The following is a 56,178-nucleotide window of genomic DNA, read 5'->3' on the forward strand; positions in this document are numbered from 1 at the left end:
TGTCCAGCGGGCGGCCCAGGGTAGACCAGGCCTTGCCATAGGTGGAATGGGTGTGGGCGGCGGCAATGACGTTCGGGTTGTGCTCGTGGATGGCGGCGTGGATGGCAAACGCGGCCTTGTTCAGGGGCCGGTCGCCAATGACTGTTTCGCCCCGGCTGTTGACCAGCAACAGGTCCGACACCTTGATGCGCGAGAAGTGCACGCCCAGCGGGTTCACCCAAAAGTGGTCGGTCAGCTCCGGGTCGCGGGCGGTGATGTGCCCGGCCAGGCCCTGGGCAAAGCCGAAGCGGGCAAACAGCCGGAACGCTCCGGCCAGGCGCTCCTGCCGGTGGCGGCGCTCGGCGGCGATGCTGGTGCGCGGCGGGATGGGGTCGAACCAGAACTTTTGCTCCGGGTGTGGATTCAACTGCAATGCGTTGCGGTCCATGGATAAAACGGCGCTCATGGGGGTCTTTCAAGAGGTAAGCAAAGGATTAAAACGGCGGTCCCACAGCGGGCGCACCTGGGCCGGGCCGTCCAGCACGCCCAGCTTCACAAAGGTGTCGGCCACGTCCTGGTGGCTGCGCAGCACGCTCTCATCCACCGCGGCCAGGCTGTAGTCGCCGCTGCGGCGGTTGAACAGCTCCACCAGGTCGCCCACCGGCACCCGGGTTTCGGCGGACTGGGCCTGGGCATAGGCCAGGTAGTGGCTGTTGCTCCAGGCAAACGCGCGTTGCAGGCGCTGCAGCAGGTCGCCGATGGCGGCAGCACGCGGCGTGTCGTCCAGGGTGCGCGGGTTGGCGTAGATGGGGAAGTTGCCCGACAGGTAGCCCACCGCCGTCTTGATGGTGCGCGCGCCGTACTGGGTGCGGGCCAGCTGGCCGTTGTAGCCGTAGATGGCCCAGGCATCCAGGTCGCCGCGGGCAAAGGCCGACAGGCCGTCCGCAGGGCTCAGGCTGACCGCGTCGATATCGCCAAACGACAGCCCGGCCTCGGCCAGTTGCTTGGCTAGGTAGTAGTGCGCGGTGGTGGCGCGCACGTAGCCGATGCGCTTGCCCTTGAAGTCGGCCATGCTGCGGATGGGCGCGTCTTTGCGCGCCAGCGTGGCCTGGTTGTTCAGGTCCTCGTGGGTCACGGCGACAAAGCGCACGCTGGCCTTTTGCCGTGCCGCAAACACCGCGGGGATCTCGCTGCCCGAGCCCAGGTCCAGCGCGTCGCCGTTGATGGCCTCGATGTGCAGCACGCCGTTGTTGAACTCGCGCCAGTCGATCTTGTAGGGCGTGTCGGCCTGGCCCGAGGCCTGCAGCAAGGGCCGCCACAGGCCTTTGTAGGTGCCCACGCGCAGCGTCACGCCGCGCAGGTCCTGGGTGGTGGAGGGGGCGGCTTGGGTAGCCGCAGTGCCGAACGTGGTGGCGGTGGCCGCCGTGGCCAGCAGCCATTGGCGGCGGGTGAGGAGAGGGTTTTGCATGGCCTGCAAGGTAACCCGCAGCCTGCGAATAGCCAACGTAGAAAAGCAAGCTTGCATATCTGGAATACGTCGTTGGGGCGGGTCGGCTGTTTGGTTACCTTTGCGGCATGAACAACCCATTTCCCTCCCTTTCGCGCCGCCAATGGCTGCAACGCGCCGCCGTACTCCCCGCCGTGGGCGCACTACCTGTGTGGAGCGCAGCGCAGACACAGACCGCTCTGGTCCTGGGCGACCAGGCCGGTGGCCTGCGTGCCCTGTTCGAGGCCTCCAAGGCACTGGACGGCGCACCGTTTGCCTGGCGCTGGGCCAACTTCCAGGGCGCCGCGCCGCTGTTTGAAGCCCAGCGCAGCGGCGCGGTGGACACGGCCATGGCGGGCGATTTGCCGGTGCTGGCCGCGGCGGTGGGCAAGACGGCGATGAAGATCGTGGCCACCCGCGTCGGCAAGGCCGATTCGCTGGGCATCGTGGTGCAGGGCGACTCGCCTCTGCGCAGCGTGGCCGACCTGCGTGGCAAAACCGTGGTGGTGTCGTCGGCGCGCGGCAGCATTTCGCAGTACCAGCTCTATGGCGCATTGGAGGAGGCCGGGGTGCGGCGCGAGGAGGTGACCGTCAAGTTCGTGCTGCCCACCGACGCGTCCACCGCGTTCTCGTCCAGGCAGATCGACGCCTGGGCCATCTTTGACCCGTACTACACCATCGCGCTACAAAACGGCGGCCGCGTCCTGCGCGACGGGCGGGGCATCAATACCGCTTTGGGCTTCATCACCGCCAGCGAAGAGGCCCTGGCAGACCCCGGCAAGCGCAAAGCCATCGTGCAGTTTCTGGACCGGTTGGGCCGTGCGGGCGACTGGGCGCTGGCCCACCCCGAGGCCTATGCCCAGGCCTACACCCAGCTCACCCGGTTGCCGATCGAGGCGGCCCGCACCATCACCGCCCGCGCCGCCGTGACCGGGCGGCCGGTGAGCGAGGCCGACATCAGCGCCCTGCAAACCGTGGCCGACCGCTCGGCCCGCGACGGGATTCTGCCGGTGCGGGTGGACGTGCGCGCCATCACCGACACCCAGCTCTGGCCACGCGCGGGCTGAAGGCGCGTTGCTCCTGTTTTTGATGTCAAAAACAGGAGCTGGTCGCGCTGACGGAATAAGCGCCAGGGGCCAATTCAATGCCTGAAAAAGGCCTTTTTTTTACCGAACCAGCAGCACCGGCACATGGCAGTGCGCCAGTACCTGCGTGGCCACCGATCCCATCACCAGTTTGGCCAGGGCACCGTGCCCGTGGGAGCCCATCACCACCAGGTCGCATTTTTCGGTCTCGGCAAACTTGGCAATGGTTTCACCGGGGGGGCCCATCTTCCAGCTGGTCTTGGCGTTGATGCCGTGGCGCAGCAGGAATTCGGCCACCGGGGCCAGCACCAGTTCGGCCTCTTCGGTGGCGTAGCTGTTGACCGCCGCCTGGCCGACCACCGAGCGCACCCGGGGCGGAATGCTGGGCTGTACCGTCAGCACCAGGTACTCGCCCACGCCGCCAAACAGTTCGCTGTGCGTGGTGATGTAGTCCAGCATCTTTTGCGTGTGGTCGCTGCCGTCCACGGCGAGAAGAATTTTCATGGTGTGTCTCCGGGGTGTGTTTTGCACAGTCTATCGGCGCGCGGGCACCTGCGGGTGCGCTCAGTGAAGCCACGGCCCCCGCCTACACGCGGGCGGCATCTTGGCCTACGTGCTTGCGCTGGCGGGCCGTCTCTTTACCGCGTGCCTGCGCGCGACACCAAAAACACCCCCGGCAGAATCAAGGCCGCACCCAGCAGATGGTGCCAGCCCAGGCTTTCGCCCAGCACCCCCCAGGCCAGCAGCGCGCCGTACAGCGGGCCCAGGTACAGGGTGACGGCCACCTTGCTGGCCCCCAGAATCTTCTGCGCCCACCCGTAAATCCAGTAGGCCATGATGCCCGGCACCAGGGCCGCCGCCACGCCCAGCGTCCAGGCCTCGGTACCTAGTGGTGGATTGCCGGGCTGGGCCATTTCCCAGGCCGTGCCTGCCAGCAAAACCGGCATGGCCCCCCAGCAGATGGCGGCCAGGCGGGCGGTGGAGCCCAGCGGGCTGGGCCAGATTTTTTGCAGCAGCGCGTACAGCGCCCACGACACCATGGCGGCCACGATCCAGCCATCGCCCACCACAAACTGCACCCGGCCCAGCGCCGTCCATTCGCCTTTGACGATCACATGCAGCACGCCGGTGAGCGCAATGGCCACGCCCAGGGCCTGCGACCAGCGCATGCGCTCGTGCAGCCACAGCACCGAGCCCAGGGCAATCAGCACCGGTGACGCGGAATAGATCAGCGCAATATTCACCGCGCCCGTGGTCTGCGCGCCCACATACACCCAGGCACCGCACACCACCATGCCGCAAAAGCCCAGCGCCACGTACTGGTACCACACCGCCGCAATGCCGCGCCATTCGCGCCGCAGCTCGGCACGCGCATGCAGGCTGAGCAGCAACCCCGCCAGGCCCCAGCGGATGCAGGCCAGCGTGTAGGGCGCGATCACCCCTGGCGCCCGCCGCGCCACAAAATAATTCACCGCCCACAGCAGCGGTATCAGCCAGATGGCCGACTGGGCCAGACGGGTAGGGGCTTCAGGGCGCAAGGGAGGGGTTCACCGGGGCGGGACAAAAAAATGCTCCTGTTTTTAATATCAAAAACAGGAGCTACTCACGCTTATTAAATAAGCGCTAAGGCCTTATTTCATGGTTAAAAAAAAGGCCCTGAAAATCACATTCCCGCGTAATTGGGCCCGCCGCCGCCTTCGGGCGTAACCCAGACGATGTTTTGCGTCGGGTCCTTGATGTCGCAGGTCTTGCAGTGCACGCAGTTTTGCGCGTTGATCTGCAGGCGGTCCTGGCCGGTATCGGTTTTGACGAACTCGTAGACACCGGCGGGGCAGTAGCGGGCTTCGGGGCCGGCGTATTTGTGCAGGTTGATGTTGACCGGCACGCTGGCGTCTTTGAGCGTGAGGTGCGCGGGCTGGTTTTCGGCGTGGTTGGTGTTGCTGATGAACACGCTGCTGAGGCGGTCGAAGGTCAGCTTGCCGTCGGGCTTGGGATAGTGGATCGGCTTGCACTCGGCCGCAGGCTTGAGGTAGGCGTGGTCGGGTTTGTCGCGGCGCAGGGTCCAGGGAATGTGGCCGCGCAGGGCGAACTGCTCAATGCCATTCATCACGGTGGCGGTGACCAGGCCCTTCTTGAACCAGGCCTTGAAGTTGCGCGCCTTGTGCAGTTCGGTGTGCAGCCAGCTCTTTTCAAACGCCTCGGGGTAGGCGCTGAGCTCGTCGTGCTGGCGGCCACCCGTGACGGCGGCGTACGCGGCTTCGGCGGCCAGCATGCCGGTTTTGATGGCGGCGTGGCTGCCCTTGATGCGGCTCACGTTCAAGAAGCCCGCATCGCAGCCCACCAGCGCGCCACCAGGGAACACGGTTTTGGGCAGGCTGGACAGGCCACCGGCTGTGATGGCGCGGGCGCCGTAGCCCAGGCGCTTGGCGGGTTTCACACCGTGCTCGGCATCGCCTTCCAGGTACCAGCGCACGTTGGGGTGGGTTTTCCAGCGCTGGAACTCCTCGAAGGGGCTGAGGTAGGGGTTGGCGTAGTCCAGCCCGGTCACAAAGCCCAGCGTGACCTTGTTGCCTTCCATGTGGTACAGAAAGGCGCCGCCGTAGGTGCTGTTGTCCATGGGCCAGCCACCGGTGTGCATCACAAAGCCGGGCTGGTGGCGTTGGGGGTCGATTTCCCACACTTCCTTGATGCCCAGGCCGTAGGTTTGCGGGTCTTTGCCGTCGTCGAGCTTGAACTTGGCGATCAGCTGCTTGCCCAGGTGGCCGCGCGCGCCTTCGGCAAACACGGTGTACTTGCCATGCAGCTCCATGCCGATCTGGAAGTCGGCGGTGGGCTCGCCGTCTTTGCCGATGCCCATATTGCCGGTGGCCACGCCCTTGACCGATCCGTCGGCGTTGTAGAGCACTTCGGCGGCGGCGAAGCCGGGGAAGATTTCCACGCCCAGGGCTTCGGCCTGCTCGGCCAGCCACTTGGTGAGCGCGCCCAGGCTGATGATGTAGTTGCCGTGGTTTTGAAAGCACTGGGGCAACAGGAAGTTGGGTGTGCGAAAGGCCGATGTCTCGCCCAGGAAGACCATCGCGTCGTCGGTCACCGGCTGGTTCAGCGGTGCGCCCATGGCCTTCCAGTCGGGGAAGAGCTCGCTCAGGGCAATCGGGTCCATGATCGCGCCGCTGAGGATGTGCGCGCCGGGCTCGGAGCCTTTTTCCAGCACCACCACCGACACGTCCGTGCCTTTTTTGGCCGCCAGCTGTTTCAGGCGGATGGCGGTGGCCAATCCACCGGGGCCACCACCGACCACGACCACGTCGTATTCCATCGCTTCACGGGGACCAAACTGGGCCAGGATCTCTTCGTTTGTCATGTCATTCTTTTCGGGTGGGGCGGCTGCGGGATGGCAGTTACAGCGGGGTTACAAGCGGGACAAAATCGCCGCGATTTTATGCGGACTGCCCAAATCGGGTTGTCACGCGCTGTCACAATGGCCAATTACTACAGTGTGGAGACTCACAGCATGGCATACAGCATGGATCTTTCGGGCCGGGTGGCCCTGGTCACTGGCGCATCGGGCGGCCTGGGGGCCCAGTTTGCCCGCACGCTGGCGCAGGCCGGGGCCGCCGTGGTGCTGGCCAGCCGCCGCGTCGACAAGCTCAAGGAGTTGCGCGCCCAGATCATCGGCGAGGGCGGCGACGCCACCGTGGTGGAGCTGGACGTGAGCGACAACGACTCCATCCAGTCCGCCGTGGCGCACACCGAGACCGAGGTGGGCTCCATCGACATCCTGGTCAACAACTCGGGCGTGAGCACCACCCAGCGCCTGCAGGACGTGACCGAGGACGACTTCGACTTCATGTTCAACACCAATGTGCGCGGCGCGTTCTTTGTGGCCCAGGCGGTGGGAAAACGTATGCTGGCCCGGGCCAACGGCTCGGCCCCCGGCAGTTTTACCGGCGGGCGCATCATCAACATCGCCAGCATGGCCGGGCTCAAGGTGCTGCCGCAGATCGGCGTGTACTGCATGAGCAAGGCGGCAGTGATCCAGATGACCAAGGCCATGGCGGTGGAGTGGGGCAAGTACGGCATCAACGTCAACGCCATCTGCCCCGGCTACATCGACACCGACATCAACCACCACCACTGGGGCACCGAGCAGGGCCAGAAGCTGGTGCAGATGCTGCCGCGCAAACGCGTTGGCAAGCCCGAAGACCTGGACGCGCTGCTGGTGCTGCTGGCCAGCGGGCAAAGCCACTTCTTGAACGGCGCAGTGATTGCGGCCGATGACGGATTCGGGGCGGCTTAAGTCTTGCTGAGCGGGATTCTGGCGGGCCTGGCAGCCGGGGCGCTGTGGGGCCTGGTGTTTGTAGCCCCGCGCCTGCTCACCGGCATGGCGGCGGTGGACATGGCCATCGGGCGGTTTGTGGTGTACGGCGCGTTCTCGGCTGTGCTGGTGGTGGCCGGGTGGCGTTCGCGGCCCCGGCCTACCCGGCAGCAGGCTGGGGCGGCCTTGGGCCTGAGCGTGCTGGGTTTCACGGGCTACTACGGTGTGCTGGCGCAGTCTATTGTGGACATGGGCACCGAGTTACCTACGCTGATCATCGGCACCATTCCGGTTTGGGTGATGTTGCTGGGCAAGCCTGCACACCTGCGCTGGGCTGCGCTGCTGCCAGGCCTGGGCCTGACGGTGGCCGGGCTGGTGCTGATGGCCATGGCTGTGCCGGTGGGCGATGCGGCGGTGTATCCCCACGCGGGGCGTGGTCTGGTGTTTGCGCTGGCAGCGCTGGTGAGTTGGACGCTGTACGCGGTATGGAATTCGGCCTGGCTGCAGCGCCACCCCGGAGTCAGCGCCCGCGACTGGACCAATTGGCTGGGCATCGCCACCGGGCTGACTGCATTGGGCGTGTGGCTGCTGGTGGGTTTGGGATCAAATCGGTCCCTCGTGCCCACAGTATCGGCGCAAGAAGCTATTGTATTTATAGCGGTAGGCATGGGTGCCGGTTGGCTGGCATCGGTCTGCTGGAACTTCGCCTCGCAGCGCCTCAGCGCCAGCCTGTGCGGCCAGATGATCGTCAGCGAAACCCTGTTTGGCCTGTTCTATTCGTTTGTGTGGGACGGGCAGTGGCCGGGCGGATTGCAGTGGCTGGCGGTGGCTTTGTTCACCCTGGGCATCGTGGCTTCTATCCGCGCGCACCGCTGAGGTAGCGCCGCACGTCCAGTGCCGCAGCCGCCTTTTTCTCCACCGGCCAGGGCTCGCCGTGCAACTGCGCCGCCAGCAGTTCGGCACACAGGTGGGCAAAGCTCAGTCCGCGCGAGCCCATGGCGGTACTGGCCCATAGGCCGGGGGCGAGGGGGCCCACCATCGGCAAACGGTCGGGAGCCGCGCAGCGGACACCGGCCCAGGCCTGTACCGTGCCTTTTTCGAACTGGCTTTGCAGGGCGCTGGCCGCGTCGGGCAGCAGTACCTGCAGGCGTTCCCAATTGGCCTGGTGGTCGGCTGCGGTGGTGCTGGCCACGGCGTTGTCGCGCTCGTAGCTGGCACCCATCACCCAGGTGCGGCCCTGCGGCGTGGGCAGGTCGGGCAGGAAGCTGCCGTGGCCGTTGGCGGGGTAGGGCGGCAAGGCTTCCGTGCCACGCAGCCCCATGGACACCTGGCCGCGGATGGCTTGCAACGGCAGATCGGCGCCGGTGACGGCGCGGCTGGCCAGCGCGGCGGCCACCACCACCAGCGGTGCTTGTGCCAGGACCCGGCCCTGTGCATCCAGCACCTGCCAGCCCCCGGGAGTGGCCTGCAGCCGGTCTACCTGGGCCCCGCCTTGCCAGGTGGTATGCGGGTGGTCCAGCCAGGCCTGCACCAGGCGGGCAGGGCGTATCCAGCCGGCGTGGACATGCCACAGCGGTTCGGCATCGGCCCGCCATTCCTGCACGCCCGAGGGTTGCCAGTCCTGGTCGATTTGCAGCAGTGCCTGCGCCTGCTGCAATGTGGACCGCACGCCGCTGCGCGACAGGCGCGAGGCCAGGTTGTCGTCTTGGGACACCAGCGGCGCCAACAAGCCGCCCGGCAGGCCGGAAGCCCCGGCGGCGGGTGCCTGGGCGGCATCCAGCACGGTCACCCGCCAGCCACGCCGCACCAGGCTGGCGGCCACGGCGGCACCGGCCAGGCCTGCGCCAATGACGATGCAATGGCTGGGCGCCATGGGCGGGGTGGTTGGGGGCTTGCGGGGCTCCCAGCCGGGGTTGTAGTAGCCTTGCAGGTTGTCGCGCTTGGGTGGCACGCCCGGGGTTTTTTGCACCGCGAAGCCGCACTGGGCCAGGCCGTCGCGCACGGCGCGGGCGATGGTCCAGGTGGCCACGCGGGTGCCACGACGGCAACGCCGGGCCACGGCTTTGAGGGTGTGCAGGCTCCAGATGTTGGGGTTGCGCTGCGGGCTGAAGCCATCGAGGTACACGCTGTCGGCCTCGAAGGCCATCTCGCGCAACATGGCCTGGGCATCGCCGATGCACAGGGTCAGCGCCACCTGGCCGCCCTCGAACACCAGGCGGTGAAAGCCCGGCGTCAGGCCCCACCACTGGGCGTGGAGTTGCGTGGCCAAAGCTTGGAGTTCGGGATCGGTAGGGGCGCTGCGCAGCAGGTCGTCGGCGCTGGCGGGCCAGGCTTCGATGGACACAAAGTGCAGCAGGCGGGGCCGGAGCGGGTCGGCCCGCCAGGCGGCCCAGGTGACCAGAAAGTTCAGGCCCAGGCCAAAACCGGTTTCCAGAACGCGCCACTGCGGCTGGTCGGCCCAGGCGGCGGGCAGGCCGCAGCCGCCCAAAAATACCTCCCGGGCCTGCGCCAGCCCGCCGCCTTCGCTGTGGTAGCGGTCATTAAAGCGCGGGCTGAACGGCGTGCCGTCGGCTAGCCATTCGATAACCTCTGCCAAGATCAGGCGGCGGGGGGGACGTAGCCTTGGGCGGCATCGGCACCGCTGCCGAAGAAATGGTTTTCCATCTGGCGGGCCAGGTACTGGCGGGCGCGCAGGTCGGCCAGGTTCAGGCGGTTTTCATTCACCAGCATGGTCTGGTGCTTGAGCCAGGCGGCCCAGGCTTCCTTGCTGACGTTTTCCCACAGGCGCTTGCCCAGCTCGCCGGGGTAGGGTGGAAAGTCGAGGCCTTCGGCTTCTTTGTCGAGTTTGATGCAATGGACCATGCGTGCCATGTGGGAGCCTTGTAGATTGTGAGAGAGGGGCGAGCCCCGTGGGCCCGCAATGCAGGGGGCGACTTTAGCAATCTTTTGAAGCCCATTGGCAGGCAGGGCTGTGCCGCCTTTACAGAACTTCATTCCCTGCAGGTAGGCGAGATCGGTAGCCAAGCGTTGTACACACATTACCTATCTGGAGTTCTGCCATGCGCGCACTTGTTTCTGCTGTTCTGTTGGTGGCCGCTTTGTCCGGTTGTGCCGTCGTGCCCTACGGCCCCGGGGTGTACGGCCCGGGGGTGGTGGTGCAGCCGCAGGTGGTCTTTTCGGGTGGTTATTACTACGGCCACGGGGGCGGCTACGGCCATGGCGGTGGCGGTGGCTATGGTCGGGGCTGGGGCGGCCGGGGGCGGTAATTTGCTTCTATATTCGAAATCCAGCTAACCAAACAAATAATCAGTCGTTTGAGAATGAAGCGGCGGCCCAGACAATAAAGGACAACTCTTTTATCGTCTGGTAACCGCATGCCCACTTCTCTGTTTCGCTCGAAATCATCCGTTCGTACCCTGTTTGCGGGTGTGCTGCTGGCCGCCAGCGGCATCGTCTCTGCGCAGCAAACCACCTTGCTCAACGGCTCCTACGATGTGGCGCGGGAGTTCTACAAGGACTACAACGCCGCCTTCGTGGCCCACATCAAGAAGACCACCGGCAAAGACGTGAAGGTCGACCAGTCGCATGCCGGCTCCAGCGCCATCGCCCGCTCGGTGGCCGAGGGCCTGGATGCCGACGTGGTGACCATGAACACCTCCACCGACATCGACTTCCTGGCCGAGAAGGGCGTGGTCGCCAAGGACTGGAACAAGAAATTCCCCGGCAACGCCTCGCCCACCACCTCTACCATGCTGTTTCTGGTGCGCAATGGCAACCCCAAGGGCATCAAAGACTGGGACGATCTGGTCAAGCCTGGCATCCAGGTGGTGGTGGTGAACCCCAAAACGGGTGGCAATGGCCGCTACGCCTACCTGGCCGCCTGGGGCTATGCCAAGAAGAAGGGCGGCACCGACGCGCAGGCGGCCGACTTTGTCGGCAAGCTGTACAAGAACGTGCCGGTGCTGGCCCAGGGCGGGCGTGCCGCCACCACCACCTTTTTGCAGCGCAATATCGGCGACGTGCTGGTGACCTTTGAGTCCGAAGTGGTGTCGATCGACCGCGAGTTTGGCGCGGGCAAGGTCGATGCCATCCACCCCAGCATCAGCGTGGTGGCCGAGAACCCGGTGGCCGTGGTGGAGCGCACCGTAGCCAAGAAGGGCACGCAGGCCCTGGCCAAGGAATACCTGGACTACCTGTATTCGGATGAAGCCCAGGAAATCGCCGCCAAGCACGCGCTGCGCCCGCGCAATGAAGCCATCCTGAAGAAATACGCGGCGGTGTTCAAGCCGATCCAGCTGTTCACAGTGAACGAGCTGTTTGGCAGCCTGGGTGAAGCGCAGAAAGTGCACTTCAACGACGGTGGCCAGTTCGACAAGATCTACACCCCGGGTGCCAAATGACGGCAGTGGTTTTCAACCCCCTGGCCCGCGCCAAAACCGGCAAGGCCAAGCGGGTGTTGCCCGGCTTCGGGCTGACGCTGGGCTACACCCTGTTTTACCTGTGCGTGATCGTGCTGGTGCCGCTGTCGGCCCTGGTGTTCAACACTTTCCACCTGACCTGGGACCAGTTTGTGGCCGCCGTGACCGGGCCACGGGTGATGGCCTCGTACCGCCTGACCTTTGGCGCCTCGCTGTTTGCCGCGCTGGTGAACCTGGTGTTTGGCCTGCTGGTGGCCTGGGTGCTGGTGCGCTACAGCTTCCCCGGCAAAAAGATTGTGGACGCGCTGGTGGACCTGCCGTTTGCGCTGCCCACCGCCGTGGCCGGTATTTCGCTGACCGCACTGCTGGCCGGTAACGGATGGGTCGGCCAGTACCTGGAGCCCATGGGCATCAAGCTGGCGTTTACCCCGGCGGGCATCGTGGTTGCGCTGATCTTCATTGGCCTGCCGTTTGTGGTGCGCACGGTGCAGCCGGTGCTGGAAGACGCCGAGAAAGAGCTGGAAGAAGCCGCCACCTCGCTGGGCGCCACCCGCCTGCAGATTTTCACCCGCGTGATCCTGCCGCACATTGCGCCAGCGCTGCTGACCGGCTTTGCCATGGCTTTTGCCCGGGCGATTGGCGAATACGGCTCGGTGATCTTCATCGCGGGCAACATGCCCCTGGTGTCGGAAATCACACCGCTGATCATCGTCGGCAAGCTGGAGCAGTACGACTACGCCGGTGCCACCGCCGTGGCCTTGGTGATGCTGGTGATTTCATTCGTTTTGTTGCTGCTGATCAACGCCTTGCAGGCCTGGCAGCGCCGCCACGCGGGAGCCCCGGCATGAACGCCGCATCGAACAAACCCGTGCGCCGCGCCAAGGCGGGCACCACCGAAGCCGCCTGGGTACGCTACACGCTGCTGGGCATCGCCCTGGTGTTCCTGTTTCTGTTTCTGGTGCTGCCGCTGGCGGCGGTGTTTACCGAGGCCTTCCGCAAGGGCGCGGGCGCGTATTTTGAAGCGCTGCAAGAGCCCGATGCCTGGGACGCCATCCAACTCACACTGCTGGCCACGGCCATCGCCGTGCCGCTGAACCTGGTGTTTGGCGTGGCCGCAGCCTGGGCGATTGCCAAGTACGAGTTCTGGGGCAAGTCGTTTCTAACCACGCTGGTGGACCTGCCGTTTTCGGTGTCGCCGGTGGTGGCCGGGCTGGTGTATGTGCTGATGTTTGGCGCGCACGGCTGGTTTGGCCCTTGGCTGCAGGCGCATGACCTGAAAATCATCTTTGCCGTGCCGGGCATCGTGCTGGCCACGATCTTCGTGACCTTTCCATTCATCGCCCGCGAGCTGATTCCGCTGATGCAGGCCCAGGGCAATGACGAAGAGCAGGCTGCGATTGTGCTGGGCGCTACCGGCTGGCAAACCTTTTGGTATGTCACCCTACCCAACATCAAATGGGGCCTGCTGTACGGCGTGATCCTGACCAATGCCCGTGCCATGGGCGAGTTTGGTGCGGTGTCGGTGGTGTCGGGCCACATCCGCGGCCAGACCAACACCTTGCCGCTGCACGTGGAAATTCTGTACAACGAATACCAGTCGGTGGCGGCGTTTGCCGTGGCTTCGCTGCTGGCCATCCTGGCGCTGGTCACCCTGGTGATCAAGTCGGTGGCCGAGTGGCGCATCGAGCGCGAGCTCAAGGCGATTGCCGAAGCGCCGCCCGAGCAGCCCCGCGAGGACCTTATTTCTCCCGCATCGAACGGCCCCCTGGCTGTGGCCCATTGAAAGACCCGCATGAGCATTGAAATCCGCAATATCCACAAGCAGTTCGGCAGCTTTACCGCCCTGGGCGATGTGAGCCTGGACATTGAATCCGGCGAACTGGTCGCCTTGCTCGGCCCCTCGGGCTGCGGCAAGACCACGCTTTTGCGCATCATCGCCGGGCTGGAAACGCCGGACGCAGGCAGCATCCACTTCTCGGGCGAAGACACCACCGACGTGCATGTGCGCGAGCGCCAGGTGGGCTTTGTGTTCCAGCACTACGCGCTGTTTCGCCACATGACGGTGTTCGAGAACGTGGCCTTCGGCCTGCGCGTCAAGCCGCGCAACCAGCGCCCCAGCGAGGCCGTCATCAAGGCCAAGGTGCACGAGCTGCTGGGCCTGGTGCAACTCGACTGGTTGGCCAACCGCTACCCGTCGCAACTCTCCGGCGGCCAGCGCCAGCGCATTGCCCTGGCCCGGGCCCTGGCGGTGGAGCCCAAGGTGCTGCTGCTCGATGAACCCTTTGGCGCGCTGGATGCCAAGGTGCGCAAGGAGCTGCGCCGCTGGCTGCGCCGCTTGCACGACGAGCTGCATGTGACCAGCATCTTCGTGACCCACGACCAGGAAGAAGCCCTGGAAGTGGCCGACCGCGTGGTGGTGATGAACAAGGGCAAGGTCGAACAGATCGGCTCGCCGCAGCAGGTATGGGACCACCCGGCCAGCCCGTTTGTCTACGGCTTCCTGGGCGACGTGAACCTGTTCCATGGCCGCGCCCACCAAGGCGAGGTGCAGCTCGAAGGCATCAAGATCCAGGCCCCTGAGCACGACACGGCCCAGGATGCCAAGGCCTTTGCCTACGTGCGTCCCCACGACATCGAGGTGCAGCGCTACGCCAAGGGCGAGGGCCTGGACGAGGCGGGCAAGCCCCTCGGCATGGTGGTGACGCTGAGCCGCGCGCTGGTGATCGGCCCCATCGCCCGTTTGGAACTTACGCCCGTGGATGCGAACCAAGCGGGTGACAATACCCAGGACAGCCTGATCGAAGCGCAGCTGCCTGCGCAAGCGTTCCGGGATCTGGGTGTGAACGAGGGCGACACGCTGGTGGTGACACCGCGCCGCGCCAAGGTGTTTATTGAAGAGGCCGCTGGCGTGTAGCGCGATCTGTAGTGCGATCGCATGCATGGCTGGCATTTTTTGAAAGCTTTGCATGTTGTTGAACTGGATAGACGGTGCCCCGCGCCGCGTGTGGCTGCTGGTGTGCCTGGGCTGCATCGGCCTGCTGGCCTTTGGTTTGTACCTGCAGCACGTGGTGGGGCTGGAGCCGTGCCCGATGTGCATCGTGCAGCGCTATGCTCTTGTTTTGGTAGCTGCTCTCGCTGGTGTGGTAAGCGCTAGCGGCAAAAAAGGCTTGCAAAACGGTGGCGTGGTCTTGCTGCTGCTGGTGGCGGGTTTCGGGGCCTTTGTGGCTGCACGCCAAAGCTTTCTGCAGTGGTACCCACCCGAAGTGGCCACTTGTGGCCGCGACCTGTACGGCATGATCGAAACCTTCCCCCTCAAGCGCGCCATTCCCATGATCTTCAAGGGCGGTGGCGACTGCACGGTGGTGGACTGGACCTTTCTGGGCGGCTCCATCGCCAACTGGTCGTTTGTCTGCTTCACCTTGATCTGCCTGCTGGCCCTGGTGTTTCTGGCCCGCAGCGCCCGCCGCCGCTAACGGGCAAGTGAAAGCTGTTTATAATTGAGTATTTGCTCAGTTAATGACAAGCTTCCATGGCCCGACCCCGCAGCGTTGACAAGCATGCCGCCATCCTGGATGCCGCCATCCAGGTAGTGGCCGAGCGCGGGCTGGCGGCCACGCCCACGTCGGCCATCTCCAAGGCGGCCGGGGTGGCCGAGGGCACGCTGTTCACCTACTTCAAAACCAAGGACGCGCTGGTCAACGCGCTGTACCTGCAGATCAAGGGCGAGATGGCCGGTGCCATGGTGGCCGGCTTTCCGCACCATGCCGCCATCCGCCAGCAACTGCAGTACGTGTGGGACTGTTTCGTCCGCTGGGGCGTGGCGCACCCGCAAAAGAAGCAGGTGATGGACCAATTGAAAACGGCGGCCGCCATCACGGCCGATACCCGCGAAGTGGCGGCGGCGCCTTTTATGGCCATTGAGCAGCTGTTCCGGGCCAGCGTGGCCAACGGCATACTGCGCGACTACCCGGTGGCCTTTATCTGGGCCTGCATGGCCAGCCTGGCCGACGCCACCATGGATGCCATGGCCCGCGCGCCCGAAGCCGCAGACGCGTACCGACAGATGGGTTTCGAGATCCTGTGGAACGGCATCGCCCAGGGCACATAGTGTGTGCCAGGGGCTTTTTTTTGGATGTTTTAGTTGCGTGATTACTCACGCATAAAGGACTGCGGATGGACTGGACTGTGCAACAAATCCCGCCCCAACACGGCCAGCGGGCGGTGGTGACCGGCGTAGGCGGGCTGGGGTTTGAAACCGCGCTGGCCCTGGCCGCTGCCGGGGCCGAAGTCATTCTGGCCGGGCGCAATGCCCAAAAGGGCGCAGAGGCGGTGCGGCACCTGCTGCGCATGCTGCCCCAGGCGCGGGCGCGGTTTGAACTGCTGGACCTGGCCAGCCTGGTGTCCGTCTACAGCTTCGCCGACCGGCTGCTGGCCGAGGCGCGGCCTGTCCACCTGCTGGTCAACAACGCCGGGGTGATGTCCCCGCCGCAGCGCCAGACCACGGCCGACGGCTTTGAGCTGCAGTTCGGCACCAACTACCTGGGCCACTTTGCGCTGACGGCCCGCCTGCTGCCGCTGCTGTGCCAGGGCCGGGCGCGGGTGGTGAACCTGAGCAGCCTGGCGCACCGGGGCGCTACCCTGCATTTCGAGGATTTGCAGTGGGAGCGCCGCTACCGGCCCTGGGCGGCCTATGGCCAGTCCAAGCTGGCGATGCTGGTGTTTGCCTTGGAGTTGCAGCGCCGCAGCCAGCAAGAAGGCTGGGGCTTGACCAGCTTTGCTGCGCACCCGGGCTTTGCCCGCACCGAGCTGATTCCCAACGGGCCCCAACCGGGCCCGGTGCTGGCGCAGCTCAACCGTTGGGTCCAGCCGTGGCTCAGCCAATCGGCGGCGCAGGGCGCGCTGCCCACGCTGCTAGCCGCCACCGAGCCGCAGGCCCAGCCGGGTGCCTACTATGGGCCCGGCGGCTTTTTCGAGATCAAAGGCCCGCCGCGCCGGGCCAAAGTGGCCGCGGCTGCGCAGGATCTGGAAGCGGCAACCCGCTTGTGGGCAGAGTCTGAAGAATTGACTGGGGCCCATTGGTTGCCCGCAACAGGAGTAACGCAATGAAAGTCTTGATTTTTGGTGCCTCGGGCATGGTGGGGCAGGGCGTGTTGCGCGAGTGCCTGGCCGATCCGGCCATCACCCAGGTGCAAACCGTGGGCCGCGCGCCGCTGGGCCAGCCGCACGCCAAGCTGCGCGAGTTGGTGGTGCCCGATATGGAGGACTACAGCGCCGTCACCGCCGAGCTGGCGGGCTTTGGGGCCTGCTTTTTCTGCCTGGGTGCCACTTCGTCTGGCCTGACCGAGGCGCAGTACAGCCACATCAGCTACGACCTGACCCTGGCGGCCGCCGAGGTGCTGGTGCGCTGCAATCCGCAGGTGGTGTTTGTCTACGTGTCGGGTGCGGGGACGGACAGTACCGAGCAGGGCAAAAGCATGTGGGCGCGCGTCAAGGGCCGCACCGAAAACGCCTTGCTGCGCCTGCCGTTCAAGGCGGTGTACCTGTTCCGCCCCGGCATCATCCAGCCGCTGGACGGCATCCAATCCAAAACCGGCTCCTACCGCATCCTGTACAGCCTGCTCAAGCCGCTGCTGCCGGTGCTTCGGGCGCTGCTCCCCAACCAGGTGCTCACCACCCGCCAGATCGGCCAGGCCATGCTGCGCTGCGCCCACACCGGCGCACTCCAGGCCGTGCTGGAGGTGGCCGATATCCGCGCATTGGCTTCTAAATAAAAACAGGGCTTTGCGCTTATTCCATCAGCATGAGTAGCTATAAAAATAGTAGCTATGAGGGGTTAGTCCCCGGTTAAATCTGGGGCCAGATAGGTTGCAAACCCATGGTGGTGTGCAGGGTGGCACCGGGGGCCAGGAGCTGGCCGCCCACGTCGCCCTGGCCCAGCTGGGCCAGGTTCATCCAGTCGGTGCAGTTGCTCACGGGTTCGATGCAGAACATGTCGGCACCTTTGGGGCAGTACAGCACGAAGTAGTCGAACGGTGCCTGCGCCGTCATCACCAGGGCGGTGCCGGTGTCGGGCCAGTCGACGCGGGCCTGGCGGCTCCAGCCGGTGAAGTTGTTGTCCAGGTCCAGCGTGTCCAGGGTAATGCCGCTGCGCAGGGTGTCCAGAAATGCCGGGGTTTGAAGCGTGGTGGGCATGACTTCGGCGTCGCCGCCCCACATGGCTTTGACCTCGGTGGTCAGGCGGGTACCGGCGCGGTGCGGCAGGTAGGGATGGTGGCCCAGGCCCACGGGCATGTCCACCGTGTCGGTGTTGGTGACCGACAGCACCACCGTCAAACCGGCCTGTGCATCCAGCGTGAATTGCTGTTCCGCATGGAAGGCGTACGGCCAGTCACCCGCCGGGCTGTCCAGCGCCAGGGTGGCGTGGTCGGCACCTTGGCTCAGCACCTGCCAGGGCTGCTGCCAGGCCGTGCCGTGGATGGCGTGCTTCGAGTCCGGGTAGTTGGCCGCCAGGTGCAAAGGGCGGGCTCCAAAGCTGCTGCGGCCATCGCGGATGCGGTTGGCATAGGGCACCAGCGGAAAACTCGCCATGGCCCAGGGCTGGGCTGGATTGGGGGCATCGTTGGGGCGCAGCCAGTGCTGCCGCTGGCCGCCGCGCTGGCTGTAGAAGTTGGCGATGGAGCCGCCGACGGCGGGGGCCAGGGTGGCGATGAGTTCACCGGCACGCAGTTCAAGGATGGGGGTCATGGGGCATCGGTCAAAGTGGAGGGGGTACACACGTAGCGGTCACGGCCTTGGTGCTTGGCCTGGTACAGGGCCTTGTCGGCCTGCGCCACCAGGGTTTCGGGTTGGCTGTTCGGCCCAGGGATGGTACCGGCAACGCCCATGCTCAGGCTGATGCAGTCGGATACCGGCGAGGCCGCATGCGGCAGACCTGCCAGACGGATGCGGTCCAGGCACCGCTGGGCCACAACGCAGGCGCCCGTGGCATCGGTATCCAGCAAAAGCACCACAAACTCCTCGCCACCGTAGCGCATCAGGAGTTCACCCGGGCGGCACAAACAGGTAGTCAAGATCTGCGCCACCTCGCGCAGGCAGGCATCGCCGCCCGGGTGGCCGTAGCAGTCGTTGTAGAGCTTGAAGTGGTCGATGTCGATCATCAGCAGGGCCAGCGGCTGCTTTTGGCGGGCGCTGCGGGCCCATTCGGCCTGCAGGCACTGGTCAAAGAGGCGGCGGTTACCCACGCCGGTCAGGCCGTCGGTGATGCTGAGCTGGGCCAGCTGCGTATTGGCGCGCTGCAGCTCGGCATCGGCCTGCTTGCGCTCGGAAATGTCCAGGTGCGTGCCCAGGATGCGGGTAGCCCGGCCCGCCGCGTCGCGCTCGATCACCATGGCGTGGCTGAGCACCCAGATCCACCGGCCATCCTGGTGCAGCATGCGGTGCTCGAGCCGGTAGCCCGGTGCCAGGCCTTTGGCGTGGATCAAGAAGGCTGCGTGTACCGCGGGCGCATCCATCGGGTGGATCAGGCTTTGCCAGAAGGCGGCCCTCAACGGCGTGGGCTCGGGGGTGTAGCCCAGCATGTGCCATTGGCGCTCGTTGATGGTCAGGGTGTCGTTCGGAATATCCCAGTCCCACAGCCCCAGGTCGGCCCCTTTCAGGCCAAACTCGAAGCGGCGTACGGTTTCTTCCAATGCCTGTTGTGCGCTGTCGTGGGCCTGCTTGAGTGCGCGGCGGCGGTTGTGCACGTAGCCCATGGCCAGGCAGGTGCCGGCGCAGAGTGCGCCAAACACACCGGCCGAAGCCAGAGCGTCGATGCGCCAGGACGCGTCGATGGCGGCCAGATCCCGGCTGACGGCCACGGTCAGTGGCTTGTTCATCCGCAGCTCGGCGGGCTGAATGTTGCGCATGGCCACGATGCGTTCGCGCGGGTCGCTCGCGGAGCGGCCCATGAAGTTGCTGCTGGCCCGGCCCGAGTCCACGTGCTGGCGAAACAGCGAACCCGCCACGTTCAGGTCCATGTCCTGCGGGGAGCCGGTGGGCGGGGCGACCAGGAATTCCTTGCCGTCGCCATGGACGATGCTGACCACCATGTCGGGCGCGTAAATCACCGAGCGCGCCACGATGTCGAAATATTCAGGGTCCAGCGTGGCAAAGATCACTCCGGCAAACAGCCCATCGTCGCTGGACACGGCCTTGCTCAAGGCCACCACATAGACATTCAGCACCGACAGAAACGGCGGTGACACATACAGGGCGGCGTAGTCCAGCTGGGCCTGGGGCAGGGCAAAGTAGGTGCGCGCGTGGAAGTCTTTGCCCAACAGATCCTTGCGGTTGCTCTCCACCACCCGGCCGTCCCGGTTAAGCACGATCAGGGCCCGCACGCCGGGCATGGCATCGACCAGCACCTGGAGGCGGCGCTGCAGGTGCTGGTCGACGCCATCGGTATCACCGTAAAACAGGTCGTAGCGCACGCCATTGAGCGCGCTGTTGGCCCCTTGCAACTGGCGCACCAGGTTTTCTTCGATGACCCGCGCCTGGATCTGCAACTGGGCGTGTTCCCGCAGCCGGTTGGCGGTGTGCGCCCGGCCCAGCCAGTACGCAACAGCACCGCCCAATAACGCCAGCACCAACAACAAGACCCCCCACTCCCGGGCATGCCGGGCGGCCGAGCGGTCGGGGGAAAGAGGGGGAGGGTAGAAAGACTTCACTGCGCGGGTGACACCGCCAGGACGGCGCGTGTGGTGGATATGTGTGGTAATTGTAACTAGGGCGGTTTACCTATAAACCACCATTGTGGGCAAAAATGTGTGCAGTTCGTGTGCACTGGACAGAGGGGATTTGATGGTAATCTCCCTTGCGCACAAGTACTTACAACCACTCCACCCGGGACGATGCAAATATGGCGATGGACCTCGTCGGCGACCTTCTCAGCCGACTCGATCAGCTCAATACCATTGGCGCAGCGCTGTCCAAGGAGCGTGATATCAGCAGCCTGCTGGAAGGCATTCTGATTGCCGCCAAGAACATCACCCAGGCCGATGGCGGCACACTCTACCGCATGACCGACGACGGCAGCGCGCTGCGTTTCGAGATCATGCGAACCAACTCGCTGAACCTGTTTCTGGGCGGCAGCACCGGCAAACCGATCGACTTTGCACCGCTGCAATTGATCGACGCCGAGGGGGGGTTCAACGACACCATGGTGGCCACGTTTGCGGCCATCCACGACCGCACCGTCAACATTGCCGATGCGTATGGAGAGGCCGGTTTCGACTTTTCGGGCACCAAGGCGTTCGATGCCCGCACCGGCTACCGCTCGCAGTCTTTCCTGACGGTGCCGATGAAAAACTTCGACGGCGAAGTCATCGGTGTGCTGCAACTCATCAACGCGCTGGAGCCGGGCATGGGCCGGGTGGTGACCTTCTCCGAGGCCGACCAGCGCCTGGTCGAGTCGCTGGCCTCGCAGGCCGCCATTGCGCTGAGCAACCGGCAGCTGGTGTCCCAGATGGAGAACCTGTTCGAGTCTTTCGTGCAGCTCATCAACACGGCCATCGACGAGAAATCGCCCTACGCCCGCGACCGCTTCCAGCGCGTGCCCGCCCTCACCATGATGCTGGCCGCCGCGGTCGATGCCACCACCGAGGGCCCCTACGCTGGCGTTCACTTGACGGACCGCGACCGCTACGAGCTCAAGATCGCGGGCATGCTGCACGACTGCGGCAAGATCGCCACGCCGGTGCACGTGGCCGACAAGGCCACCAAGCTGCAAACCCTGTTTGACCGCATCGAGCTGGTCAATACCCGGTTTGAGGTGCTCAAGCGCGATGCCGAAATTGCCACCTTGCGCCAGCAACTCGCCCTGCGCACCCGTGTGGACCCGGTCGCCGAAGCCGCCGCCGAGCAGCGCTTTGAAGATGCCTTGGTCCGCATCGACGCCGACCGCGCATTCCTGCGCGAGGTGAACCAGGCCCAGTCGGTCATGACCGACACCCAACTCAGCAAGGTCCGTGACATCGGCATGCGCCGACACTGGCGCAATGCCGACGGCGTGCAGGTGCCGTTCCTGAGTAGCGACGAGCTGGAAAACCTGTCCATCGTGCGCGGCACCCTGACCGCGCAGGAGCACCAGATCGTCCACCACCACGTGGTGGCCACCAACGCCATGCTCGGCAAAGTGCATTGGCCCAAGCACATGAATAACGTGCCCGCCTATGTGGTGGCAGGCCGTGAGCGCCTGGAAGGCACGGGTATTTCGCAAAACTTGCTGCGGCAACAGGTGCCGATGCAGTCCCGCATGCTGGCCCTGGCCGACGTGTTTGAAGCGCTCACCAGTACGGGCCGCCCCTACCGGCCCCGCATGAAGCTGTCCAAGGCGCTGGAGGTGATGGTGCGCTTTGCCAAAAGCGGCTATGTGGACGCCGATCTGTTCGATGTCTTCATGCGCCAGGGCGTGTACCGCGAATTTGCCGAGCGCTTCCTGAGCCCCGAGCAGATCGACCTGCCGCCTGCCGAAACCGAAACCGAGGCCGGGGATACCGTGCCCGACCTGCTACGCCGACGCTAGGCCCAGGCTTCTAGCCCAGCTTTTTCACCAGCACCTGGCTTTTCCGGTCCCAGTTGTACTTGCGCTTGCGGGCTTCGGGCAGCCACTCGGGGTCGACCTGCACGAAACCGCGCTTGATGAACCAGTGCATGGTGCGGGTGGTCAGTACAAAAATGCTCTGCAGCCCGGCGGCGCGGGCGCGCTGCTCGATGCGTTTGAGCACCTTTTCGCCATCGCCCTGGCCCTGCACCTGCGGCGACACGGTCAGGGCCGCCATCTCGCCGGTGTGGGCCTCGGGGTAGGGGTAGAGCGCGGCGCAGGCGAAGATCACGCCGTCGTGCTCCACCACGGTGTACAGGTCGGCATCACGCTCGATCTCGGTGCGGCTGCGTTTGACCAGGGTGCCGTCTTTCTCGAAAGGCTCGATCAGCTGCAGGATGCCGCCCACATCGTCCACCAGCGCCTCGCGCAGGCTCTCTAACTTTTCGTCCACCACCATGGTGCCGATGCCGTCGTGCACATACACCTCCAGCAGGATGGCGCCGTCCACCGCAAACGGGATGATGTGGCTGCGTTCCACGCCCGACTTGCAGGCCTTCACGCAGTGTTGCAGGTAAAACGCGGTGTCGGTGGGCACATTGGCGGCGGGCAGCGCGGCCAGCAGCTTTTCGGCCACGGCCAGCGGCAGCTCGGTGTCGATGGGGTTGTCCTCGCTCTCGGGCTCGCCGGGGTGCACGCGGATGCCGGGCACTTCGGTCAGGAAGATCAGCTTGTCGGCCTGCAGCGCGCTGGCCACCGAGGTTGCCACTTCCTCCATCGTCAAATTGAAGGCCTCGCCGGTAGGCGAAAAGCCAAACGGCGACAGCAGCAGCATGGCCCCCATGTCCAGCACGCGGGTGATGCCGCCGGTATCCACCTTGCGCACCAGGCCGGAATGCTGGAAGTCGATGCCGTCCACTATGCCCACGGGCCGGGCGGTGATGAAGTTGCCCGAAATCACCCGGATGGTGGCCCCGGCCATCGGCGTATTCGGCAGGCCCTGGCTGAACGCCGCCTCAATTTCGTAGCGCAGCTGGCCTGCCGCCTCCTGGGCGCAGTCCAGTGCCACCTCGTCGGTGATGCGGATGCCATGGGCGTACTTGGGCGGGTGGCCCTTGGCCTTGAGTTGCTCATTCACCTGGGGCCGGAAACCGTGCACCAGCACAATCTTCACGCCCATGCTCTGGATCATCGCCAGGTCTTGCGCCAGGTGCGGCAGCTTGCCCGCCGCAATCGCCTCGCCCGCCAGCGCCACCACAAAGGTCTGGTTGCGGAACTTGTGGATGTACGGTGCGACCGAGCGGAACCAGGGCACAAAAGTGAAGTTGAAAACGGAAGTCATCATGGGCGCGCAGCCGGGCAGGGCGGTGTGAGTGTGTGGGAAAAGTGTAGCAGCCACTTGGCACCCTGACGCACGGCACGGGGATACATGTCTTTTAGGTCTCCAGCCCTTATTTCATAAGCGTAAGCAGCTATTAAAGTAGAAGCAAATTAGCGCACCCGCTCCCCCGCCAGCGCCGCGTGCAGCAGGCGCAGGCTGTGGGGTTCACTCAGAAAGCGCATGTGTTCGGCCGCGCTGGGGGTGGCACCGTCGGTGCGGCTGAGCTGCAGCACGCGTTGGCGGCGCTGCTCGCCGCGCAGGCCTTGGCCGGTGTGGCGGGGGCCCAGGGCCTGCAGGGCCAGGGTGGCCAGGCGGGGCAGGTCGGCCAGCCACGGGGGGGCGGCGGCGCGGGGCACATGGGCCGAATGTGCGTAGTGCCAGGCCTGCTTCAGCACCGTGGGCGAAAGGCTTTCTTCGGGCACCAATAGCCAACCGGCATCTTGCAGGCGCTGGCCCAGGCCGACGCGGCTGCTGAGCACGGTGAAGGGCACGGCCAGCAGCAGCGGCAGGCCCATGGGCAGCAGCCACAGCAGCGAGTCGGGGGCGAACCAGGCCACCGCGCCCAGCAGGCAGGCCACGGCCAGACCCAGCGGGCCAAAGCGCTGGGCGGCATCGGCCCAGGGCAGGTCGCTGGCTTCGCGCGGGGGCGAGGTCCATTCCAGCCGCCAGCCGGTCAGGCCGCCCAACACAAACAGGCTGTGCGCGGCCATGCGCAGGGGGGCCTGCAGCATGGACATCAGCGCCTCCAGCACCGTGCTGCCCAGCAGCTTCAGGCTGCCGCCAAAGGCCGCCTGCTCGCCACGCAGCAGCACGGCCAGCAGACCCAGCACGCGGGGCAGGGCCAGCATCAGTGCGGTCGATACCCACAGCGTAGCCACGCTGCGGCTGGACCAGAGCGGGATCTCGCTGTCGTGCAGCCACAGGGCGGCACCCAGCACCACGTACAGCAGCCACAGCGGGGCCGACACGTAGGACATAGCTCCGGTGGCCAGCATGGCGCGGTGCACCGGGCGCAGGCCGGGTTCGGTCAGCAGGCGGGCGTTTTGCAGATTGCCCTGGCACCAGCGGCGGTCGCGTTGCAGCTCGGCCAGCAGGTGGGGCGGTTGTTGCTCGTAGCTGCCTTCCAGGTCGTTGACCAGCCAGACTTCATAGCCCGCACGGCGCATCAGCGCGGCCTCCACAAAGTCGTGCGACAGGATTTCGCCTGCCAGCGCGCCCTTGCCGGGCAAGGTGGCCAGGGCGCAGTGCTGCATGAACGGGGCCACGCGGATGATGGCGTTGTGGCCCCAGTAGTGGGCTTCGCCCAGCTGCCAGAACTGCATACCGGCGGTGAACAAGCGCCCGGTGACGCGGCTGCCAAACTGTTGGGCGCGGGCATGCAGGGTGGCGTGGCCGCAGGCGCGGGGGGCGGTTTGCAAGATACCGGCACGGGGGTGGGCTTCCATCAGCCGGGCCAGGGTGACCAGGGTGTCGCCGCTCATCACGCTGTCGGCGTCCATCACCACCATGTAGCGGTAGCTGCGGCCCCAGCGGCGGCAAAAGTCGGCCACGTTGCCGGCCTTGCGGCGGGTGCGGTGCTGGCGCCAGCGGTAGTGCACGCGCAGCTTGCTGCCCTCGGCCGCGAGTTGCTCGCGCAGGGCCTGCCAGGCGGTGAGCTCGGCGGCACGCAGGGCGGGGTCGTTGCTGTCGGACAGCACAAACACATCAAACAAACGCTCGGCACCGGACGTGCTGAGCGACTCGCAGGTGGCGCGCAGCCCGGCAAACACCGTGGCCACGTCTTCGTTGCAGATCGGCATGATGACCGCGGTGCGGGCGTCAACAGGCAGCACGGTGTGGGCCGCGCTGTGCGCCGACAGTGCATGCGGGTCGCCACGCAGCGTGACCCAAAAGCCCATCACCGCGGTGACGGTACCCGCAGACACCCAGGCAAACAGCAGCGCAAACAGGCCCAGTTGCGCGGCCAGCAACACATCGTCCCCGGCCCCGGGCTGGGCGCGCCACAGCAGGGCGGTGGCAAACACGGTGGCGCTGGCGATCCAGAACAGCAGCCAATGGCGGCGCTGCTGGGCTGCGGCCTCCCAGGCCGGGGGCAGTACCTGGTGCTGGGCCGCACTGGCGCGCCAGGGCGCGTCGGCCGGGGCCTGCTGGCCGCGCAGGCGACCGGCCAGGCCGAGCCAGGGTTGCGCCCGCATGGAGCCGCGTTGGATGGGGGGCATACCGGAGGGGGTGTTGGTGTGGTTCATGGGGCAACCTGGATGTAGGACCATGTCTCACTGACCGTTTGGGGGCCAGTGCTGTTTGGTACGGTAAGAAAGGCGCGCAACTCCACCGGTTGCGCCGGGTTCAGCGTTTGCACGCGCAGGGCCATGCGCCAGGCCCCGGTGGACTCGACGCGATACACGTTGGATTCGGTGATACGGCCATTGCTGTTGGCGCTGGCCACGGCTTTGAGCTCACCGGTGCTGGGCAGGGCCGGGCCGGTGAAGTCCACGATGTATTGCTGCTCGTTTTTCGCCAGCGTGGCAAAGCTGTGGCCGACGCGGGTTTGCGCCACCCAGGCCAATTCCTCTTTGTTCTGTGGGCGCTGCTGGGCATCGCCCTGCCAGTCCACACGCCAGGCGATGTCCAGCGGCTGGCCGGGGGCGGGCAGGGCGGCGGGCACCCAGTAGGCGACGATGTTGTCGTGGGTTTCATCCGGTGTGGGCAGTTGCACCAGCTCGACCCGGCCCGCGCCCCAGTCGCCCAGCGGGGTGACCCAGGCCGAGGGGCGGCGCTCGTAGCTGGCCTCGGTGTCTTCATAGCTGCTGAAGTTGCGGTCGCGCTGCATCAGGCCAAAGCCCTTGGGCGCGCGGGTGGTGAAGGACGTGACCAGCGGGCTGCGCGGGTTTTGCAGGGGCCGCCACAGCCATTCGCCTTCGCCGCTGGCCAGCATCAGGCCGTCGGAGTCGTGCACTTCGGGGCGGAAGTCGGTGCGGCTGGGCTGGTTTTCGCCAAAGCTGAACATGCTGGTCAGCGGGGCTAGCCCCAAGGTGCGGATGGGATTCTTCGGTGTGTCGCGCAGGTACAGCCGGGCCTTGACGGTCATGCGCGTCGTGGTGCCGGGCTCGATTTCAAAGCGGTAGACACCGGAGACGCGGGGCGAGTCCAGCAGGGCCAGTACGGTCATGGCGGTGGCACCGGCTTGCGGGCGCTCAATCCAGAAGTCGGTAAAGCGGGGGAACTCTTCCGGCCCGCCGCCTGCCGTGTCTACCGCCAGCCCACGGGCCGATAGGCCGTAGTGCAGCCCGGCGCTGAGCGCGCGGAAGTAGCTGGCCCCCTGGAACACCACCAGCTCGTCCTTGTAGGCCGGGTTGTTCAGCGCGTAGTGCACGCGAAAACCCGCGTGGCCAATGTCGCCCCAGGTGGCGGGCTGCAGGGTGTTGGCACCGTAGCTGAAGTCTTTGGGGTTGAAGGTAAACGGGCGCTCGCCCTCCGGGGTGATTTCATGCAGGCGCACCGGCTCGGTCTGGTACTTGCCCAAGTGGAAAAACATCAGCTCGAACGGCAGTTGCTCGGCCCGCCAGGCGGCCTGCTCGGGCTTGAAGCGGATGTCGCGCATCTGGTCGTAGGTGAGCTTGGCCAGCACATCCGGCGTGCGGCTGGGCACGGGGCGGTAGGGCTGGGCGGCCAGGGCGCGGGCGCGCTCGCCCACAGACTCGAAATCGGTGGCTGGCGTGGTGGAAAGGGCCACCAAAGGGATGGCCAGCACGAGTGCGGCCAGGGAGCGGTTCAGACATTGCATGTCCAAACCTAGTGCAAACCCTAGGCCAGTGTCAAAAACACTTTCAGATCAAGCACTTAACCGAGTTTTCGCATGTGTAGCAGGATGTAGAGGCCCTTAATGCGTCGCTGATTGGCGACAGGCCCCGGCAGCCGGCCCCGGGTGCAGGCCGCAAGTGCTTGATTTCTAGGGGAAAACCCGTTGTCGCTAGTGGGCGACAGGTGGTTCCGGCTGGTCGCTGTTTTGCGACTCGGGACCGGCATCGCCCCGGAACAGGCCCGGCGTCAGCCCGTGCTTTTGCAGCAGCCGGTAGAACTCGGTGCGGTTGCGCTCGGCCAGCCGGGCAGCGTCGGCGACCTGGCCGTCGGTGAGCTTGAGCAGGCCCACCAGGTAGTCGCGCTCGAAGCGGTTGCGGGCCTCGGTAAAGCCCAGCACCTCCACCGTGGGCACGCGCAGCGCCCGCTGCACCAGGGCCAGCGGTACCAGCGGGGTGGTGCACAGGGCACACACCTGCTCCACCACGTTGTGCAACTGCCGCACATTGCCCGGCCAGGCGGCGGTGGACAGCTGGCCCAGGGCATCGGGCGCAAAGCCTTTGAGCGGCTTGTGGTACTTGCTGGCCAGGCGCTGCAAAAAATGCTGGGCCAGCAGGGCGATGTCTTCGCGGCGCTCGGACAGCGGCGGCAGGGTCAGGGTGACCACGTTGAGGCGGTAGTACAGGTCTTCGCGGAAGTCGCCGCTGGCCAGGGCGGCCTCCAGGTCGCGGTGGGTGGCCGAGACGATGCGCACGTCCACATCCACCGACTGCTGCGCGCCCACGGGCCGCACCTGGCGCTCTTGCAGCACGCGCAGCAGCTTCACCTGCAGGGCGGGCGGCATGTCGCCAATCTCGTCCAGAAACAGGCTGCCGCCGTGGGCGCTCTGGAACAGGCCCCGGTGGTGCGCCACCGCGCCGGTAAATGCACCCTTGACGTGGCCAAACAGCTCGGACTCCAGCAGGGCCTCGGGGATGGCGCTGCAGTTCACCGCCACAAACGGGCCGTGGGCGCGCGGACTGGCACGGTGGATGGCGCGGGCCAGCAACTCCTTGCCGCTGCCGCTTTCACCCCGGATCAGCACCGAGGCATCGCTGGGCGCGACCAGCCGGGCCTCGGCCAGCACCTCGTCCATTACGGCCGAGCGGCTGACGATGTCTTCGCGCCAGGCCTCGCCCGCCGAGCCGTGCAGCGGCCGCGCCGTGGCCGACACCGCCAGCGCCCGGCTGACTGCCGCCAGCAGCTCTTGCCCGTCAAACGGCTTGGTCAGGTAGCTGAAGACCCCGCGCAGCGTGGCATCCACCGCGTCGGGGATGCTGCCGTGGGCGGTGAGCAAAATCACCGGCAGGCCGGGCAGGCGGGCCTGCACCGCGTCGAACAGGGCCAGGCCGTCCATGCCGGGCAGGCGCACGTCGCTCAGCACCAGCTGCGGGCGCAGCACTTCCAGCCGCGCCAGGGCTTCCTCGGCGCTGGCCACGGCGGTGACCTGGTGGCCGGCCGCGGCCAGGCGCAGAGACAGCAGGCGCAGCATGTCGGGGTCGTCGTCGACCACCAGGATCTGGACGTTGTGCGCGGTCTGCACGCGGGCCGGGCTCATGGTGCTTTGCCCGCGCCGTTGCGCGGGGCCAGCGAGCGCTCGATGGCCTTCAGGGCTTCGAGCTGTTCGGTGAGCTGGTCGATGCGGCGCTGGCTGTCGCGCAGTTGCTGGGCTTGGCGGTTGATTTGCTCGTCCAGGCGTTTTTGCTCGGTGGCGCGGGCGGCCAGCAGCCGCACCCAGTCGGCCCAGGGCTGGGCGGCGGGGTCGGAGGCGGTGGGTACGGCCTCCAGCTGGGCCAGGGCCTTGGCGGCATCGCCGGGGTTGCGGGTATGCAGCCAGACCAGGGCCAGATGCACCGCGCTGGCGGGCGTGGCGGGTTCGGCGGCGATACGGGCGGCGATGGCGGGCAGTGCGTCGGGGGCCGCCTGGCGCAGCTGGTCTTGCCAGCGCAGCAGCTCGTGCCCGGCCTGGGCCACCGGGTCGGGCGCGGGCAAGACCGGCGGCGGCGCCACCAGCGGCGGCGGTGGTGCTGGCGGGGTGTGGACGGGCGCGGCAGGGCGTGGGGCTTCCGGCACCGCCTGGGGCAACGGGCTGGCGCAGGCGGCCAGTACCAACAGGCTGGCAGCGCCGGGCCACCGCAATAGGTCAAGCATAGGGGGCATCCAGGGGTAAAAGTAGGCGGAAACAGGCGCCGCCCGCGTCGGCCATCAGTTGCACCCGGCCGCCGTGGGCGGCAACCTGCTCGCGCACGATGGCCAGGCCGATGCCGCTGCCGCGCGGTGGGTCGGTACGGGTGGGGGTGCCGGTGGGGGTCCGCAGGGGCGGCGGTTGGGTGCCGCCACGGTAAAACGGGTCGAAGATGTGGTCGCGGTCGGCGGCGGCAATGCCGGGGCCGTCGTCGTTGATTTGCAGGGCGATGTACCGGTCTTCGGTGCTGCCCAGCAGGCCCACCCACCAGCGGATGCGCCCGCCCACCGGGCTGAATCGGATGGCGTTGGACAGCAGATTGCCCAGCGCCATGCCCAGCCGCTCCGGGTCCACCGGGTGGCTCAGCGTGGCATCGCCTTCCACCACCACGGTCAGGCCCCGGGCCTGCCAGCTCAGGCGCTGGGCCTGCACCACCTCTTCGACCAGGCTGTGCAGCACGGTAGGGCGGCGCTGCAACTGCCGGGCATCGAAGGCCGCGGCGTTGTAGCGCAGCAGGTCTTCGATCTGCTGCTGCAGCACGCCGGTGTTGTGCTGCAGGATGCCCACAATCTCGGCCTGTTCGGTGCCCAGCGTGCCGCCCACGCCCTCACCCAGCAGGGCCACGCCTTCGCGCAGGGCGGCCAGCGGGGTTTTCAGCTCGTGCGAGGTGTGGCGTAGAAAGCGGGCCTTGTCTTCGTCCAGCTCGGTCAGGCGCAGGCGCAACCAGTCGAGCTGGCGGCCCAGGCTGGCCAGGTCGGACGGGCCACGGATGTCCACCGGCTCGTTCAAACGCCCTTCGCCCAGTGCGACGATGGCCCGGCCCAGGCGGCGCAAGGGCTGGGTCAGCCACAGCCCAAAGGCCAGCGCCGCCATCGCCGCTGCCACGATGGCCACCAGCACCTGCTGCACCTGGCGGTTGCGCTGCGTTTCCAGTGCGTCTTGGACTTGCTGGTTGTGCTCGGCCAAGCTTTGCTGCACCTGCAACGTCAGCCCGCGCGAGATGCCGTCCAGCGTGCGGAACTCGGCCGCCACCGCCTCACCCCGGGCCGCCCGGGGCAGCCGCCCGTCGGCCAACTGGCTGCGCACCCGCACCACCGAGGCCAGCCACTGTTGGGCCAGCGCGGCGGTGGGCGGATACTGGCCCAGCGGCAGCAGCAGCGCCTGGGCCTGGTTGGCGGCATCGTCGAAGCGCTGGCGCACAGTGTCGTCGCCCAGCACCAGGTACTGGCGCGCCGCACGCTCCATGTCGGTACTGCGCTCGGCCAGGCCGCGGGTGGACAGATTCAGCTGCACGCTCTGCTGCCCGGCCTCGCGGCTCTGGGCCAGCAGCCCTTGCAGTGCCTGCAAGCCGCTGAGCGACACCGCGCCCAGCAGCAGCGCCATCAGCACGAAGGCGAGCAGCAGCAGTTGGCGGAAGGAGGCGCGTAGGGTCAACTCGGGAGGGCTCCTGGACAGGCGGCGTTGTGCCGCAACCAGTATAAAAGACTGTGCTGCAGTGCAGCATTGGGGTGCCCGCTGTGGGGCTATGCTGGAGCGCAATGCGCGAACAAGCCCTTTTTAGATATACAAGCCTTTTTGGCACTTCACGCTTATTCTGTGAGCGTGAGCAGCTATTTATTCCATAGCAACCACCATGCCGACCCTGACGCTCCCCCAAGCCCGTAACCTGCACCTGGCCGCCCAGGGGTTGCTGAACCCGCCACGCCGCAAAGCCACTGCGCAGGGCTTGCGCGAGTGCATCCAGCGCATGCAGTTGCTGCAGATCGACACCATCAGCGTGGTGGCGCGCAGCCCGTATCTGGTGCTGTTTTCGCGGCTGGGGGCCTACCCGCAGGCCTGGCTGGACGCGGCCCTGGCCAGCGGCCAGTTGTTTGAAACCTGGGCGCACGAGGCCTGCTTTGCCCCGGTGGAAGACCTGCTGCTGCACCGCAGCTACAACCAGCACACGCGCCGCCACTGGGGCCTCATCAACGGCCAGGCCACCCAGGTCCGCCAGCGCACCGAGCTCGACGCGCTGCTGGCCCACATCGGCACGAACGGACCGGTCAAGTCTTCTGAATTCGCCCGCACCGACGGCAAAACCAGCGGCGGCTGGTGGGACCGCAAGGACGAAAAGCGCTGGCTGGAGGCCCTGTTTGCCAGCGGCGAGCTGATGGTGTCCCGGCGCGACAGCTTCCAGCGCGTCTACGACCTGGCGCACCGCGTACATCCCCGACTCAGCGATGCGCCGCTGCCTGCCGCTGCCGAGGTACACACCGGCTTTGTGGAAAAAGCCATCCTCGCCCTGGGCATCACCCAGGCCCGCTGGGTGCACGACTATTTCCGCCAAAAGCCGCGCCTCAAAGATGCCGACCTGGACGCCCTGGTGGCGCAAGGTGTGGTGCAGCGCGTGGCCGTGGAGGGCTGGACGGCCCCCGGCTACGTGCACCACCAGCACGCCGCGCTGCTGGAAAGCGCCGCCGCAGGCCAGTTGCGCGCCACCCACACGACGCTGCTGTCACCCTTCGACCCGGTGGTGTGGGACCGCGAACGCGCCTCCACCCTGTGGGGCTTTGACTACCGCATCGAGTGCTACACGCCCGAAGAAAAACGCACCTACGGCTACTTCGTGCTCCCCATCTTGCACCGCGGGGCGCTGGTCGGCCGACTGGATGCGAAAGCGCACCGGGCGCTGGGGGTGTTTGAGGTGAAGGCGTTGTTTGTGGAGGAAGGGGTGAAGTTGGGCGATGCGGCAGTAACGGCGGTGGCGGAAGCGATCCAGCGCTGCGCGGATTGGCATGGCACGCCGGAGGTGCGGGTGGGGCGGGTGGTGCCGGAGGCGTTGCAAGACAGGTTGCGTGGGGCGCTAATCGGCCCTTAGCGCCATCGCCGAAAGACTGTTTACTCTGTTACCGGGTGCACCACTGCATTTCACACGGAACGCCGTCGTGGTTCCCGTCCATCCTGACACCCGGGTAGTTTGCCAAGAAGTACTTGGCCTCCGGCGTGCATGGCGGTCTCGACCACCATTGGGCTGCGTCGGTGGAGCGAATGCCCGGAGGCATTCCGCTGGCCAGCAAACACTTTCACCCTCTGCCATCTACCAAAGTGCCGAATCGCGCATGTCTGCCAGCCGCTTGCGCGCCTGGCTTTTTCGGTAATGCAGTATGCAGCCGGCAACGACCAACGCTAAACCACTGTAGAGCAGGTCTTCCCAGATGGTCAGACTTCTGCCCAGCCAGGTCGGCGCCAAAGCGAACACGCCTGTGGCGGCGAGTACCGCTGCAATGGCTGCAAGAATGGTGTTCCACATGGACTTCAGCGCCGGGTAGGGAGATGCTGGTCTTGCGTGCGAATGGGGCGAGAACCATGGGTTTGCAGCCGCCATCCAGGCTCAGTGCGGCATGGCCGCGCGGGTCAGTGCATCGTGGATGGTGCCCTGCGCGTTCATGTTGCGCACCATGCCCAGGCCGTTGGAACTGGCATTGATCATGGTCTGGACGTTGATCTGCTGGTTGTTCAACGTGTTCTGGATGATGGTGCCCGCCCCGATGTTTGCGAGATTGGCGGGAACACTGTTGCCCGGGCCGTTCTGCACCAGGTTCAGGCCACTCAGCTGGCCATTCAATTGCACAGCCTGCGCGGGTGTCAGCTTGGACAGTTCGCCAAGGTTCAAGGTGGTTTCTGTCATCAATGCACCATTGATATAGACCGCGCGGCTAATGCCAAAGCTGACCAGCAGTCCGCCCCCCAGGTCGAAACCACCGCGCAGCTGGTCCAGGGTGTGGTCGCTGACAGTGTGCCAGAGGCTGCCGTCGGCGGGTTTCTGCAGCGGCTCGGCTGCCTCAGACCTGTCGGAGAAGTAGCTCAGGATCACCAGAACGGCGGCGATGCACAGGTTTCTTCCCCATTTGGTGAAGATAAAGGGGCGGGTTCGCATCAGAAGTCTCCGGGCCCGAGTCGGGGCAGGGCGATGCCGGCAAGGCCATCGCGGTTCAGGCCATCCCCTACGGGGGCACGCTGCGCTACGCTCCAGTCGGCCTGCAGATTGAAGCGGGCGGCGTCCATGCGGTTGTGCACCACAAACAGCAGGCGATTTTGCCAACTCTCCTCAAAAGCCGCGCGTGCCACGGCACGCGTGCCACGCGCGGGGTCGCCGACCAGTACCCGGTCGGGTTGGACGCCTTTGACCACCACAAAATGGTGGTAGCCGCTTTCGTTGATCAGCACGATGGCCGGTATGCGGGCCTCGTTGAGTTTGTCCAGTGGCTGCTCGAACCCATCGGCCTCGAAGCCATGCGCTGCCAGCACACGCTTCATGTCGAGCATCGAAAAGCCTTCGCGCTGGATCTTGCCCTGGTCGCCGTGCGTGTACATCTCTTCAAAGACCTGTTGCTCGCTGACCGGGTAGTTGTAATGGTGCGTCAGCAAAGTGGCCACGGCGGCCGAGCCGCAACTGAAATCGTATTTCTGCAGCAGTGTGCGGGTCCAGCGGGCTTCGCGGATGCTGGTGACCGGTACGCGGAAGTCCCCCGCGCCCATGGATGGCAAATGCGCTACCTGCGCGGTTGCTGCGCCGACACCGCCGACCAGCATGAAAGAGAACAGCAGGCGGCGCATGGTCTTGCCATCAGTTCATCTGCAGATGCAGGATGACTGCATTCTGGATCAGCACATTCGCCCCAGAGTTCTGGATCACCACCGGTATGCCGTTCATATTGGTGAAAGCGCCAGAGCTGATGGCGTTGTTGCCGGTACTGACCTGTTGCGCGGTGTTGTCAGAGGTGGTGCCGGTCAATGCCATGTCGTTGCGGACGATCTGGGAACCGCCACGGTAGTGGCCCAACGCTACCAGGCTGACTGGTTTGCTGAAGCCCTCCATCCTTTTGGTGCCCGCACTGCCGCCCGCGTCTACCACGGTCTGCGCTGTGGCCGATGCCACCAGTACGCAGGCCAGGGATAGGCCGCCTGACCAAGATAGTATTTTTTTGGCTTGCATGAAGTTGTCCCCTCGGTCTCTCGATGGCGTGGCTAGGGTGCCGGTATCCCCCCTGCAGCCCGCTTCCGAAGATGCGGACTGCAGGGGGTTACGGGCTACGACTCAATGGCCCACAGACAAATTGGCTTGCACGTTCACGCTTTGCTGGACCAGCGATGCGATACCGCTGTTCTGGCTGGCCACCATGATGCCCGCAGCCGACTGGCCGACGCTGGTCATGGTGTTGGACATGTTGAACGTACCCGCATCGACGGTGTTGGTGCCAGCAGCGCCACCTGTGCCGCTACCACCTGCACCGGCTGTGCCGCCTTGTGCGGTGTTGGTGCCGCCGTTGCCAGCGCCGCCAGCACCACCGGTACCGCTGCCGCCCGCACCACCAGCACCCGCTGTGGCGGTGCCACCCGTAGCGGCGCCGCCGGTGGCGCTGCCGTTGGTGGCTGCACCGCCCGCACCGCCCGTGCCGGCGCCCGCGGTACGGGTGCCGCCACCGGCATTGGCCGATGCAGTGCCGCCAGCACCGCCTGCGCCCCCAGCGCCTGTCGTGCTGGTGCCGCCCGAGCCGGTTCCCGTGCCGGTGCCGGTTGCGGTCCCATTGTTGCCGTCGCCATTGGACGCGGTTCCGGTGCCCGTGCCATTGGCATTGGCAATGGCCCGGCCGCTGTTGCCGCCGTCGTCGCCGTTGGCAATGGCCCTACCGGATCTATCGCCACCGCTGGCACTGCCACCCCAGCCGCTACCAGCTTTGCCGCCATCGGCGCTACCGTTGATCGTCTTGGTGCTGGCTCCCGCTGTGTAGGCCCTGCCGCCATTGCCACCGTCTGCGCCTTCGCCTTTGCCGCCCGACCCGCCGTTGCCTTTGCCGGATGCATAGCCGCCCTTGGCATTGCCGCCATCGCCGCCATAGCCCTTACCGCCATTGGCGTTGCCGGTGTTGTAGGCGTTATTGCCAATGCCGTAGATGCGAACGCCCGAAACGGAGCCTTCCAGCTTGCTGGTGGCCGTGGCGGTTGCTACGTTGAAGGCATTTGTGAATGTGCCCGTTGAGCCATTGTTGAGGGCTGCAGAGCGCGAGCCACTGGCTTCGGCCGACCCGGTATCCCGGTAGTTGGTGCTGCTATTGGCGTAAGAGTGGGTGCTGGAATCTGTCTTGGATATGGTTTTTGTATTCGTCTTCGAAATGGTCTTGGTATCGGTGTTCGTCCTACTGCTCGAATCGGTGATGGTGCTGGTGGCAGTATTGGTGTTACTGCCGCCGTCATCGGCCCGTTGCCGTGAATTGACATCCACCGTGTCGGCCAGTGCCAAACCGCTCAGACCAAATGCTGTGACAAGAGCAGAAGTCAAAAGTGTTTTTTTCATAAAGCCTCCAAATATTGAAATTAGAAAATGCCAGATGTGAGCTGTGGTGCCACAGCTCCGGTGCTGCAACAGCAAATCATGTGCCATCTTTTTTTGCTTTTATTTGTATGCGATCCATGGGGGGAAGTAGCCTATTTTCTAGGTGAATCTACCTATGCGCGGGGCCTATCTGCACCGATCTGCCTATCGAATTCCATTATTGGTTGTAACGAATCCGTGACGACATTCGGCTCCGCTGCTGCCGCGTTCGCGGCTGGGAGCAAGGACTTTGGGGGTGTTTTCTGGGGATTCGCTGCGGGCTCTACAGTGGCCACTTGTCATGGGTGCGTGACAGTGCTCCGTAGACTTTTCGGGGCCGCACTAGCGGGCAATGTAGCCAGTTTCCCAGCACCCACGCGTGTGCGGCTGAGGTCCATACACCGTCAAGCACCTAAACCATTGCATCAATTGTGTGACATTCGATTGCAAAACCATTTGCACGCACAGTTTCAATTGGGTAATTTTTTGAGTACAAAATTTATCTAGATTGTTGCAAAATACACGCAAGAAAAAGTAAGGCCCTGCCGCCTTGAAAACAAGGAGTTGTTCCATGAAGACCTTTTGCGAGGATCGGACGTTATTGCTCGTGGCCTGTTCGTCGGTGGTGTGGGCCTGCACCAGCGCCCATGCCCAAGACGTACCGCCAGCCCCCAGCGTAGACCAGCGCATCGAGGCGTTGCAGCAACTGGTGGCCGAGCAAGGGCGGCAGATAGAGGCCTTGCGGCAGCAGGTGAATGGTCAGCCGGGTGTTGCGAACGATGCCCCGCAGCCCGCCAACAATGCCCCCGTCGGCGCTGCCGAAGGCTCGACCCAGGCGGTGCGCGTTGGCGTGGCCCCCAGCGAAGACCCCCAGGTTCCCAAGATGGTCCAGCTGTTCGACCAGCCCGGCATCTTGACCCCGCGGGGCCACTACGTCCTGGAACCGTCCATGCAGTACGGTTACTCATCCAGCAATCGCGTGGCCCTGGTGGGCTACACCATCATTCCGGCCTTGCTGATCGGGCTGATTGATGTGCGGGAGGTCAAGAGCCATGTGACCACGGCAGCGTTGGCGGCACGCTGGGGCATCACCAACCGGCTGGAGGGGGAGTTGAAAATTCCCTATGTGTACCGTTCCGACTCCACCGTCAGCCGGGAGATCTTCACGGGCTCTGCATCAGACCGTGTCTTTAACAACAGCGGCAAGGCGGTGGGCGACATTGAGGTGGCGGCCCGTTACCAGTTGAACCAGCCCAAGAATGACTTTCCGTTCCTCATCGGCTCGCTGCGCTTCAAGTCCCGCACCGGTAAAGACCCCTTTGAGGTGGTCACCGATTGCGTTACGCGCTGCGTGGGCAACACCACCGGCACCGGACTTCCCATGGAGTTGCCCACAGGATCGGGCTTTTATTCACTGCAAACCGGCCTGACCTGGTTGATGCCATCCGACCCTGCCGTGTTCTTTGGGAGTTTCACGTACACCCATAATTTTGGCCGCAGCGATGTTTCCCGTACGGTGCTGGGCGGGGAACGCGAATTCCTGGGTTCCATCAAGCCGGGGGACGTGTTGGGTATCAATTTTGGTGTCGGACTGGCTATCAACGAGCACTCCACATTCAGCGTCGGCGTCGATATGAATTCGCTGGGTCGCACCCGGCAAAATGGCCAGCCGGTGGCGGGCTCGGTGCGCACGCAACTATCGTCCTTGCTGCTGGGCTACTCTTACCGCATCAGCCCCAAGACCACCATCAATGTGGCCGTGGCGGCGGGGCTGACGCCCGACACGCCGAATCTGACCCTGACTGTCCGGATTCCCATAGCGTTCTAGCGGTACCCACCATGTTAGTCCGGGACATTTTGTGCGTGAATTTAGGGGGCGATGGGCAAGCCATCTGCACCCAGCTGGAAAACAGGGGCTGGTCGCCCACGCAAGTCGTCGACCTGGCGGCCGCCAGCCGGATCCTGGCCCAAAAGCAATTTCAGGTGGGCCTGCTGGTCATGGGCGCCGCGCAGACAGTGACCGAAGCGGCCCTGGAAGCCTGTGTCAAGGCCTCCAAAGGGACAGAGTGGGTGGCGGGATGCACCACCCAGGCGTTGGAGTCTTCCGGTTTTCGCGATGTGATTCTGGGTTTCTTCCTGATGTACCAGACCTTGCCGCTGGACTGGTCTGTCTTGCCCTGTTTTCTGGAACACGCGCTGCAGCGCGCCATCCTTCGGCATCGGCACTACGCCCCCATGCACTCTGCCGGGGCCCTGGGCATGGTGGGGCATGGGGCGGCCATCACCCATTTGCGCCAGCAGATCCGAAAGGTTGCCGCAACGGTGGCGCCGGTGCTGATTGGCGGAGAGAGTGGTTGTGGCAAAGAGTTGGCGGCGCAAGCCATACACCGGTGTTCGCGGCGTGCTTCCGGGCCGTTCGTTGCGGTCAATTGCGGCGCCATTGCGCCGTCACTCATCCAGTCGGAACTGTTCGGTTACGAGCGCGGAGCGTTTACCGGTGCTTCGGCACAGCACAGCGGACTGATCGAGGCTGCCAACGGCGGCACCATTTTTCTGGATGAAATCGGTGATTTGCCACTGGAGCTACAGACCAATCTGCTGCGATTTTTGCAGGAAAAGACGATCAACCGCGTGGGTTCTGTGCGCAGCCTGACGGTAGACGTACGGGTGGTGGCGGCATCCCACATCGACCTTGCCGAAGCGGTGGCCACGGGACGGTTCCGGGAGGACCTGTACTACCGCTTGAACGTGTTGCCCATTGAGGTTCCGCCGCTGCGCAGCCGCATGGAAGACGTGCCGGAACTGGCCGAGCATTTCTTGCACTGCTGTCGGGCGGAATGCAGTACCCGTGTGGACGGGTTTCGCAGGCAGGCCATCGCGGCCATGCAGGCACACCATTGGCCCGGCAATGTGCGGGAACTGCACAACCGGGTGAGGCGCGCAGTGGTGATGGCCGAGCAGCACTTGATTGGGTCTGCCGACCTGGGTTTGGCGGCGCCGGAAAAGCCCGAAAGTATCGGCCTGGATGCCGCCCGAACGGTGGCCGAACGTGACGTCATCAGCCTGACCCTCGCCCGTGCGGGGAGCAACATCACGACGGCGGCCCGTGAGTTGGGCATTTCACGCATGACCCTGTACCGCTTGATGGACAAACACAGCATTGCGCAATACGGGCAGTAGCCAGGCACAACGGGCCACAGATGCTGCAAAGGCCCGCCACAGCGACTTTGGGTGGAACCGGACGCTGGCCGACGTGGCTTGATCCGGGCCATCGCACAAGGAAGCATGGTTTCTACCGGTGGAAGTGGCGAATGGGTACCAGCGCACCCGGATAATCCCCGGATATGTTGAAAATCGAGTTCCCCGAATCCCTGCCCGTATCCGCCAAGCGCGACGAGATCATGGAGGCCATTGCCCAGCACCAGGTGGTGATCGTGTGTGGCGAAACCGGCTCCGGCAAAACCACCCAGTTGCCCAAGATCGCCCTGGCCATGGGCCGCGGCAAGCTGAACCATCCTGGCGCGCACGGCCACCTCATCGGCCACACCCAGCCGCGGCGGATTGCGGCCAGTTCGGTGGCCAAGCGCATTGCCGAAGAGCTCAAAACCCCGCTGGGCGATGTGGTGGGTTTCAAGGTGCGTTTCCAGGACCGCCTGGGGCGCGATGCCTCGGTGAAGCTCATGACCGACGGCATCTTGCTGGCCGAGACGCAGACCGACCCTTTGCTGCAGGCCTACGACACGCTGATCATCGACGAGGCGCACGAGCGCAGCCTGAACATCGACTTTTTGCTGGGCTACCTGCGCCAGATATTGCCGCGCAGGCCGGATTTGAAGGTGATCGTCACCTCGGCCACCATCGATGCCGACCGCTTCTCCAAGCACTTTGAATCGCGCCACGGCCCGGCACCCGTCATCATGGTGTCAGGGCGCATGTTCCCGGTGGAGCAGCGCTACCGCCCCTTCGAGGAAAGCCGTGAATACGGGCTGAACGACGCGATTGCCGACGGTGTGGACGAGCTGTGGCGCGACCCGCACAACGCGGGCGACATCCTGATCTTCCTACCCGGCGAGCGCGAAATCCGCGAGGCCGCCGACCACCTGCGCAAGCACGTCTCACACCAGCCGCTGTACCGCAGCGCCGAGGTGCTGCCGCTGTTTGCCCGCCTGAGCCCGGCCGAGCAGGACCGCATCTTCGACAACCATGGCGACCGCCGCATCGTGCTGGCCACCAACGTGGCCGAAACCTCGCTCACCGTGCCGGGCACGAGATACGTGATTGACGCAGGTACCGCGCGCATCAAGCGCTACAGTTTCAGAAGCAAAGTGGAGCAGCTGCTGGTGGAGCCGGTCAGCCAGTCTTCGGCCAACCAGCGCGCCGGGCGCTGCGGGCGGGTGGCCAACGGCATCTGCATCCGGCTGTACGACGAGGTGGACTTCAATGGCCGCCCGCGCTTTACCGACCCCGAAATCCTGCGCAGCTCCCTTGCGGGCGTGATCTTGCGCATGAAGTCGCTGCACCTGGGCGTGGTGGACGACTTCCCGTTCCTGGAGCGCCCCTCCAGCCGCGCGATTGCCGACGGCTACCAGCTGCTCAACGAGCTGGGCGCGGTGGACGATGCGAACGAGCTCACCGCCATGGGCAAAGAGCTGGCCAAGCTGCCGCTCGACCCGCGCGTGGGCCGCATGATTCTGGAAGCCCGCGACCGGCAGGCGCTGGATGAGGTGCTGGTGATTGCATCGGCCCTGAGCGTGCAGGACGTGCGCGACCGCCCCATGGACATGCAGGCCCAGGCCGACCAGGCGCACGCCAAGTTTGACGACGACCGCAGTGAATTCAGCGGCTACCTGAACCTGTGGAAGTGGATCAACGACGCACGGGGCGGAAATGGTGGAGAGGGGAGCGCACACAAGCTCAGCAATCGCCAGTACGAGCAGTTGCTGCGGCAAAACTTCGTCAACATCCGCCGCGTGCGCGAGTGGCGCGACATCTACAGCCAGCTGCACACCGTGGTGGCCGAGCACAAGTGGCGCTTGAACGCCGCCCCGGCCAGCTACGAGCAAATCCACCTCTCCATGCTGTCGGGCCTGCTGGGCAACATCGGCTGGAAGACCGAGGGCGACGAGGTGGCGCAGACCGAGTACCTGGGCGCGCGCGGCATCAAGTTCCACCGCCATCCCGGCGCGCATCTGCGCAAGAAGCCGGGCCGCTGGATCGTGGTGGCCGAGCTGGTGGAAACCACGCGCCTGTTTGGCCGCGGCATTGCGGGCATCGAGCCGCAGTGGGTGGAGCAGGTGGCAGGCCATTTGCTCAAAAAGCAGCTGCTCGACCCGCATTGGGAAAAGAAGGCCAGCGAGGTCACCGCGCTGGAGCGGGCCACGCTGTACGGCATCGTCATCTACAGCGGCCGCCGCGCCAACTTTGGCCGGGTGGACCCGGTGGGCGCCCGCGAGATCTTCATCCGCGAAGCCCTGGTACAGGGCCAGTGGGACTGCAAGTTCCCGTTCCTGGAGGCCAACCTCAAGCTCATCAAGCAGGTGGAAGACCTGGAGCACAAGGCCCGCAGGCAAGACGTGCTGGTAGACGACGAGCTGATCTACGCCTTCTACGACCAGCAATTGCCCGCCGATGTGTACGGCGGCGCCAGCTTCGAGCGCTGGTACCGCGACGCGCTGCAGCACAACCCCAAGCTCCTGCTGCTGACCCGCGAGGAGCTGATGCGCCACGAGGCGGCGGGCATCACCACCCAGTCTTTCCCCAAGACCATCCGCCTGGGCGGCGTGGACTGCGCGGCGACCTATTTGCACGAGCCGGGCGATGCCAAAGACGGCCTGACCGTCACCGTGCCGCTGTTCGTGTTGAACCAGGTGAACGACGAGCGCTGCGAATGGCTGGTGCCCGGCATGCTCAAAGACAAGGTGCAGGCCCTCATCAAAACCCTGCACCAGCGCCCGCGCTCGCGCCTGGTGCCGCTGCCCGAAACCGCCCGTACGATGGCCGAGACGCTGAACACGCCCGAGCTGTTCGGCCAGGGCCCGCTGGTGGATGCGGTGCTGAAGCTGGTGCGTGCCGCCACCTCGCTGGACATTGCCCGCGCCGACATCAAGGCCGACATGCTCAGCCCGCACCTGTTCATGCACTTCCGCGTGGTGGACGAGCATGGCCGCCAGCTCGGCACAGGCCGCAACCTGGGCGCGCTGAAGGCCGAGCTGGGCGCGCAGGCGCGTGGGGCCTTCCAGGCTCTGGCGGGCTTAAAGATGGCCCAGAATGCTGAGACTTCCAAGCCAAATCAGCCTGCAGCGCCCATTCCGTCAGCGCAAGCAGCTACTAAAAAAGTAGCAACGCCGGTGGCCCCCGCCCACCAGCGCTACACCGCCTGGACCTTTGGCGAGCTGCCCGAGCTGCTGGAAATCCAGAAGGGCGGCCAGACGCTGATCGGCTACCCCGGCCTGATCGATGCGATTGACGCGGTGACCATCGAAGTTTTCGACGAGCCCGAAGTGGCCGCCGCCAAGCACCGCGCCGGCCTGCGCCGCCTGTTCTCGCTGCAGATCAAGGACGCGCTGAAGTACCTGGAAAAAAACATCCCCGACCTGCAAAAAATGGCCGTGGTCTACATGCAGGTGGGCAAGAACGCCGACGGCTCGGGCGGTGGCACGGTAGAGGAGCTGCGCGCGCAAATCATCGACGTGGCACTCGACCGGGCCTTTTTGCTCGACCCGCTGCCCACCGACGAATTTGCCTTCAAGCGCCGCATCGACGAAGGCCGGGGCCGCCTGACCCTGATCGCCAACGAGGTGGCGCGCCTGGCGCTGACGGTGCTCACCGAATACGGCACGGCCGCCCGCAAGATCAAGGACACCAAGAACGCCCCCGAGGCCACGGCCGATGCCGCCCAGCAACTCGCCCGCTTGATCCCCAAGCGTTTCCTCGCTGCCACCCCCTGGCCCGCGCTGCAGCACACCGCCCGCTACCTCAAGGCCATCACCGCCCGGCTGGACAAATACCGCGCCGACCCGGCCCGCGACGCCGCCCGCATGCTGGAGCTGCGCCCGCAGGAACAGCGCTACTGGCGGCTGGTGGCCGAGCGCAAGGGCGTGGCGGATGCGCGCATGCAGGAATTCCGCTGGCTGCTGGAAGAGCTGCGCGTGAGCTTTTTTGCGCAAGAGCTGAAAACCCCGCAGCCCATCAGCGTGAAGCGGCTGGACAAAGCCTGGGCGCAGCTGGGCTAGTTGCTATTGTTTTGAGAGCTGCTTGTGCTGGTGGGATAGGCGCTGGCGGCCTATTTTTTATAAATTCCGCCAGCCCGGTGTAAAAAGTCCCAATATTTTTACCCGGGTTTAACTTGCGCCTTGTTATATCCGGGTAGAATTCGTCTATTCTTTTTAACCCGGATAAAATTATGGCTTGGTTGGACACCCCCTGTACCGCCTTTGAAGGCGAGCGCTGCATTGCCGCGGGCACCCTGCGCGACGTGGCACCGCGCGCTAAGGCGGCGGCCGACCTGGCCGCAGACAGCCCGGCACCGCCGCCCTTGCTGGTGTTTGCGGATGCCAGCAGCGAGACCATCGAGCTGGACTGGCGCGGCCCGCCAGAGGTGTTCACGGCGCGGCTGGAACGCCAGGCGCAGGCGCTGGATGCCCTGGCCCCGCCCGAAGCGCCGCCTGCACCCGACACCGACACCCCCCGCGGCCCCGGCCGCCCCAAGCTGGGCGTGGTGGCCCGCGAGGTGACGCTGCTGCCGCGCCACTGGGAATGGCTGGCTACCCAGCCGGGCGGCGCATCGGTGGCGCTGCGCAAACTGGTGGAGCTGGCGCAGCGCCAGTCGCAGGCCCAGGACCAGGTACGGCGCACGACCGAGGTGGCGTACAAATTCATGTCCACCATGGCGGGCCACCTGCCGGGCTTTGAAGAGGCCAGCCGGGCGCTGTTTGCCCATGACCTGGCCGGGTTTATCGCACGGATCGCCGCCTGGCCGGTCGACGTGCAAGCCCATTTGCACAAGATCCTGGCCGAGGCGTGGCAGGCATGAACCGCGCGCTGTCTGCCGCGTCCGCCCCTGTGCCCAAGCCGCTGTGGAAGGTGTATCTGGCGTTTCTGGTGCCCATGATTGCCAGCAACTTCCTGCAGGCGCTGTCGGGCACGGTCAACAACATCTACCTGGGCCAGATGCTGGGGGTGGGGGCCATGGCCTCGGTGTCGGCGTTCTTTCCGGTGCTGTTTTTCTTGATCGCTTTCATGATCGGCCTGGGGGCCGGTGCGGCCGTGCTGATCGGCCAGGCCTGGGGTGCCCAGGACCTGGAACGCGTCAAGGCGGTGGCGGGCACCACGCTGATGGTGGGCGTCTGCGCCGGGCTGGTGGTGGCGGTGTTCGGCGGTGGCTTCACCCCCGGCCTGCTGCGCGCTTTGGGCACCCCGGTCGACATCCTGCCCGGGGCGGTAGCCTATGCGCGGGTGATGCTGCTGGCGGCACCGGCGGTGTTCCTGTTCTTGCTGGTCACCTCCATGCTGCGCGGCGTGGGCGACACCACCACGCCCTTGAAGACGCTGCTGATTTCCACCACCATCGGCCTGCTGGTCACGCCCGCGCTGATCCGCGGCTGGGGCGGCCTGCCGCAGATGGGCGTGGCCAGTGGCGCCTATGCGGCGGGCATCGGTTTTGTGGTGGCTATGGCCTGGACGGCCTGGGCGCTGCGCCGCGCCCGGCATGTGCTGGCACCGAACGCGGGCCTGTGGCCGCATCTGCGCATCGACCGGGCCATTCTGGGCAAGGTGCTGCGCATTGGTTTGCCGACCGGGCTGTCGATGATCACCATCTCGATTGCCGAAATCGCCGTGCTGTTTCTGGTGAACCGCTTTGGCTCGCAGGCCACAGCGGCGTATGGCGCGGTGAACCAGATCGTCTCGTACGTGCAGTTCCCGGCGATTTCGATTGCCATCACCGCGTCCATCCTGGGGGCCCAGGCGATCGGGGCGGGGCGCGGCCACACGCTGGGGCAGATTGCCCGCACCGGTATCTGGCTGAACCTGCTGCTGACCGGCGCGCTGGTGCTGCTGGGCTATGTGTTTTCGCGCAGCATGCTGGGGCTGTTCATCACCGATGGGCAGGTGGTGGACATGGCGCAAACCCTGCTGCACACCATGCTGTGGAGCAGCGTGGTGATGGGCATGTCGATGGTCTTGTCGGGCCTGATGCGCGCCAGCGGCACGGTGCTGGTGCCCACACTGTTGACCATGCTGGCGATTGGCGGGGTGGAGATACCGGTGGCCTGGGTGCTCAGCGGCATTTACGGGCTGAACGGCATCTGGGCGGCCTACCCGGTGGCGTTCTTGGCCATGCTGGCCATGCAAACCGCGTACTACCGTTTGGTGTGGCGCAAAAAGCCCATCCGCGCGCTCTGAAGGGGGCGTGCACCCCAACGGGTGGGGCCTGAAATTCCGTACATTGGCGCGGACCAGCCGCTTTACACTGGACTTTTCTGGCCTTATCGGCGGGAGGTCCAAAAATGTGGCAACGCGTCTGCGCCTCCATGGCATTGGCATCCAGCGTAGCCGCTGTGGCGGCCGATGGGTCGCTGTGCCCCGACCGTCCGATCCGCTTTGCCTATTTCGAGATGGGCGCGCTCTACAGCCGGGGCGTGGGTATCGACAGGGACCTGGTCGATGCCCTGCAACAGCGCTCGGGCTGCAGCTTTGCGGCGGCGGTACAGCCCCGGGCCCGCACCTGGATGGAGCTGGAGCGGGGCAACCTGGACATGACCGCCTCGGCCTTGTCCACCCCTGCCCGCGAGAAGTTTGCCTGGTTCGCCGACTACTTTGTCGACCGCAACCGCCTGCTGCTGCGGGCCGAGCTACCGGTGGCCATTCGGTCGCTGGCGGAACTGCTGGCCGACCCACAGGTGCGTGTGGGCGTGGTGCGCGGCTTTGTGCATGGCGCGGCGCTGGACGGCGTGGTGGCCCAACTGCGCGACCAGGGGCGGCTGGAGGAGGTGGAGGACCAGGAGACGCTGTACCGCATGCTGGCGGGGCGCCGTTTCGATGCCATTTTTGGCTATCCCTATGTGTACGCCCAGTACCTGCGCCAAAACCAGATGGCTGCCAAGGTCCGGGTGGTGGAGCTGGCCACGCTGCCCACCGCCCGCAGCTATCTGGCCATGTCGCACAAAGCCTTCACCCAGGCGCAGGCCCAGCGCTGGCAAGAGCTGCTCAACGGCATGCGCGCCGACGGCAGCCTGCAGGCGATTTTCCAGAAGCACCTGGGTGCCGCAGCCGCCCGCCAGATGCTGAGATACTAGCCAAAAAGGCTTCTTGCGCCCGCGCATTCGGCGTAAGGTGCTATCAAAATAATACCGATTGCAAGCACGGCCCAGAGGGCCCGACGGTACGATACTTGCGTCGCGCCAGCGAGCATCGCCCGCACCGGGGTGCCGCTGGCCTGCCCGTTGGCGAAGTACGCGAAGTAATGCAAAGGGCTGCCCTGTATGCAGCCTGGCCGGGTACATGGGGCTATAGTTTCCCCATTCACCTCGTTTTCTTTTAACCATAGGACTTCTCTCATGCTGAACGGAAAAACTGCACTCGTCACCGGCTCTACCAGCGGTATTGGTCTGGGTATCGCATTGGAGCTGGCCAAGCAGGGTGCCAACATCATCTTGAACGGCTTTGGCGACCACGCCGGCCCCAAGGCCGAGGTCGAGGCGCTGGGGGTCAAAGTGGGCTACAGCGGCGCCGACATGGGCAAGCCCGCCGAGATCGCCACCATGATCGACTACGCCAATGCCGAATTTGGCGGCGTGGACATTCTGGTCAACAACGCCGGCATCCAGTACGTGGCCCCGATCGAAGAGTTCCCCATCGAGAAATGGGACTCCATCATCGCCATCAACCTCAGCGCCGCCTTCCACGCCACGCGCCTGGTGATTCCCGGCATGCGCGCCAAGAACTGGGGCCGCGTGATCAGCATTGCGTCCGCCCACGGCCTGGTAGGCTCGGCGCAAAAAGTGGCCTACGTGGCCGCCAAGCACGGCATTGTGGGCATGACCAAGGTGGTGGCCCTGGAAACCGCCACCACCGGCATCACCGTCAACGCCATCTGCCCCGGCTGGGTGCTGACCCCGCTGGTGCAAAAGCAGATCGACGACCGCTCGGCCAAGGAAGGCATCCCCGTGGCCCAGGCCACCAAGGAGCTGCTGCAGGAAAAAGAGCCCTCGCTGCAGTTCACCACGCCCGAGCAACTGGGCGGCCTGGCCGTGTTCTTCTGCTCGCCCGCGGCCGACAACGTGCGCGGCGTGGCCTGGGCCAATGACGGCGGCTGGACGGCCCAGTAACGTGGGCTGCGCAGCATGAAAATCGAAGAGGTGCGCGCCCGGGCATTCGCCATGCCCTTGACCAACCCGTCATTTCCCCGGCCACCGTACCGGTTCTACAACCGCGAATACATCGTCATCACCTACCGCACCGACCCGGCTGCGCTGGCGGCGGTGGTGCCCGAGCCGCTGGTGGTGACCGACAACGTGGTCAAGTACGAGTTCATCCGCATGCCGGACTCCACTGGCTTTGGCGACTACACCGAGTCGGGCCAGGTGATTCCGGTCAGTTTCAACGGCGAGCATGGCGGCTATGTGCATTCCATGTACCTGGACGACGACGCGCCCATCGCCGGGGGACGCGAGCTCTGGGGCTTTCCCAAAAAGCTGGCCAGCCCCAAGATCAGCCACGAGGGGGAAGTGCTGGTGGGCACGCTGGACTGCCGCGGCCTGCGCTGCGCCGTGGGCACCATGGGCTACAAGCACAAAGAGGCCGACAAGGATGCGGTACTCAAGGCCATGATGGCCCCCAACTACATGCTGAAGATCATTCCGCACGTGGACGGCGGCCCGCGCATTCTGGAGCTGGTGCGCTACTACCTGGAAGACATCCAGGTCAAAGGCGCCTGGACCGGCCCGGCCGCGCTGGAGCTGTTCCAGCACGTGACGGTGGACGTGGCCAAGCTACCGGTGCTGGAGGTGGTTTCGGCCATCCATTACGTGGCGGACCTCACCTTGGGCATGGGTGAAGTGGTGCACGACTATCTGGCCTGATGGGGAGTTTTGAGGCCATTTTTCAGGCATGAAATCAGCCCCTTGTGCTGATTCCATCAGCGTAGGGTGCTCCTGTTTTTGATGTCAAAAACAGGAGCATTTGCTTTTTACAGCCGGGCCAGCCGCTCCAGCGCTGCCTGCAGGGTCTCATCCTTCTTGGCGAAGCAAAAGCGCACCACGCGCTGGTCGAAGCCGTTGCCGTAAAAGGCCGACAGCGGAATGGCGGCCACGCCGATTTCCTGGGTCAACCACTGGCAGAAGTCGGCCTCGCCCAGGTCGCTCACGTCCGAAATATCCACGCACTGGAAGTAGCTGCCTTCGCTGGGCAGCAGCTTGAACTTGGTGGCGGCCAGACCGGCGCGGAACAGGTCGCGTTTGCGCTGGTAGAAGGCGGGCAGTTCCAGATAGGGCGCGGGGTTGGCCAGGTAATGGCTCAGCCCATGCTGCACCGGCGTGTTGACGGTGAACACGTTGAACTGGTGCACCTTGCGGAACTCGGCCATCAGCGGGGCAGGGGCGACCACGGTGCCCACTTTCCAGCCGGTCACGTGGAAGGTTTTGCCAAAGCTGCTGACGATGAAGGCGCGCGCGGCCAGACCGGGGTAGCGGGCGGCGCTCTCGTGCTGGGCCCCGTCGAAAACCATGTGCTCGTAGACCTCGTCGCTGATCAGCAGCACCTCGGTGGGCGCCAGCAGGTCTTGCAGGGCCAGCATGTCCGCGCGCGACCAGATGGTGGCGCTGGGGTTGTGCGGCGAGTTGATCAGGATGGCGCGGGTCTTGGGCGTGATGGCTGCGGCGATTTTGGCGAAGTCGGGGCGGAACGTGTGGGGTGTGAGCGGCACCCGCACTGGCGTGCCCCCGGCGAGTTCGATGTTGGGCACGTAGCTGTCGTAGCAGGGCTCCAGCACGATGACTTCGTCACCAGGGCGCACCACGGCCAGGATGGCGGTGATGATGCCCTGGGTGGCCCCGGCTGTGATGGTAATTTCGGTCGCAGCGCTGTATTTACGGGCGTGGAGTGCTTCAATTTTTGCAGCAACCGCCTCGCGCAGCGCGGGGATGCCGGGCATGGGCGGGTACTGGTTCAGGCCCTGCTGCATGGCCTCGGTCACCGCCTGCACCAGCGCCGGGTCGCAGTTGAAATCAGGGAAGCCCTGGCCCAGGTTGACCGCGTTGTGCTCGGCGGCCAGGGCCGACATCACGGTGAAGATGGTGGTGCCAACGGCGGGGAGTTTGGTTTGGATATGGGGTGTACGCATAATTAGTTGAGGACAGAGCTGGTCTGCTGCGCAGCCTGCGGTCTGTCCCGCAAAGTTTCACAATTCGTAATCGTTAACGTGTCCAGACATGGCTTGCGCCACCAAATTGCGGTCTAGCCGGTCGCTCAGCAGCTCGGCAAATTTATAGACGAAATTGCGCAAATAGGCACTGCGCTTGAAGGCCACCCGGGCGATGTTGATACCGAACAGGATGCCGGCGGGGCGCGAGATCAGGTCGGAGTTGACATCATCGCGCACCGCCATTTCGGCCACGATGCCGATGCCCAGGCCCAGGCGCACATAGGTCTTGATCACGTCCGAGTCGATGGCTTCCAGGGCGATGCGGGGAACGAGCTTGCGGGCGGCAAAGGCCTGGTCGATCTTGGTGCGGCCGGTGAACGACGGGTGGTAGGTAATTATTGGCTCCTGCGCAATGTCCTCCAGCGTGAGGCGCTCTTTTTTTGCGAGCGGATGGTTGGCCGGGAAGACGATGACGTGCTGCCATTCGTAGCAGGGCAGGGTGACCAGCTCGGTGTAGTTGGCCAGCGATTCGGTGGCAATGCCGATTTCGGCCACTTCGTCGATCAGCATGCGGGCCACCTGGTCGGGCGCGCCCTGGTGCAGGCTCACGTTGACCTTGGGGTAGGCCTCGCGCAGCTTGGCCACCGGCACCGGCAGCACGTAGCGCGCCTGGGTGTGGGTGGTGGCGATCGACAGGGTGCCGCTGTCTTGCGCGCTGAACTGTTCGCCGATGCGCTTGAGGTTGCCCACCTCGCGCATGATCACTTCAATGCTGCTGAGCACGTGCTGGCCGGGTTCGGTGATGCGTTTGAGGCGCTTGCCGTGGCGGGCAAAAATTTCCACACCCAGCTCTTCCTCCAGCTCGATGATGGCTTTGGAAACCCCGGGTTGCGAGGTGTGCAGGGCTTTGGCGGCCTCGGTCAGGTTCAGGCCGCGCCGGGCGGCTTCCTGGACGAAGCGGAATTGGTGTAGGTTCATATCGAATTTCAGCTAATTTTGAAATTCATTATGCCCCAATCATCTATGCGGAAGGCTCCAATGCGATTTTGGCGAGCAGCGCGACCAACTGCGGATTCTCGCCCACCGCAGCCTGCAAGACGATGTCCACGCCCGGGTGCTGCTGGCGCAGGCCGTCCATCAGCACCGGCAGGTCGTCGCGCACATGGCGGCCCACGCCCAGGAACATGGGCACCACCGTCAACTGCTGCACGCCTTGGGCCACACACTGGGCAGCGGCGGTGGGCAGGTCGGGCTCGGTCAGTTCCAAAAATGCGCAGGCGACCTGCACCTCGGGGTCGGTGGCGGCCACCTGGGCGGCCACGGCTTCCATCGGCAAACGCCACAGCGGGTCGCGCGAGCCGTGGGCAAACAAAATCACACCGCGATGTTTCATGGGGAGGTCAGCGCCTTAAAACCAGCCAGCCAAACGCGGCCAGCGAGAGCATGGAATAGATAAAGCCTGGCGCGGCGGCGGTGAGCCAGGGCTGCCAGTTCTGCAGGTTGCCAATGTAGCCAAATACGTTGTTCAGCAAGAAGAAGCTGATGCCCGCCATCACCCCGCCAAACACGTAGGTGGTGATGCCGCCGCTGCGAAAGTGCAGGTAGGCAAACGGCAGGGCCAGCACCACCATCACCAGGCAGCTCAAGGGGTAGAACACCTTGCGCCAGAACTCGATTTCGTAACGCTGCGCCGTCTGGCCGTTGGCGTTGAGGTGGCGGATGTACTGGAACAGGTCCAGCGTGGCCATGCGGTCGGGCTTGAGCAGGGCGGTGGACACCATCTCGGTGCTGATCTCGGTGGGCCAGCGGTAGGTGGGCAAGCGGGTGCGCTCCACACTGGCGGTGTCGGTGGCCTGCGTGTCCTGCGTGTGGAAGCTGCTGCGCTCCACGTTGGTCAGCGTCCAGGCCCCATCGCTGGCAAATTCACCGGATTCGGCGTGCATCAGCGACACCAGCAGGCCGTTCTGGTCAAACTCGAAAATCCGCACGCCCTGCATGCGGCCCTGGCCCACCAGGGCGCTGACGTTGGCGGCAAACGAGTGGTCGGCCTGCTTTTCTTTCAGCCAGGCCCCGGTCTGTCCGATGGTGATGCCGCCCTGGTAGCGGGCCTTGATGAGCTGGGCCGCCCGGTCGGACATGGGGGCCAGGTAGTCGCCGATGGCAAAGGTCAGCACCACAAAGGCCATGCCCAGTGCCAGCAGGGTGTGCAAGGCCCGCCAGGGGCCCAGGCCGCTGGTGCGCAAAATGGTGTATTCGGAGCTTTGCGCCAGCCGGGCCATTACAAAGATGGTGCCGATCAGCACGGTGATGGGCAGCAGCTCGTACAGGTGGCTGGGCACCATCAGCGTGACCACCAGCATCGCGTGGGCGAGTTGGTAGCCGTTCTCGCCGGTCTTGCCCACCCAGCGCAGCTCGTCGACAAAGTCGAAGAAGAAAAACAGCGCCAGAAAGCCCAGGGTTACAAAACCCACGGCGACCAGAATTTCCTTGTACAGCAGTTGGCGGATGGTCTTCATGCGGCGGCTCCGGTGCGGCGGCGCGGCAACAGGTTGCGCCAGGTCAGGTGGTTGTGCCGCGCCAGCAGCCAGGCCACGGCCAGCACCAGCACGCCGCCATGCAGTCCCAGCATGAAGCCGCCAAACGGCACCGCGCCATTGGCGATCCAGTTCTGGCCCAGGTTCAGCAGGTTGTAGTACGCCACAAAGGCAAACAGCGCGAACAGCACGTTACCGCCCCGGCCCGAGCGCGGGTTGCCGCCGGACAAGGCCAGCGCAATCACCACGAAGTTCAGGGCGGCAAACGCCAGACTCAGGCGCCAGGCCAGCTCTCCCAGGTTCACCGCATTGGGGTCACGCACCAGGTCCAGGCTGGAACGGGCCCGCGACGGCGGGGTGTCCAGCGGCCCGATGGCGTTGCCGCCGATGCGGGTGCCGTATTCCTGGAATTCACTGACCTTGAGGTCGGGCTCACCCAGGTTGGACTCCAGCCGCTGGCCGTTGTTGAGGATCAGAAACTGCTGCCCGTTGATGCGGTCGATCTTGGCGCTGCGCGCCGAGGTGACGGTTTCCTTGCCGTGGTCGATGGAGGAGATGAAGATGTTGTTGCCGCTGCGTTTGTCCGGCGAGTCCTTGTCGATAAAGAACACCCGGTTGCCATTGGCCGACTCCTGGAACTGCCCGGGCGCGATGCGCTCCAGATCGCCGCGCTGCTCATAGCGGTCTTTCATGTCCTGGATCTGCTGGTTGGACCAGGGCCACACCACCAGCGCCAGCGCCGCCACCGCCAACAAAATTGGCCAGGCAAAGCGAAACAGCGGCCGCAGCAGCCCCACCAGCCCCTGGCCGCTGGCGAACCAGATCACCATTTCACTGTCGCTGTACATGCGCGAGAGTGTGCTGACCACGGCCACAAACAGGCTCAGCGTGAGGATGGTGGGCAAATACCCGAGTACGCTGTAGCCCAGCACCATCATCACCTCGGAGGGATTGACCGAGCCCTTGGCGGCCTGGCCCAGGGTGCGGATCAGCATCATGGTCATGACGATGGTGACCAGGGCCACCAGCGTGGCACCAAAACCGCGGGCCAGCTCTTTGCGAATAGAAGAATGGAATAACATCGTTGACGGATTGCAAGCCACCGCGTGGCGGACCATACCGGCCCCCACCCACGCGACAACACGACTAAATTTATGAACTTTGAACTGAAATCCTTGGACCTGGCCGCCTGCGCCGCCGAGAAATGCGACGCCCTGATTGTGCTGGTGTCCGAGGCTTTTGCTCCGGCCAAGGATGCATTGTCTCAGTTGATTGCCCAGGCCCGCGCGTCGGGGGATTTGGAGGCCAAGCCCGGCAAGTTGCTGCAAATGTACCGCCCGGCTGCGGCCGCTGCCACGCGGGTGCTGCTGGTGGGTGTGGGCGACGGCGCGGCGCGCCACGTGCGCCAGGCGGTTGCCACCGCTGTGGCCGCCGCCAAAGGCCCCTCGCTGCGCAAAGTGCTCATCAGCTTTGCCGGTGCCGACGCCCAAAAATCGGTACGCGCCGCGGTGCAAGCTGTGGCCGAAGCGACCTACGTCTACACCACCACCAAGTCCAAGCCCGAAGGCCGCACCCTGTCCCAGGTCTGGCTGTGCGCACCCGATGCCGCGGCTGCCCAGGCGGAGCTGGCGCTGGGTACGGCCACGGTGGCAGGCGTCGAACTGGCCAAGGAATGGGGCAACCGCCCCGGCAACCACGCCACCCCCACCTTGCTGGGCACGGCGGCCAAATCGCTGGCGCGCTTTCCCAAGATCCGCTGCGAAGTGTTGGGCCCGAAGGAAGTGGCCGCGCTGGGCATGGGCTCGTTCATGTCGGTGGCCCAGGGCTCCAAGGAGCCGCTGCGCTTCATCGTGCTGCACTACAGCGGCGCGGCCAAGACCGTCGCCCCCACGGTGCTGGTGGGCAAGGGCATCACCTTTGATACTGGTGGTGTCTCCATCAAGCCTGCGGCCGAAATGGACGAGATGAAGTTCGACATGTGCGGTGCCGCCAGCGTGCTGGGCGTGTTCCGTGCGCTGGGCGACCTCAAGCCCGCCATCAACGTGGTCGGGTTGATTCCGGCCTGCGAAAACATGCCCGACGGCGGCGCGGTCAAGCCCGGCGATGTCGTCACCAGCATGAGCGGCCAGACCATCGAAAACCTCAACACCGACGCCGAAGGCCGCCTGGTGCTGTGCGACGCGCTGACCTACGCCGCCCGCTTCAAGCCCCGCGCCGTGATCGACATCGCCACCCTCACCGGTGCCTGCGTGGTGGCCCTGGGCGGCGTGCGCAGCGGCATGTTCTCGGCCGACGACAGCCTGGCCGCCGCCCTGCAGGCCGCAGGCGAGTCGGCGCTCGACCCGTGCTGGCGCCTGCCGCTGGACGACGAATACGGCGAAGGCCTGAAGTCCAACTTTGCCGACATGGCCAACGTGGCCGGGCGTGCGGGTGGGGCCATCACCGCCGCCAAGTTCCTGCAGAAGTTCACCGGCAAGATGCCCTGGGCGCACCTGGACATCGCGGGCACGGCCTGGAAGAGCGGGGCGGCCAAGGGCGCCACCGGTCGGCCTGTGGGCTTGCTGTTGGACTATGTATTAAATCAGCCTCCAGCGCTGATTGAATCAGCGCAAGCAGCTCCTAAATCGATAGTGCGGCGCAAAATGGCAACTCAGGCTATACCGGCCAAAACTGTGGCCAAAACTGCGGCCAAGACCCCGCGCAAAACAGCGGCCAAGTAAGCCCGCCCGCCCGCCCATGACCCACGTAGAGTTCCACTTCAACGCGCCCGACAAAATCGCCTACGCCTGCCGTCTGCTGCGCAAGGCCAGCCGCCAGCGGACGCAGGTGGTGGTGGTGGCCGGGCCGGAGCTGCTGCAGGCCCTGGACGCGGCCCTCTGGAGCTTCAGCGCCACCGACTTCGTAGCCCACACCCTGGCCACGCCGGATGCCGCTGTGCTGGCGGCATCGCCGGTGTTGCTGCTGGAGTCGGCCTTGGAGGCACCGCACCAGCAGGTCTTGCTGCAGCTGGGCGATACCGTGCCCGCCGGTTTCGAGCGCTTTGAACGCCTGATCGAGGTGGTGACGCTGGAGGAAGACGACCGCGTGCTGGCCCGCCAGCGCTGGAAGCACTACGCAGGCCGCGGGTACGCGGTGCAGCGCAAGGATTTGGAACTGAAAGAGCCCGCATGATGGTTGATTCCCCCCGCCAACCCCCGCGTTTTGTGCCCACACTCACCGAAGTGGTGCAGCCCATTTCGGTGCCTGTCGCTCCCGCGACACCTCCAGGGTTCATCACCACCGAGGCCCTGGAAGACCAGATCATCCACCGCGTGATGCAGCGCATCGACCTGTCGCTGGAGCGCCGTTTGCGCGAGGCGGTAGCGGCCATGGTGCTGCAGCAAACCCAGTCTTTGGTACCGCGTTTGCGGGAGGAAATCGAGTTCGTGGTGCGCCAATCGGTGTCCGATGCGGTGGCCGACGAGCTGGCTACGCGCCTGCCCTAAACGGTAAAAATACCGGTTTTGTATGCCCCAAATGGGCGCAAAAACGGTTGTCCGCGTGTTCCCTATGTTTCGGGCCTAAAAATTGCGGTATTGTTCGGCCCGTGGATTTACCCATTCACTGTGTCTATCGCTATCCAGCCATTTTGTACATTGGAGTTTTTATGCAAATGAAGTTGAAATTGACCGTAGCTGCTGCCATTACTGCTGTGGCAGGTATGGCTTCTGCCCAGGACGTGCAGGTCGTGAAAATCGGCCACGTTGCGCCCATGTCGGGTGGCCAAGCCCACTACGGTAAAGACAACGAAAACGGTGCACGTATGGCCGTGGAAGACTTGAATACGCAAAACGTCGTCATCGGCGGCAAAAAGATCAAGTTCGAGTTGATGGCTGAAGACGATGCTGCCGATCCAAAGCAAGGTACGGCTGCTGCACAAAAGTTGTGTGATGCCAAGGTTAACGGCGTGGTGGGTCATTTGAATTCGGGTACCACCATCCCCGCATCCAAGGTCTACAACGACTGCGGTATTCCCCACATCACCGGTGCGGCCACCAACCCCAACCTGACCAAGCCTGGCTACAAAACCACCTACCGCATCATCGCCAACGACAACTCGCTGGGTGCAGGGCTGGCGTTCTACGCCGTCGACGCGCTGAAGCTGAAGAAGGTCGCCATCATCGACGACCGTACCGCCTACGGCCAAGGTGTTGCCGAAGTGTTCAAGAAGACCGCTTTGGCCAAGGGCATGACCGTGGTGGACGAGCAGTTCACCACCGACAAAGCCACCGACTTCATGGCGATCCTGACCTCCATCAAGTCCAAGGCACCTGACGCCATCTTCTTCGGCGGCATGGACCCCCAGGCTGGCCCGATGCTGCGCCAAATGGAACAGCTGGGCATGACCAACGTCAAGTACTTCGGCGGTGACGGCCTGTGCACCAACGAAGTGGCCAAGCTGGCTGCTGGCGCCAAGACGCTGGACAATGTGGTCTGCGCTGAAGGCGGCGCTTCCCTGGTCAAGATGCCTGGCGGCGTGGAATGGAAGAAGCGCTACGATGCCAAGTACCCTGGCCAGTTCCAGATCTACAGCCCGTACACCTACGATGCCACCATGGTGCTGGTCGATGCCATGAAGCGCGCCAACTCCACCGACCCCAAGGTCTACACCCCCGAGTTGCTCA

At 65.1% G+C, this 56,178-nt stretch carries 52 protein-coding genes (2 of these 52 cut by a window edge); 26 read left to right on the forward strand and 26 right to left on the reverse strand.

Annotated elements, in window-relative coordinates; translation table 11 throughout:
- A protein-coding gene (locus tag AB3G31_RS10135; RefSeq protein WP_367850046.1) for a class II aldolase/adducin family protein crosses the window boundary here: on the reverse strand, positions 1-445 show its 5' portion. It extends 371 nt beyond the left edge of the window; 445 of the gene's 816 nt are visible here — the first part of the coding sequence; its start codon is at positions 443-445; its stop codon lies off the left edge, out of view.
- A gap of 9 nt (positions 446-454) precedes the next feature.
- The gene (locus AB3G31_RS10140; protein WP_367850047.1) at positions 455-1,447 is read right to left on the reverse strand and encodes an ABC transporter substrate-binding protein; all 993 of its coding nucleotides are present in this window, start codon (positions 1,445-1,447) and stop codon (positions 455-457) included.
- A 107-nt stretch (positions 1,448-1,554) separates the two neighbouring features.
- Between AB3G31_RS10140 and AB3G31_RS10145 the strand changes: the two genes are divergently transcribed.
- Complete coding sequence (locus AB3G31_RS10145; RefSeq protein WP_367850048.1) at positions 1,555-2,532, forward strand: ABC transporter substrate-binding protein; 978 nt, start codon at positions 1,555-1,557, stop codon at positions 2,530-2,532.
- 99 nt (positions 2,533-2,631) lie between these two features.
- On the opposite strand, the gene AB3G31_RS10150 is transcribed toward AB3G31_RS10145, so the two are convergent.
- The 3 genes from AB3G31_RS10150 to AB3G31_RS10160 form a co-directional block, all read right to left on the reverse strand.
- Positions 2,632-3,054 (reverse strand): universal stress protein, encoded by a 423-nt coding sequence (locus AB3G31_RS10150; RefSeq protein ID WP_367850049.1) that lies wholly within the window; start codon positions 3,052-3,054, stop codon positions 2,632-2,634.
- 134 nt (positions 3,055-3,188) lie between these two features.
- Complete coding sequence (locus tag AB3G31_RS10155; protein ID WP_367850050.1) at positions 3,189-4,088, reverse strand: DMT family transporter; 900 nt, start codon at positions 4,086-4,088, stop codon at positions 3,189-3,191.
- A 125-nt stretch (positions 4,089-4,213) separates the two neighbouring features.
- Positions 4,214-5,911 (reverse strand): electron transfer flavoprotein-ubiquinone oxidoreductase, encoded by a 1,698-nt coding sequence (locus AB3G31_RS10160; RefSeq protein ID WP_367850051.1) that lies wholly within the window; start codon positions 5,909-5,911, stop codon positions 4,214-4,216.
- A gap of 150 nt (positions 5,912-6,061) precedes the next feature.
- Between AB3G31_RS10160 and AB3G31_RS10165 the strand changes: the two genes are divergently transcribed.
- Together AB3G31_RS10165 and AB3G31_RS10170 are read left to right on the forward strand one after the other, a co-directional pair.
- The gene (locus AB3G31_RS10165) at positions 6,062-6,847 is read left to right on the forward strand and encodes an SDR family oxidoreductase (RefSeq protein ID WP_367850052.1); all 786 of its coding nucleotides are present in this window, start codon (positions 6,062-6,064) and stop codon (positions 6,845-6,847) included.
- Between the two features lie 3 nt (positions 6,848-6,850).
- Entirely contained in the window at positions 6,851-7,741 is an 891-nt protein-coding gene (locus AB3G31_RS10170; RefSeq protein ID WP_367850053.1) for a DMT family transporter, read from the forward strand.
- Here the strand turns inward: AB3G31_RS10170 and mnmD are convergent.
- On the reverse strand, positions 7,722-9,461 hold the full coding sequence (mnmD, locus tag AB3G31_RS10175) for a tRNA (5-methylaminomethyl-2-thiouridine)(34)-methyltransferase MnmD (protein ID WP_367850054.1): 1,740 nt from the start codon (positions 9,459-9,461) through the stop codon (positions 7,722-7,724). The genes AB3G31_RS10170 and mnmD overlap by 20 nt on opposite strands.
- Before the next feature lie 2 nt (positions 9,462-9,463).
- Positions 9,464-9,736 (reverse strand): oxidative damage protection protein, encoded by a 273-nt coding sequence (locus AB3G31_RS10180; RefSeq protein WP_367850055.1) that lies wholly within the window; start codon positions 9,734-9,736, stop codon positions 9,464-9,466.
- Between the two features lie 188 nt (positions 9,737-9,924).
- On the opposite strand from AB3G31_RS10180, the gene AB3G31_RS10185 reads away from it, so the two are divergent.
- The 9 genes from AB3G31_RS10185 to AB3G31_RS10225 all read left to right on the forward strand — a co-directional run bounded on the left by AB3G31_RS10185 (position 9,925) and on the right by AB3G31_RS10225 (position 17,054).
- Positions 9,925-10,131 carry a hypothetical protein gene (locus AB3G31_RS10185; protein ID WP_367850056.1) on the forward strand — a complete coding sequence of 69 codons (207 nt, stop codon included), beginning with the start codon at positions 9,925-9,927 and terminating at the stop codon, positions 10,129-10,131.
- Between the two features lie 108 nt (positions 10,132-10,239).
- On the forward strand, positions 10,240-11,265 hold the full coding sequence (locus AB3G31_RS10190) for a sulfate ABC transporter substrate-binding protein (RefSeq protein ID WP_367850057.1): 1,026 nt from the start codon (positions 10,240-10,242) through the stop codon (positions 11,263-11,265).
- Complete coding sequence (gene cysT, locus AB3G31_RS10195) at positions 11,262-12,131, forward strand: sulfate ABC transporter permease subunit CysT (protein ID WP_367850058.1); 870 nt, start codon at positions 11,262-11,264, stop codon at positions 12,129-12,131. The genes AB3G31_RS10190 and cysT overlap by 4 nt, the downstream gene beginning before the upstream one ends.
- On the forward strand, positions 12,128-13,066 hold the full coding sequence (cysW, locus tag AB3G31_RS10200; RefSeq protein WP_367850059.1) for a sulfate ABC transporter permease subunit CysW: 939 nt from the start codon (positions 12,128-12,130) through the stop codon (positions 13,064-13,066). The genes cysT and cysW overlap by 4 nt, the downstream gene beginning before the upstream one ends.
- Before the next feature lie 9 nt (positions 13,067-13,075).
- Entirely contained in the window at positions 13,076-14,197 is a 1,122-nt protein-coding gene (locus AB3G31_RS10205; protein ID WP_367850060.1) for a sulfate/molybdate ABC transporter ATP-binding protein, read from the forward strand.
- A 52-nt stretch (positions 14,198-14,249) separates the two neighbouring features.
- Positions 14,250-14,756, forward strand: coding sequence for a disulfide bond formation protein B (locus tag AB3G31_RS10210; RefSeq protein ID WP_367850061.1), 507 nt, complete (start codon positions 14,250-14,252; stop codon positions 14,754-14,756).
- Positions 14,757-14,812: 56 nt separating this feature from the next.
- Positions 14,813-15,391, forward strand: coding sequence for a TetR/AcrR family transcriptional regulator (locus tag AB3G31_RS10215; protein ID WP_367850062.1), 579 nt, complete (start codon positions 14,813-14,815; stop codon positions 15,389-15,391).
- A 65-nt stretch (positions 15,392-15,456) separates the two neighbouring features.
- On the forward strand, positions 15,457-16,389 hold the full coding sequence (locus tag AB3G31_RS10220) for an SDR family oxidoreductase (protein WP_367850063.1): 933 nt from the start codon (positions 15,457-15,459) through the stop codon (positions 16,387-16,389).
- The gene (locus AB3G31_RS10225) at positions 16,386-17,054 is read left to right on the forward strand and encodes an epimerase (protein ID WP_367850064.1); all 669 of its coding nucleotides are present in this window, start codon (positions 16,386-16,388) and stop codon (positions 17,052-17,054) included. Before AB3G31_RS10220 ends, AB3G31_RS10225 begins: the two co-directional genes overlap by 4 nt.
- A gap of 73 nt (positions 17,055-17,127) precedes the next feature.
- Here the strand turns inward: AB3G31_RS10225 and AB3G31_RS10230 are convergent, their stop codons facing one another.
- Both AB3G31_RS10230 and AB3G31_RS10235 read right to left on the reverse strand, forming a co-directional pair.
- The gene (locus AB3G31_RS10230; protein ID WP_367850065.1) at positions 17,128-18,027 is read right to left on the reverse strand and encodes an aldose 1-epimerase; all 900 of its coding nucleotides are present in this window, start codon (positions 18,025-18,027) and stop codon (positions 17,128-17,130) included.
- Complete coding sequence (locus AB3G31_RS10235; protein ID WP_367850066.1) at positions 18,024-19,988, reverse strand: diguanylate cyclase; 1,965 nt, start codon at positions 19,986-19,988, stop codon at positions 18,024-18,026. Before AB3G31_RS10235 ends, AB3G31_RS10230 begins: the two co-directional genes overlap by 4 nt.
- A gap of 146 nt (positions 19,989-20,134) precedes the next feature.
- Between AB3G31_RS10235 and AB3G31_RS10240 the strand changes: the two genes are divergently transcribed.
- Positions 20,135-21,844, forward strand: coding sequence for an HD-GYP domain-containing protein (locus AB3G31_RS10240; protein ID WP_367850067.1), 1,710 nt, complete (start codon positions 20,135-20,137; stop codon positions 21,842-21,844).
- 10 nt (positions 21,845-21,854) lie between these two features.
- Here the strand turns inward: AB3G31_RS10240 and argA are convergent, their stop codons facing one another.
- From argA to AB3G31_RS10270, 6 genes are all read right to left on the reverse strand, one after another.
- Positions 21,855-23,204, reverse strand: a complete 1,350-nt coding sequence (argA, locus tag AB3G31_RS10245) for an amino-acid N-acetyltransferase (protein WP_367850322.1) — start codon at positions 23,202-23,204, stop codon at positions 21,855-21,857.
- Positions 23,205-23,353: 149 nt separating this feature from the next.
- Positions 23,354-25,489: a glucans biosynthesis glucosyltransferase MdoH gene (gene mdoH, locus AB3G31_RS10250; RefSeq protein ID WP_367850068.1), complete on the reverse strand. Its 2,136-nt coding sequence runs from the start codon at positions 25,487-25,489 to the stop codon at positions 23,354-23,356.
- Positions 25,486-27,027, reverse strand: coding sequence for a glucan biosynthesis protein G (locus tag AB3G31_RS10255; RefSeq protein ID WP_367850069.1), 1,542 nt, complete (start codon positions 27,025-27,027; stop codon positions 25,486-25,488). The genes mdoH and AB3G31_RS10255 overlap by 4 nt, the downstream gene beginning before the upstream one ends.
- A 186-nt stretch (positions 27,028-27,213) precedes the next feature.
- A complete protein-coding gene (locus AB3G31_RS10260) occupies positions 27,214-28,638 on the reverse strand; it encodes a sigma 54-interacting transcriptional regulator (protein WP_367850070.1) in 1,425 nt (474 codons plus the stop codon).
- A complete protein-coding gene (locus AB3G31_RS10265; protein ID WP_367850071.1) occupies positions 28,635-29,231 on the reverse strand; it encodes a hypothetical protein in 597 nt (198 codons plus the stop codon). The genes AB3G31_RS10260 and AB3G31_RS10265 overlap by 4 nt, the downstream gene beginning before the upstream one ends.
- The gene (locus AB3G31_RS10270; protein WP_367850072.1) at positions 29,224-30,699 is read right to left on the reverse strand and encodes an ATP-binding protein; all 1,476 of its coding nucleotides are present in this window, start codon (positions 30,697-30,699) and stop codon (positions 29,224-29,226) included. The genes AB3G31_RS10265 and AB3G31_RS10270 overlap by 8 nt, the downstream gene beginning before the upstream one ends.
- Before the next feature lie 199 nt (positions 30,700-30,898).
- Between AB3G31_RS10270 and AB3G31_RS10275 the strand changes: the two genes are divergently transcribed.
- The gene (locus AB3G31_RS10275; protein ID WP_367850073.1) at positions 30,899-32,125 is read left to right on the forward strand and encodes a winged helix-turn-helix domain-containing protein; all 1,227 of its coding nucleotides are present in this window, start codon (positions 30,899-30,901) and stop codon (positions 32,123-32,125) included.
- Between the two features lie 28 nt (positions 32,126-32,153).
- Here the strand turns inward: AB3G31_RS10275 and AB3G31_RS10280 are convergent, their stop codons facing one another.
- The 6 genes from AB3G31_RS10280 to AB3G31_RS10305 form a co-directional block, all read right to left on the reverse strand.
- Positions 32,154-32,309, reverse strand: a complete 156-nt coding sequence (locus tag AB3G31_RS10280) for an excalibur calcium-binding domain-containing protein (protein WP_367850323.1) — start codon at positions 32,307-32,309, stop codon at positions 32,154-32,156.
- 35 nt (positions 32,310-32,344) lie between these two features.
- Positions 32,345-32,557, reverse strand: a complete 213-nt coding sequence (locus tag AB3G31_RS10285) for a hypothetical protein (protein ID WP_367850074.1) — start codon at positions 32,555-32,557, stop codon at positions 32,345-32,347.
- Between the two features lie 81 nt (positions 32,558-32,638).
- Complete coding sequence (locus AB3G31_RS10290) at positions 32,639-33,184, reverse strand: hypothetical protein (protein ID WP_367850075.1); 546 nt, start codon at positions 33,182-33,184, stop codon at positions 32,639-32,641.
- A complete protein-coding gene (locus AB3G31_RS10295; RefSeq protein ID WP_367850324.1) occupies positions 33,184-33,840 on the reverse strand; it encodes a C39 family peptidase in 657 nt (218 codons plus the stop codon). Before AB3G31_RS10295 ends, AB3G31_RS10290 begins: the two co-directional genes overlap by 1 nt.
- 34 nt (positions 33,841-33,874) lie before the next feature.
- Positions 33,875-34,243 carry a hypothetical protein gene (locus AB3G31_RS10300; RefSeq protein ID WP_367850076.1) on the reverse strand — a complete coding sequence of 123 codons (369 nt, stop codon included), beginning with the start codon at positions 34,241-34,243 and terminating at the stop codon, positions 33,875-33,877.
- Between the two features lie 102 nt (positions 34,244-34,345).
- Positions 34,346-35,602: a hypothetical protein gene (locus tag AB3G31_RS10305; protein ID WP_367850077.1), complete on the reverse strand. Its 1,257-nt coding sequence runs from the start codon at positions 35,600-35,602 to the stop codon at positions 34,346-34,348.
- Between the two features lie 589 nt (positions 35,603-36,191).
- Between AB3G31_RS10305 and AB3G31_RS10310 the strand changes: the two genes are divergently transcribed.
- The 8 genes from AB3G31_RS10310 (at position 36,192) to AB3G31_RS10345 (ending at position 47,700) form a co-directional block, all read left to right on the forward strand.
- Positions 36,192-37,448: an acetate kinase gene (locus AB3G31_RS10310; RefSeq protein ID WP_367850078.1), complete on the forward strand. Its 1,257-nt coding sequence runs from the start codon at positions 36,192-36,194 to the stop codon at positions 37,446-37,448.
- Between the two features lie 11 nt (positions 37,449-37,459).
- Complete coding sequence (locus tag AB3G31_RS10315) at positions 37,460-38,800, forward strand: sigma-54 interaction domain-containing protein (protein ID WP_367850079.1); 1,341 nt, start codon at positions 37,460-37,462, stop codon at positions 38,798-38,800.
- Positions 38,801-38,964: 164 nt separating this feature from the next.
- Positions 38,965-42,852 carry an ATP-dependent RNA helicase HrpA gene (gene hrpA, locus AB3G31_RS10320; RefSeq protein ID WP_367850080.1) on the forward strand — a complete coding sequence of 1,296 codons (3,888 nt, stop codon included), beginning with the start codon at positions 38,965-38,967 and terminating at the stop codon, positions 42,850-42,852.
- Positions 42,853-43,022: 170 nt separating this feature from the next.
- A complete protein-coding gene (locus AB3G31_RS10325) occupies positions 43,023-43,652 on the forward strand; it encodes a DUF2239 family protein (protein ID WP_367850081.1) in 630 nt (209 codons plus the stop codon).
- Complete coding sequence (locus AB3G31_RS10330; RefSeq protein WP_367850082.1) at positions 43,649-45,022, forward strand: MATE family efflux transporter; 1,374 nt, start codon at positions 43,649-43,651, stop codon at positions 45,020-45,022. Before AB3G31_RS10325 ends, AB3G31_RS10330 begins: the two co-directional genes overlap by 4 nt.
- Positions 45,023-45,150: 128 nt before the next feature.
- A complete protein-coding gene (locus tag AB3G31_RS10335; protein WP_367850083.1) occupies positions 45,151-45,915 on the forward strand; it encodes a substrate-binding periplasmic protein in 765 nt (254 codons plus the stop codon).
- Positions 45,916-46,176: 261 nt separating this feature from the next.
- Positions 46,177-46,947, forward strand: coding sequence for a 3-hydroxybutyrate dehydrogenase (locus tag AB3G31_RS10340; protein WP_367850084.1), 771 nt, complete (start codon positions 46,177-46,179; stop codon positions 46,945-46,947).
- Positions 46,948-46,962: 15 nt separating this feature from the next.
- Positions 46,963-47,700, forward strand: a complete 738-nt coding sequence (locus tag AB3G31_RS10345) for an acetoacetate decarboxylase (RefSeq protein WP_367850085.1) — start codon at positions 46,963-46,965, stop codon at positions 47,698-47,700.
- 107 nt (positions 47,701-47,807) lie between these two features.
- Here the strand turns inward: AB3G31_RS10345 and AB3G31_RS10350 are convergent, their stop codons facing one another.
- From AB3G31_RS10350 to lptF, 5 genes are read right to left on the reverse strand one after another with little or no spacing between them, the layout of a single operon-like run.
- On the reverse strand, positions 47,808-48,959 hold the full coding sequence (locus AB3G31_RS10350) for a pyridoxal phosphate-dependent aminotransferase (protein ID WP_367850086.1): 1,152 nt from the start codon (positions 48,957-48,959) through the stop codon (positions 47,808-47,810).
- Positions 48,960-49,016: 57 nt separating this feature from the next.
- Entirely contained in the window at positions 49,017-49,958 is a 942-nt protein-coding gene (locus AB3G31_RS10355; protein ID WP_367850087.1) for a CysB family HTH-type transcriptional regulator, read from the reverse strand.
- Positions 49,959-50,001: 43 nt separating this feature from the next.
- Positions 50,002-50,373, reverse strand: coding sequence for a sirohydrochlorin chelatase (locus tag AB3G31_RS10360; RefSeq protein WP_367850088.1), 372 nt, complete (start codon positions 50,371-50,373; stop codon positions 50,002-50,004).
- A gap of 7 nt (positions 50,374-50,380) precedes the next feature.
- Positions 50,381-51,496, reverse strand: a complete 1,116-nt coding sequence (gene lptG, locus AB3G31_RS10365; protein ID WP_367850089.1) for an LPS export ABC transporter permease LptG — start codon at positions 51,494-51,496, stop codon at positions 50,381-50,383.
- Positions 51,493-52,596 (reverse strand): LPS export ABC transporter permease LptF, encoded by a 1,104-nt coding sequence (gene lptF / locus AB3G31_RS10370; RefSeq protein ID WP_367850090.1) that lies wholly within the window; start codon positions 52,594-52,596, stop codon positions 51,493-51,495. Before lptF ends, lptG begins: the two co-directional genes overlap by 4 nt.
- A 72-nt stretch (positions 52,597-52,668) precedes the next feature.
- On the opposite strand from lptF, the gene AB3G31_RS10375 reads away from it, so the two are divergent.
- The 4 genes from AB3G31_RS10375 to AB3G31_RS10390 all read left to right on the forward strand — a co-directional run.
- The gene (locus tag AB3G31_RS10375; RefSeq protein ID WP_367850091.1) at positions 52,669-54,234 is read left to right on the forward strand and encodes a leucyl aminopeptidase; all 1,566 of its coding nucleotides are present in this window, start codon (positions 52,669-52,671) and stop codon (positions 54,232-54,234) included.
- A gap of 16 nt (positions 54,235-54,250) precedes the next feature.
- On the forward strand, positions 54,251-54,685 hold the full coding sequence (locus tag AB3G31_RS10380; RefSeq protein WP_367850092.1) for a DNA polymerase III subunit chi: 435 nt from the start codon (positions 54,251-54,253) through the stop codon (positions 54,683-54,685).
- A complete protein-coding gene (locus tag AB3G31_RS10385) occupies positions 54,685-54,999 on the forward strand; it encodes a hypothetical protein (RefSeq protein ID WP_367850093.1) in 315 nt (104 codons plus the stop codon). Before AB3G31_RS10380 ends, AB3G31_RS10385 begins: the two co-directional genes overlap by 1 nt.
- Before the next feature lie 161 nt (positions 55,000-55,160).
- Positions 55,161-56,178, forward strand: the 5' portion of a protein-coding gene (locus tag AB3G31_RS10390) for a branched-chain amino acid ABC transporter substrate-binding protein (RefSeq protein ID WP_367850094.1). The gene runs 116 nt beyond the window's last position; the window shows 1,018 of its 1,134 coding nt (coding positions 1-1,018); the start codon lies at positions 55,161-55,163; its stop codon lies off the right edge, out of view.

It is taken from the genome of Rhodoferax sp. WC2427, assembly GCF_040822085.1.
In the GTDB taxonomy this organism is placed as follows: Bacteria; Pseudomonadota; Gammaproteobacteria; order Burkholderiales; family Burkholderiaceae_C; genus Rhodoferax_B.

Bases quoted from the DNA above. Each gene is read 5' to 3' on its own strand.
- hrpA (WP_367850080.1), top strand. From the start codon at position 38,965: ATGTTGAAAATCGAGTTCCCCGAATCCCTGCCCGTATCCGCCAAGCGC.
- AB3G31_RS10160 (WP_367850051.1), bottom strand. From the start codon at position 5,911: ATGACAAACGAAGAGATCCTGGCCCAGTTTGGTCCCCGTGAAGCGATG.
- AB3G31_RS10335 (WP_367850083.1), top strand. From the start codon at position 45,151: ATGGCATTGGCATCCAGCGTAGCCGCTGTGGCGGCCGATGGGTCGCTG.
- AB3G31_RS10305 (WP_367850077.1), bottom strand. From the start codon at position 35,602: ATGAAAAAAACACTTTTGACTTCTGCTCTTGTCACAGCATTTGGTCTG.
- AB3G31_RS10310 (WP_367850078.1), top strand. From the start codon at position 36,192: ATGAAGACCTTTTGCGAGGATCGGACGTTATTGCTCGTGGCCTGTTCG.
- AB3G31_RS10255 (WP_367850069.1), bottom strand. From the start codon at position 27,027: ATGCAATGTCTGAACCGCTCCCTGGCCGCACTCGTGCTGGCCATCCCT.
- AB3G31_RS10330 (WP_367850082.1), top strand. From the start codon at position 43,649: ATGAACCGCGCGCTGTCTGCCGCGTCCGCCCCTGTGCCCAAGCCGCTG.
- AB3G31_RS10185 (WP_367850056.1), top strand. From the start codon at position 9,925: ATGCGCGCACTTGTTTCTGCTGTTCTGTTGGTGGCCGCTTTGTCCGGT.
- AB3G31_RS10205 (WP_367850060.1), top strand. From the start codon at position 13,076: ATGAGCATTGAAATCCGCAATATCCACAAGCAGTTCGGCAGCTTTACC.
- AB3G31_RS10220 (WP_367850063.1), top strand. From the start codon at position 15,457: ATGGACTGGACTGTGCAACAAATCCCGCCCCAACACGGCCAGCGGGCG.
- AB3G31_RS10190 (WP_367850057.1), top strand. From the start codon at position 10,240: ATGCCCACTTCTCTGTTTCGCTCGAAATCATCCGTTCGTACCCTGTTT.
- AB3G31_RS10215 (WP_367850062.1), top strand. From the start codon at position 14,813: ATGGCCCGACCCCGCAGCGTTGACAAGCATGCCGCCATCCTGGATGCC.
- AB3G31_RS10140 (WP_367850047.1), bottom strand. From the start codon at position 1,447: ATGCAAAACCCTCTCCTCACCCGCCGCCAATGGCTGCTGGCCACGGCG.
- AB3G31_RS10165 (WP_367850052.1), top strand. From the start codon at position 6,062: ATGGCATACAGCATGGATCTTTCGGGCCGGGTGGCCCTGGTCACTGGC.
- AB3G31_RS10385 (WP_367850093.1), top strand. From the start codon at position 54,685: ATGGTTGATTCCCCCCGCCAACCCCCGCGTTTTGTGCCCACACTCACC.
- AB3G31_RS10300 (WP_367850076.1), bottom strand. From the start codon at position 34,243: ATGCAAGCCAAAAAAATACTATCTTGGTCAGGCGGCCTATCCCTGGCC.
- AB3G31_RS10280 (WP_367850323.1), bottom strand. From the start codon at position 32,309: ATGCCTCCGGGCATTCGCTCCACCGACGCAGCCCAATGGTGGTCGAGA.
- AB3G31_RS10375 (WP_367850091.1), top strand. From the start codon at position 52,669: ATGAACTTTGAACTGAAATCCTTGGACCTGGCCGCCTGCGCCGCCGAG.
- AB3G31_RS10230 (WP_367850065.1), bottom strand. From the start codon at position 18,027: ATGACCCCCATCCTTGAACTGCGTGCCGGTGAACTCATCGCCACCCTG.
- AB3G31_RS10360 (WP_367850088.1), bottom strand. From the start codon at position 50,373: ATGAAACATCGCGGTGTGATTTTGTTTGCCCACGGCTCGCGCGACCCG.
- AB3G31_RS10260 (WP_367850070.1), bottom strand. From the start codon at position 28,638: ATGAGCCCGGCCCGCGTGCAGACCGCGCACAACGTCCAGATCCTGGTG.
- AB3G31_RS10145 (WP_367850048.1), top strand. From the start codon at position 1,555: ATGAACAACCCATTTCCCTCCCTTTCGCGCCGCCAATGGCTGCAACGC.
- AB3G31_RS10355 (WP_367850087.1), bottom strand. From the start codon at position 49,958: ATGAACCTACACCAATTCCGCTTCGTCCAGGAAGCCGCCCGGCGCGGC.
- AB3G31_RS10275 (WP_367850073.1), top strand. From the start codon at position 30,899: ATGCCGACCCTGACGCTCCCCCAAGCCCGTAACCTGCACCTGGCCGCC.
- AB3G31_RS10345 (WP_367850085.1), top strand. From the start codon at position 46,963: ATGAAAATCGAAGAGGTGCGCGCCCGGGCATTCGCCATGCCCTTGACC.
- AB3G31_RS10210 (WP_367850061.1), top strand. From the start codon at position 14,250: ATGTTGTTGAACTGGATAGACGGTGCCCCGCGCCGCGTGTGGCTGCTG.
- AB3G31_RS10180 (WP_367850055.1), bottom strand. From the start codon at position 9,736: ATGGCACGCATGGTCCATTGCATCAAACTCGACAAAGAAGCCGAAGGC.
- AB3G31_RS10380 (WP_367850092.1), top strand. From the start codon at position 54,251: ATGACCCACGTAGAGTTCCACTTCAACGCGCCCGACAAAATCGCCTAC.
- cysT (WP_367850058.1), top strand. From the start codon at position 11,262: ATGACGGCAGTGGTTTTCAACCCCCTGGCCCGCGCCAAAACCGGCAAG.
- AB3G31_RS10225 (WP_367850064.1), top strand. From the start codon at position 16,386: ATGAAAGTCTTGATTTTTGGTGCCTCGGGCATGGTGGGGCAGGGCGTG.
- AB3G31_RS10285 (WP_367850074.1), bottom strand. From the start codon at position 32,557: ATGTGGAACACCATTCTTGCAGCCATTGCAGCGGTACTCGCCGCCACA.
- argA (WP_367850322.1), bottom strand. From the start codon at position 23,204: ATGACTTCCGTTTTCAACTTCACTTTTGTGCCCTGGTTCCGCTCGGTC.
- mdoH (WP_367850068.1), bottom strand. From the start codon at position 25,489: ATGAACCACACCAACACCCCCTCCGGTATGCCCCCCATCCAACGCGGC.
- AB3G31_RS10265 (WP_367850071.1), bottom strand. From the start codon at position 29,231: ATGCTTGACCTATTGCGGTGGCCCGGCGCTGCCAGCCTGTTGGTACTG.
- AB3G31_RS10295 (WP_367850324.1), bottom strand. From the start codon at position 33,840: ATGCTGGTCGGCGGTGTCGGCGCAGCAACCGCGCAGGTAGCGCATTTG.
- AB3G31_RS10340 (WP_367850084.1), top strand. From the start codon at position 46,177: ATGCTGAACGGAAAAACTGCACTCGTCACCGGCTCTACCAGCGGTATT.
- lptF (WP_367850090.1), bottom strand. From the start codon at position 52,596: ATGTTATTCCATTCTTCTATTCGCAAAGAGCTGGCCCGCGGTTTTGGT.
- cysW (WP_367850059.1), top strand. From the start codon at position 12,128: ATGAACGCCGCATCGAACAAACCCGTGCGCCGCGCCAAGGCGGGCACC.
- AB3G31_RS10290 (WP_367850075.1), bottom strand. From the start codon at position 33,184: ATGCGAACCCGCCCCTTTATCTTCACCAAATGGGGAAGAAACCTGTGC.
- AB3G31_RS10315 (WP_367850079.1), top strand. From the start codon at position 37,460: ATGTTAGTCCGGGACATTTTGTGCGTGAATTTAGGGGGCGATGGGCAA.
- AB3G31_RS10325 (WP_367850081.1), top strand. From the start codon at position 43,023: ATGGCTTGGTTGGACACCCCCTGTACCGCCTTTGAAGGCGAGCGCTGC.
- AB3G31_RS10350 (WP_367850086.1), bottom strand. From the start codon at position 48,959: ATGCGTACACCCCATATCCAAACCAAACTCCCCGCCGTTGGCACCACC.
- AB3G31_RS10150 (WP_367850049.1), bottom strand. From the start codon at position 3,054: ATGAAAATTCTTCTCGCCGTGGACGGCAGCGACCACACGCAAAAGATG.
- lptG (WP_367850089.1), bottom strand. From the start codon at position 51,496: ATGAAGACCATCCGCCAACTGCTGTACAAGGAAATTCTGGTCGCCGTG.